We start from the raw sequence: 51984 nt of genomic DNA, 5'->3' as shown, positions 1-51984 counted from the left end.
TTCTTGGCATCGTTAGAGCTGGATTCTACACTTCAATTATACTCTAGCGCTAAGTAAATGTCAATGTCCATTTTGTGGTATTAAATACCGATTTATCCCTATTTTTAAGGGTTTAATTGCGAGGCTGAACCTCCCAGGGAACAGTATATTGTGATAATGATTATTTTTATTGTTAATAATAATCATTTTTAGTAAATAAATGTTACAATGCAGGCGGTTAGAGACTTACCATGGTAAGCAAGTGGGCTTGGTCAGTGTTGGGAGAATGCGATCGCGTAGCGTAGCCCTTCGGGCTAATCGCCTTTGGCGCGGCTGTGGCCTTTGGCCACGCTGCGCGAACGGCGATGAAGCGAAGCTTCCGCTAAAAGCGATCGCACGCCATCCTAGTAGCAAAAAGATGATGCCCCAGTAAACCGACTTGCAATGCAGCCAAACTCTCCGCTACTTGGGGAATATCTCTGTGAAACTCAATCAAAAACTCCCACCCTTCCACTCCAGCACGTTTATAGCTGCCGCCAGTTTTCGGTCTGTAAACCAGGTTCACCTTTAATAAAGTCGCTGCATGACGCAAGTATCGAGAAGGTATCGCATCAGAATAATTCCGGTTCACGAGGTGGCAGGAGTTGATCACGATAGGACTCGAAAGCCGGGAAATCAGGAATTCCTTCATAAGACAATACGGCATCCGACCACTGGGGAATAGAGCTAGGTGCCGTTTGGATTAGCTGGCGTAACGCTTGGAGAACAAGGGTTTGGATCGGGACATTTGATTGAACTGCTTGGCAGATGAGGTCTTGTTCGAGATCTGGAGGTAGGTCGATTGTGATTTGCATAGGTCAGATTCTTGGTATTAAAGTTTTGAATTTTTATTGAAGTTGAGGAGCTTGCGGTCTATAAGGCATTATTGTCCGAGAGTTAGTTCTATCAGTAAAGTTTCTAAGCTTCGATACAAGCAAATTAATGCTGCTCTGTAACCAGACGGATCGATAGTGCTTCGTCAATGGAGTAGTCAGATTCTAAATGCTTCCCTCAAGGGAATTTTTAATGTAGCTTCGGTGGCAGAAGCCCACCACAGATCAGCTAATCCTACTTATGTTATCTATGATAGTCACACAAACCAGGTAATCTTGCTGGTAGTGGAGTATCACTATCAAAGTACCTGTGCTAGGATTCTTGAGAAGGGTTTACCTGCTATTGTGGCTTGGCGTTTGGCTAGGGAGTTAGAGTTTGCCGAGAAAGCTGAAGTTTCTAGCTATGTTTGCTAGACATAGGGTGCAAAGAGAAGATGGTAAAGTGATAGTAGATAAAGTATGACTGTTGCTAGTTTTCTCTACCTGTATAGGCTACAGTTCCTTAATACGCTTCTTGATCACTATCATTTGGTGCTTGTCCACTGTAGTACTTTTGTCGAATAATTTTAGGCTCTGGTAAATCAAATATGGCAGATGGATTACCTTCAAGAGCAAGATTTTTAGCAGTAACGAGCATAGGATCATTTCTATTAACCTGTAACTCTTCTACAGCTTTAGGTTCAAACTGTCCCAAAATCAATAGATAGTTTTTCTGTAATCTTTCTGGTGGTTTAGAGCTAAGAGCAATCTTTACTGCGTCAATATGATGCTTTTGTTTAAAATCGTTATATTTGTGCCCTAGATATAACCAGGTTTCAGTTGCCATCAAATTTTCGGCAATACTAACTGAACTATCTAAACTAGTAGCAAATTCAACAATCAATTCCCATTCTTGATCAGAGATTTTTGGGAAGAAGCGCATTGCCCTGATTGTAACTGCTTTTAGATACTCAACAGGCTCTTCAAGGTTTTGATAATGTGTCAGTAAGCTTCTGATTTCAGCTATATAGCCTTGCTTGGCTAGATTCTCCAGCACATTGATAGGATTGCGAATAATCCAAAAAGCTTTACGAAAAATTTCCATTAAGGTGCTAAGTATATCCTCAAATCCTAAAATAGAAAGCCTATAGAGGGCAAAACGAATATATCTCTCCAATTTCCGTGTCTGATTTGGATAACTACCATTTAATTTACACAGTGCTTGCCAGCTATCCTCTAATAAATCAACTAGGTCTTTACGCAATTCATCTCTATTTTTACTCCAAACATTATTAGAAGTAATAAAAGAAGCAGACCACTGACGAATTGCCTTAAAAGATTCATCATATGGCAGTTGTGTATACTTTAATTCTCCTTCTAATCCAAAAACGTCTTTCTGTTTTGCCAAGTCTCGCTCACGGCCTTTGGCATTATGCAAATACTTATATATTTTGTGACTTAGATCTGTATCATTTATATAAATTTTGATCTCTCTTAGGCATTGTTGATAATGATGAATATGATACCACCATAGTTCATCCTTGTGAAAGGCACTCTTAAAAATAGCGCGGTGTTCTGAATTCATTATCCACAGTGGATTGACCACACAATCAAAGCGATCGCTCAATTCATCTAGACATTGATCTTGATCAGATTGCTCTAAAAAGGAAGAAACCTGGTATATTCTCTCTGTTTTATTTTCGTTGAGATTTAGTCCTAGGTTTTGTAACTCATCTTTTACAGTATTTTCAATTACCTCCATATCTTCTAGGTTGGGAATGATGAAAATCATATCATCTACATAACGATGTAGTTCAACTCCCCATTCATTACCACTGCCAAATTTGGCATCCACTGAAGTTAAATAAATATTTGCATAAAAGCCTGAACCAATATTTCCCTGAGTAATACCCTGACCTAATTTATGTTGATCAATATTTTTAGAAAGTAATAACCTAATCAGCCAACGTACCCGTTCGCTTTCTGTTAATTCCCTAGACAGTTCATCACAAAGCTTTTTTTGACTAATTTTTGTATAAAATGATTCAATGTCTAGTCTGAGGATTGCCCCATTAGGATATTTTTCAGCACTATTACGTGCTTTTTTAAGGTAATCACGATAAGCTTTAAAATAATACTCATAAAGATATTCTGTATCTCGTTGTTTACCAGAGATTCTGTAGGCGTAGCTACTACCTCTTAGTTGAGATGACTTGTCACCTAATTTCTGAATAATGGCGACGGATAAAATTTCTTCTTCAATCCGTGAAAGTCCTCTTGGACGAGTCTTTCCCACATTCTTAGGAAATTTATAATAAATGGTTTGATCTACTAATGCAACATCACTAGCATAAGCACATAATTGTTCTTGTAAATTTAAAATATTGAAATCTAAATTAGTTTCAAAAATACGCACTTCAGTTTCATCATATAAAGACTCCGATAAGAGATTGCGACGTGCCCTAGCCCAGGCTAATTTGAGATTATCAAGACTTATAACTTCATTCCAATCTTTATCTTCTGCTAGATCTGCACTCCAGATTGTCTGAAAATCAGCATAAAACTCCGTATGATACGTTACGCTGTATCTATCTCTCCAATAGCAGTTTTCTGGATTTTTAAAATGAACAATATGATTATTTGAACTAATTTCATCAATAGTATGTCGATTACCTACAATTTGATGTAGGTTTATCATCATTTCCTTAATTCTTTCAGCCAAAGTTACTTTACTATTTGTGCTCAATTGCACTTGGCATTCCATATTTTTAGTTCCAACAGTGACAAGGTGCATCACATCAATTGGCACTGTTTCTATCAAGTGTTTGTAAGCTAGAGCTTCAGAAGTTCCAAGACCTAAGTTATCCTCTGTAGATGCTCCGTCAATATCAATACCTAAAGACCTTAGTTCATCATAATCTTCTTGATCAGTTCTGTAGGTTTGACTGAATGGAGAAATAACATTTAGCTGCATTACTAAGACATTGGACAAACATGGTAGTTCAGATGATGACAGTTCACTCTGTAGAGATATTTCTATTTTAGCTGTAGCATCAGGAAAACCATTAACTATATGTTTAAATTCTATGTTGACTAGATCAGAACAAGATGATTGTAGATTTTCCATCATCTTAATATAAAGACCAATAGCCCGGAAGCTTGGATCGATTCCAATAAAAAGGATATTTACATCATTGGTAAGATCGCCTTTCTCCTTTAGTTTAAGAACTGTTTCCAAAAATGCTGCAGAACCAGCACCAGCACCACAACCCACATCTAAGACACAGACTTTTTTTCTATGTCTTAGCCAAGTTATAATTTGTTCTATTCCAATAATGGACTCTAATGTATGTGCTGCTTTAAAATAATGTGTATGAAAGAAAGCATAATATTGGAAAGCAATATGTTTCCAATCAGTTTTTTGAAGTTTATTTTTTAAGTCACTGTATTCTAAATTTTTGTATCCCTTGGCTAGCTCAATACCATCAAGCCACTCATGTACAGCAGTGTAAACATCGGCAACAATAGGATGAAAACGGCGATATGTAGGTGGTTGTTCAGTCACTGAATGCACTCCTTTGGGATTTGAATAATAAAGTTACTAATTTTTTTTGAAAAACCGGTAGCATCTTGGGAATAAGCTGATATAAATAACCTCTGTTTAGCCCTAGTCATGGCCACATAAAACAACCGCCTTTCTTCTTCGAGATTATTATCGCGAACACTAAAATAACTAGGAAATTCATTTTGAACAGCACCGGCAATGAAAATACTGTCAAACTCTAAACCTTTGGATTGATGAACTGTGATAATTGGAACTTGATTATTGTCTTGAGAAACTCGATCTAAGTTTTTGGCAAGAGCCGTAAATTCAATAATGCTACGTAAAGCTGTGTCAGGGTGCAAATTTGGATCGTCCTGTGCTTGGAAAAACCGTAAAAGATTGTGGATATTTTGCAGGCGTTTATTTTGAGATTGATAATAATTGTATAGTCCAGATTCTACCAATAATTTATCTAGCAAATCTGAAGGTCTTAATGATTGGCTGACATCGCGCCAGTGCTCTACCTGTTCAGCAAGTCCTTCAAATACCTCGCCATAACGGTACACTAAAGCTTGACGATAATCCGCTCTTCGTTCCACCAAAGGTATGAGTAGCGCTAACAAATCAATCGTGGTTTCCACATCATCCATTGCCTTATGGCTAGGTAGGTGGGTAAGATTGAGATGGTCTGCCAAAACTTCTAAACTGTAGCGCTCAGATTCAATGAAGCGATTGGCTAGTTCTAGGGTGTCCTCCCATTGCAGCTTTTTTGGATAACTAATACCAGCTTTTTGAGCTTGAGCTGTCACCATCTTAATATCAAAGCCCACATTGTGTCCAACTAGCAGAGAATCCCCCACAAACTCGAAGAACTTAGCAAATACATGTTTAGCATTTCTACCATTTTCTGCCAAGAAGCGATCGCTATGTCCGTGTATTCGTTCCGACTCACTAACGCTGACAGTATTAGTAATGTAAGCGTGAAATCTAGCCTGTTTTTTTCCATCAACTAGACGAATTGCTGCAATTTCCACCACTTCGTCTTGACTCACTGAAAACCCTGTTGTTTCCACGTCAAAAACTGTTACGACTCCAGATGAATAGGCGCTTAAAAGTTCACTAAAAGGATCTCCATCGTTAAATGTGCGGCTTGATACCATGTCAGTTAAACTAAAGCCACAATTTTTGCCTTGTTCAATTACAGCTTTAATCGTCCCATCACCAATTCCACGACTTGGACGTAGCAACATCCGACGCATTGCCCCTGCATCAAAAGGATTTATAATCAGACGTAGGTAAGCAAGAGCATCTTTGACTTCCTGTCGCATGAAAAATTGGAATTTCTCAACTGTAATACAAGGAATACCCATGGGCTCCAATATCTGACTGATAATTTCTGTGCGTTTATGGTTACGAGCAAGAACTGCTACTCGACTGTAAACAAAATCCTTTTTATTACTGGCTAGTTGCTGGATTTGTCCACCAATCCACTCTGCTTCCGTCCACTCATTATTTGCTAAATGGAATTGAATCAAATCACCATCTTTACACTCAGGCGCTGGTGTAATGTTTGTTTGTCGATGTTCAAAGGAATCTGCAAATCCAGAAGCAGCATTCAGCAGGACTTTTGTTGCTCGATAGTTCCAGGTTAAAGAATAGCTTCTAGGATTAAAATCATGATAAAATTGTTTAATTACCTTCTCTGGTTCAGAACCTCGCCATTCATAAATAGTCTGATCTAAATCTCCAATCATCCCTAAATTACCACTGTTGGCAGCCAAGTGCTTGACAATACCATACTCTGACAGATGGGTGTCTTGAACTTCGTCAACTTGAACAAAATCAAACTTATCTGTCCAACGTTGGCTAATCTCTGGTTCATGGTGTACCATGAGACGAACATAAAATATCAGATCTGCAAAGTCTAAGGCATGACGCTTTTGAAGGATAGTTTGATACTGAGCAGCACATTGAGCGTAGTTATTCCCTAATGGGGCATATAGATTTTCAACCAGATTATCTAGAGATAATTTACAGTTTTCAGCCTGAATTTTGCACTTAACTAAGCTAGAAAACAACTGCTGGGCATCTCTATCTTTCAATACATGGAAAACTTCTTTAACCAATTCGAGACAATCATTATCGTCATAAATCACGAAATCTGTTGGCAATCCAATCTGACGAGCTTCCATCCGTAGTATGGAGGCACACAAACCATGAAAAGTTTTAATTGTTAGGTGTTGTAGTTGTTCTGGACAATACTGAGATAACCGCCCGCTCATTTCCTTGGCAGCTCGATTGGTAAAGGTCAGGCATAGAATTCGTTGAGGAGAGATACCCTGATTAATTGCACATAAAACCCGCTCTGCTAAAACACGAGTTTTGCCTGTACCAACCGGAGCAAGTACCAAAATTGCGCCTTCTACGTGGCTAGCGATCGCATTTTGTTCTCGGTTAAGCTCGTTGCTGAACATCACGAGGTGTAACTAAATTTTCATTATAGGTAATTCTTTGGTGTTGCGTCACTAGTGGAATGCTTAACCAGAAAGGGAAATTTGTTTATACTTTAAAAATAACTAATCAGCCTGATTGATAACTGCATCAAGACAATTGATGAACCTATTGATGATTTTTTTTGCTATGATAGGATCGGGCATTGCATATTTTTTTTTAGTAAACCATTCTTTGCGTCAGCAACGCCTACCTTTCTTTTGACCCTCATAGACTGCTCTATTCCTTCAAGACCATGAGGGCTACTTTCCTTATCCAGTCTGCTTTATGACTTACTTGTCGCCCCCGCAGGGAGCAGCAATAACAATACCTTTGACCAGGCTTTTGTGTAATATTTTGCTCACTGTCTTACTGCTGAAGCCTGGTGGGGTTTTCCCATTATATCTTTTCTAGTTTATTTAGAAGAAAAGTTGATGAGTTGCGATTTTACTTCTAGTTGAATACTTATAATTTTTGGTTGATTGTCAATTTTCCATTAACAATCAACCAAAGGCTATCAATCATCTTATTTTATCAATGATTACCGGGACTTTAAATCCTTAAAGCTTAACTTCAATATCAACTCCAGCAGGCAAATCCAATTTCATCAGAGCATCAATAGTCTTTGAAGAAGGCTGATAAATATCAATAATCCGTTGGTGAGTACGTGTTTCAAAGTGTTCCCGAGAATCTTTATCAACGTGAGGCGATCGCAAAACACAGTAAATACGACGTCGAGTGGGTAAGGGAATCGGGCCAATAGCTGTAGCATTTGTCCGGTTTGCTGTATCTACAATCTTCTCACAGGAAGTGTCCAGCAAGCGTCGATCAAAGGCTTTTAGTCGAATCCGAATTTTCTGCTGTTGAATAGTTGCCATTTGTTTAGTTTTCTAGGTTCTTTTCTTAGCGTAAATAAACATTAATAAAGAGCAGAGAAGTTAAAACTTCCCTGCTCCTACTCTATAGTAGAGTACTGCTATTCCAGGATCTTGCTGACCACACCTGAGCCGATGGTGCGACCACCTTCACGGATAGCAAAGCGCATTCCTTGTTCAATCGCAATGGCGTTGATCAGGCTCACCGTCATTTTGATGCGATCCCCTGGCATCACCATCTCAGCTGTAGAGCCATCGTCAGCAGTAAAGGCATCAATAGTGCCGGTCACATCAGTGGTTCGTACATAGAACTGAGGGCGATAGCCGGAGAAGAAGGGAGTATGACGTCCACCTTCTTCTTTCTTCAGGACATATACCTCAGATTCAAACTTGGTGTGAGGGGTGATTGAACCGGGTTTGGCAAGTACCATACCCCGCTCAATGTTCTCTTTTTGGATACCCCGCAGCAGTAGTCCAACATTGTCTCCAGCCATCCCTTCGTCTAGGGTCTTCTGGAACATTTCCACACCAGTTACGGTGGTGTTACGGGTCTCTTTAAGCCCGATGATTTCTACCGTCTCACCAACTTTAACCTTACCCCGCTCGATTCGACCGGTGGCAACAGTTCCCCGACCAGTGATGGAGAAGACATCTTCTACTGCCATCAGGAATGGCTTATCGATATCCCGCTCTGGTGTGGGAATGTATGAGTCTACATTAGACATCAGTTCTAGTACCACATCAGTCCACTCATTGTCACCTTTGCCAATGCTTGGATTCTCGGTCAGGGCGTTTACAGCCATTAAAGCTGACCCAGCCACAATCGGGATATTGTCCCCGTCAAAGTCGTATTCGCTCAACAGTTCCCGAATTTCCAGTTCTACTAGCTCTAGGAGTTCTTCATCATCTACTTGGTCTTTCTTATTTAAGAAAACCACGATGTTAGGAACTCCCACCTGCCGAGCTAGGAGGATATGTTCTTTAGTTTGTGGCATGGCACCGTCAGCGGCAGAAACCACCAGAATTGCCCCATCCATTTGCGCCGCACCCGTGATCATGTTTTTCACATAGTCAGCGTGGCCTGGGCAATCTACGTGGGCATAGTGGCGATTTTCGGTTTCGTACTCAACATGAGCAGTATTGATGGTAATCCCCCGTGCTTTTTCCTCAGGAGCTGCATCAATTTCCTCGTAGTTCCTCGCTTTTGCCTTCCCTTGAGCCGCCAATGTCATAGTAATAGCAGCAGTTAGGGTAGTCTTGCCGTGGTCTACGTGACCAATCGTGCCAATGTTGACGTGGGGTTTATTCCTTTCAAACTTTTCGCGTGCCATGAATTACATGTTCCTTTTTTTTGTTATGCGTTCCCTTGATTCTTAGCAATGATGGCTTCTGCCACATTGCGAGGTACTTCATCATAGGTGTTAAACTCCATAGAGAAAATACCCCGACCTTGGGTCTTAGACCGGATATCCGTAGCATAACCAAACATCTCTGCTAATGGAACTTTAGCAGTGACTTTGGCAATGCCGTCTTCAGAACCCATACCTTCAATTTGACCACGGCGGGAGTTGAGGTCACCCATGACATCCCCAAGGAAGTCTTCGGGCACTTCAACCTCAACTTTCATCATAGGCTCTAGGAGTACTGGCGCAGCCTTCATCACAGCATTCCGCATGGCCATAGAACCAGCAATCTTAAATGCCATTTCTGAAGAGTCTACGTCGTGATAAGACCCATCTACTAGGGTAACTTTCACGTCGATCACTGGATACCCTGCTAGAATTCCCGATTCACAGGCTTCCTTCATCCCTTGTTCAGCAGGAGAGATGTACTCTCTCGGTACAGAACCACCTACGATCTTGGAGACAAATTCAAAACCACTACCAGTATCTCCTGGTTCCAATTCAACAATAACGTGACCATACTGACCTTTACCGCCACTTTGACGGATAAATTTGCCTTCCGCCTGGACTGATTTACGAATCGTCTCTCGATAGGCTACCTGGGGAGCGCCCACATTCGCTTCTACCTTAAACTCTCGCAGCATCCGGTCTACCAGGATTTCCAAGTGCAGCTCACCCATGCCCGCAATCACGGTTTGGTTGGTTTCTGGGTCAATGCTGACCCGGAAGGTAGGGTCTTCTTCAGATAGGGCTTGGAGGGCTTTGGATAGCTTCTCCATATCCTGCTTGGTTTTTGGCTCTACTGCCACCGATATCACTGGTTCTGGAATAAAGAGAGATTCCAAAATAATCGGAGACTCTTCGTCACAAATAGTATCCCCAGTGATAGTATGCTTCAAACCAACCGCAGCGCCCAAGTCTCCAGCCCGCAACTCCTCTACTTCAATCCGGTCATCAGCTTTCAATACAATCAAGCGAGATATCCGTTCCTTCTTATCCTTAGTGGAGTTGAGGACATAGCTCCCCTTCTTCAGTACCCCAGAGTACACCCGTAGGAAAGTTAGGCGACCATAGGGGTCTGCCATAATCTTAAATGCCAGAGCTGACATAGGGGCTTCGTCATCAGCCACCCGCTCGACGGTTTCACCCTTAGGCATAGTACCTTGAATTGGCGGAACATCAATCGGAGCTGGTAGGTAATCAATAACCGCATCCAACAGCAGCTGAACCCCTTTGTTCTTGAATGCAGAGCCACACAGCATGGGAACGATTCTGCCCTCAATGGTTCCTTTGCGCAGGGCTTCACGAATTTCCTCTGCCGTGATTTCCTCTCCTTCAAGGTACTTCTCAATTAACGCCTCGTCAGTTTCAGCCACCGATTCCACTAATTTGGCATGGTATTCTTGGGCTTGCTCTTTGACCTCTTCAGGAATTTCTGTATCTTCGATGTCAGTTCCCAGGTCATTGGTGTATATCTTGGCTCGCATCCGCACCAAGTCAACAATTCCTCTAAAATCCTTTTCACTGCCAATAGGGATTTGGATGGGAACAGCATTGGAGCGCAATCGGTCACGAACTTGCTCGTAGACCTTGAAGAAGTTTGCTCCTGTCCGGTCCATTTTATTAACAAAAGCAATTCGAGGTACCTGATAGCGGTCTGCTTGCCGCCAGACTGTTTCAGACTGAGGCTGGACACCACCTACGGAGCAAAACACAGCAATCACACCATCCAATACCCGCATGGAGCGTTCCACTTCAATGGTGAAGTCAACGTGACCGGGAGTATCGATAATATTAATCCGATGCTCTCGCCAGTTGGTGCTAATCGCAGCAGCAGTGATCGTGATTCCCCGCTCCCGCTCTTGGTCCATCCAATCAGTTACAGCTGTACCTTCATGGACTTCACCAATTTTGTGAACAATTCCGGAATAAAACAGGATTCGTTCAGTTGTTGTTGTTTTGCCCGCATCAATATGAGCTGCAATTCCGATATTGCGTGTTTTCTCAAGGGGGATGGTGCGTGCCACGGTTACCTCCTTTATCTGGTGCCACCATTTCCTCACCAGGTAGCTATCTATTTACAATTTTATACTTTTTTTAAGTTTTTTAGGCATTTGTGGACATTATCTTATGGCTACCAGGTTCTTGTTCTGAACTTTTAGGGTAATTAGTACCGATAGTGGGCAAAAGCTTTATTTGCCTCGGCCATTCTATGGGTTTCTTCACGCTTGCGAATAGCATTTCCGGTTTCATTGGCAGCATCCATCAGCTCATTAGCCAATTTGCTAGCCATGCTCCGACCGGAGCGACTTCTGGAGAATTTAATCAGCCAGCGTAGGGCTAGGGTAGTCCCTCGCTCAGCCTTTACTTCCATAGGAACCTGATAGGTTGCCCCACCAACCCGGCGAGCCTTGACTTCTACTAGAGGCGTCAGGTTACGCACAGCTTTTTCAAAAGTTTCTATGGGATCAGCTCCAGTTCTTTCTTCAATGATTTTCATTGCGTCATAGATAATTCGGTAGGCAAGGGATTTCTTGCCATGACGCATCAGTCTACACCCCAACATACAAATCAGGCGACTGTTATAGACTGGGTCAGGGGGGACAGGACGCTTTTTAACAACTGAGCGACGAGACATAAGTAAGCTTCAGAAAAAATCAAAAATACAGTTTACTATTAAAAATTAACCAAGGCAAACAAATACACTCCTGTGATTAACCCTAGTGTGATTAACCCTGGTGCGATTAACCTTGGTTATACAGTTAGCTTATGGTTGGTCTTGTAAATCCTGTTTTTGTTTACAGGTTGTACGAGAAGCTAATCAGTGCAGCTTTCTAGTATGCCTAGGCTTCAGGAATTGAATCTTTCCTTGGGCAACGACCAAGCGCTATTTATCGGCATGGGTGAGATTACAGCAACTCTATTGCTGGAAGTCTCTTACTGTAGAGGGGTTAATGCTCGTGAGTTTACTTAGGGCGCTTCGTCCCATACTTAGAACGACCTTGACGCCGATCCTTAACTCCTGCCGTATCAAGGGTACCCCGAATAATGTGATATCGCACTCCAGGTAAGTCCTTAACACGACCGCCTCTGATCATCACGACGGAGTGTTCTTGTAGGTTATGACCAATACCAGGAATATAAGCTGTTACTTCAAATCCTGAAGTCAGACGAACCCTTGCCACCTTTCGCAAGGCTGAGTTCGGCTTTTTGGGTGTGGTTGTGAAGACTCTAGTACAAACACCACGGCGCTGGGGACATTGTTTCAGCGCTGGGGACTTAGTTTTCTTCTTAGCTTTGAAGCGCTCGTTACTAATGAGCTGCTGAATGGTGGGCATGGGTTACGGCTTAATAAACATTGGTTGATTGAACTTAATCAACTACAAACAAACCAAAGGTAATTATACCAATAATAACACTATGGTGTCAATCTGGCTCCTGTGATGGGTCTACACGAAAGGAATTACCGCAGTCGCAGCTTTCTGAAGCGTTAGGGTTATGGAAGCGAAACCCTCCTCCCATGAGGTCTTCTGAGTAATCTAGAGTTAAGCCATTGATAGTTTTTAGGCTTTGCGGGTCTACTATGACACTGATGCCATCACACTCATAGACCTGATCCTCAGAATTGATCACTTGCTCAAAGTCAATAGTGTAGTAAAAATCAGCACACCCCCCCTGGCGCACACCTAGACGTAATTTGGCCTCTGGCTTTTGACCCTTGGACTGTACACGTCTAATCTCACTCGCAGCAGCTTTACTCAGTTTAATCATTAACGATAGTAACTATACGCAACAACTAGCACCAGCTAATGTTACCTCAAAAAGGAATAGTCATTAATCATTAGTCATTTAATTTGCCACTGCCAAGAGGCTTTTTTGGGCATCCTAAAGACTTATAACTAATGACTAATGACTACTAACTAAAGACTTACAACTAATGAGCCCTTTGGGTAATTCAAAATTCAAAATTCAAAATTCAAAATTCACGCATCAAGTTTAGAACAAATTTTGAATTAATTAATTCCGGGTACAAGCCCCCCGGGGAATTAAAAATTAAAAATTAAAAATTAAAAATCTAGAATTGTCCGAATCATTTTGAATTAATAATTTTGAACTTTGAATTGGAGCGTTCGCGCAGCGTGACCTACGGTCAAGCGAGTTGTGGTCTTCAATCAGTGGCGGGTACAAGCCCCCACTGATTGTCATTTTGAATTAATAATTTTTAATTTTGAATTGGAGCGTTCGCACCTCAAGGAGCGTCGGCAATGCCTATAGCGTGACCTACGGTCAAGCGACTTGACTCAATCTATTTGTCTTCTGCTTTGCTACGGGCATAGTCATCTTCAAAACGAATAATGTCATCTTCTCCGAGGTATTCTCCATTCTGAACTTCAATTAAAACGAGGGGAATAACACCAGGATTCTCTAGTCGATGAGCATGGCCTTGGGGAACATAGGTTGATTGATTTTGATGAATAATTTCTTGTTTATCGCCACAAAGAACTTTAGCTGTACCACTGACAACAATCCAGTGTTCGCTCCTATGGTAGTGCATCTGTAAACTTAAGCGATGACCCGGCTTGACTTCAATGCGCTTGATTTTGTATCCCCGTCCTTCTTCTAAGACAGTGAATGACCCCCAAGGTCGTAGTTCGGTAGCGGCAACGCCTTCAGCTACTCGGGATGACTGTAGGGTAATTGCGGAAACTTGAGAAATTTCTTTTGACTGAACCATGGTTTTGTTCCTGAAAACGTCTAGCTAAGTGATTTTGGGAAAGTTGACTAATCGGTTACTAATTTCTAGCTTAAACAAAATCAAGGATAATTGACTATCACCAAACCTAGCAAACTATAACTATTTTTTTAATGTCAGATTAGTCTATTCCCTGAATTTATATCAATTCTTTACACTCTTATATAGTTATCTTGACCTAAGTGGAAGCTGAATAAACCTATAGTTAAGGGATTCGTGATTTCGGAAAATCTTAATAAATATGAGCACTTCATAATTCCTTCATACTTAATACTTAATACTTCTTAAACTATTAGGGAACAGGTGTAAAAAAGATGCCCAGACCGTTGTTAACTGGTGCTGCTGTATAGGGAGAGCGATCTAGGAGTTGACCACCTAGATAAAGTCCAGTTGAGCTACCCCCGTCAAGATTGAGGGCATTAATGGCTCCCAATTTCTGCATCAACTGAGCTGTTTCCCTTAATGTTGGGCCACGTCCAGTATGACTATACTGAAAAGCAGCAATAATCAATGTGCCATTAGCAGTGCTTCCAATAGCACTGCGTGGAGCAGACTGCTGAATAAAGGCATCACTAAATTGTTCCGATTTGCCATCCAAAACAATAAGCCTATCTTGTAGTAGCAGTGGTCCACCACCGAGAATATGGGGGTAGCCATTGAAGTCAGCGGGAAAGGTACTTCCCTCAATTCGCACTTGGGTACCGATACTAAGATCATGAACGGCTGTGCTGTTGGCCCTCAGGGTAACTAGATAGCCATTGGGGGGGATAGGAAAGGCTTGCTGACCGGCAAGTCCTCCAGGCAAAAGATGGGTGACCGAGTTGTTCTGGACAACTACGATGATTTCATGATCAATTAAGGGAGTGTAGGTTGGTCCGAAGGCGCGAGTGTAGCGGGCAATTCCAGCTTTGACATAACCACTGTTGAGGAATAGTACTGGCAAACGTTTCTGGTTTGAGGTAACTAAGGTTTCGGTCAGGCTCAGTCGTCCGAGTTTAACGTGACCGCGATCATTCCAAGCGATCGCTCCCCGATTCAAAATTGGACCAGATAACCACCGACTATCACGGCGAATTGCTCCTAAGGGCAATTGGTTGTTACGGTTGAAAAAGCCAGCATTAATTGCAGCAGATGCTTGCCACCACTGAGCAGCTTTAATTAGTGGGGCTGTTCCCACTTGCGTCGTAGCATTACTACCAATCGGTCTGAGGCGCAAGTGGTGAGATTTGGGGTCAACCTCCAGCCACACCACTGGGAAACTAGTATCTTTGAGACTAATCAACTGCTGACGCCACTGGATGCCAGGTGCCCAGAGAATATTTTTCTTGACCATGGCATCGGGTCGCAAATCAATCACCAATCGAAACGGGTTAGGCAAGGTGAAAACTCGCAGACGTTTACCTTTGGGGAAATCCACCCTGAGCCTAGTTTGGTTCTGATGGCTTTCTAAGCGGATAACCGGTTTATCCATAGGAGCGCCCACGGAAATGGGAGCTACATCTTCAGGCCCTTGGATCTTGGCACCCTCTAGAGCATTAAAACCCTTGACTAGTGACTGGTCGGCTGAGGCAGCTACTGTAATCACACCTTCAGTGCGTCGGTCATTGACTTGCCAGAAGGTTGGGCGGTCTAAATCAAGAACAATACGATTACCCCAAGGCTGACGTCCCTGGCGGATAGCCTTCACCCTGGCTGGCATGGAAGAGATATACAGCTTATCCCCGTGAACTTGTAACTGCCAACCTGCTGTTTTGGCAAAATCGGTAATATCTAGATATCGATAAGCACCACTAACTTGGCTGGGGAAAACTACTGATGTACTCCGGGGTTTAGAAAACCACCGGATCGGTTGCTTGGTAAAATCTTTACTATTGAGCATTTCTATGCCCAAAGTTTGCATCGCTCCTACATCACTGATGCCAGTGCGCACTGAGGTTCCGACCAGCCACTGCTGCCAAGGTAAGTTGATCCGCTGACCATTTAAATACACTTGAAACCCTTGTCGGATCACCTGGGGGGGGACAGAGAAAAACTCTACCTCTAAGGTGTTATCAGGCATGGGTGGTAGCTCTTCCAATAGTTTCTTCCCCTTTAAAACTAGGATGTTCTCCTGGGTGGTTTGGGATAAACTTTGAACGAGGACAGGGGTCTCTTCATCTGCTGGGGGCAACTGGTTAAGTAACTCTTTAAAGCTATTTAAGATTAAGGGTTCAATTGCTCCAACTCGCCTATTTGCCGTAGCTACGGATGCTGGGAATAGAATTAGGAGCAAGAGGGTAATGGCTAGCTTGGAGATCTTAGTCCACACTTTTGTAGTATCAATTCCGGTCTTTGGTGTTACTCTAGTCACCATCAAAGGGTTCCATTGAGCATTGGTTGCTGCTAGTAGCCTGTTTCCTCAAAGGACTGATTTGGCTGAAAGCATACCTTTCATAGCCTAAATCAGTCAGCAAAAACTATAGAGAAGGTTTAATTTCACATACTCTTAACCTAGGCTCTAGGCATTTAGGCTCTAGGCATGGCGTTGCTTAATAATGGAATGATTTTATAGCAGTCGCCAGGGTAATTAGGACATGACAAAAGTCTCAAACTACAGTTTGGCTTGAGTTTAACTTCTGACTTCTGACTTCTGACTTCTGACTTCTGCTATAAGAGTAGGTGCGCGCCTCCAAGGCCGCGAGCAATCCCTCGCGGCCTTGGGTCGCACCTGTGGAATGGGCATCTTGCTTAGGTGCGCTCTTACTTGGCGAATTAAATTCGCCACGGGTCGCACCTGTGGAATGGGCATCTTGCGTGGAACTGGCATCTTGCCAGTTTCAATATCTTTTCGCGCGGGCAGGATGCCCACTCTACTTATATTCATTCAAAAATTGAGCAACGCTCTAGGCATTTAGGCTAAGTGGGTTCTAAAAAAGTTATGAAGCACTCCGGGTCAAGCACGGAGGCCCTCAACTCCGCCTTTTGTAAGACCTAAGACCATGAGCCTAATACCTAGGCATTTAGAGAGGAGATGCCACCTGGTCTAAACTAAGACTGTGATGAAGGCTACTGTGACAACATCAAGTCCTGTCAGTGCAAAAGAGTCGTTAAGAAAGCTATTTTGAGTTTCGCTCAATGGTCTTGATCACTGCTACGGTAAATCCACCAATTTCTTCCCGAGTAAAATTTTCAGTAGGTTTATGGAGAAATTAGGTATTGCTATCGCTAACCTATTTCTTATATCATGACTATCCACCTATATAGGTAAGTTTCTAGGATTTATGCCAGCGTCAGGGAACCCTGGTCACTTTGGTCATCAGCTAGGTGGTTAGTTGCATGCCCTTGTTGAAGCACTAAGCGTGTTGCTACTGGTAAAACCTGATCAGGTTAACTACATCCCTTGCTCTGTGTCGGAGGATGTAGCTTTTGTGTCAGCAGCTGACCAGATTTCATTGGATACTCAGGATAGGAGTTTCTAAGGGAAAAAAAGCTTGATAGATTTTTCCACCCAGGGACTCGGGATTAGACCCAACCAAATTCTGGCTCACCATTGATGGTAAATCATTGTTGATTTTTCCAGCCTAGTAGCAGTCTATAGGTCACTGCTACTAGGTTAATAGTCCTCAGTCTGTAATGAAAGCATCACTAAACACCGTGAATAATTGGATGAATAATATCGATAACCATAAAAACCAGGAAGATCTACAACACTATCACAAAAGGATACCGTATCCAGGTCAACGTTGGTTGGTGGAGGAACGAGATGCCTGTGGGGTTGGCTTTATTGCTTCTGGGCAGGGTATAGCTAGCCATAAATTGATTGAACAAGCTCTAGTGGCACTGGGTTGTTTAGAACACCGGGGGGGGTGTAGTGCTGACCAAGATTCAGGGGATGGTGCAGGCTTATTGACCGCTATTCCCTGGAAACTGTTGCAAAAATGGTTGACCGAACAAGGAATTGACCAGCCTCCTACGGAGCAGTTGGGAGTTGGGATGGTATTCTTGCCTCAGGATGAGACGTTGGTTAGCCAAGGTAAGTCAATTGTTGAGGAAGTCCTCGCTCAAGAAGGCTTAAAGGTTTTAGGCTGGCGTGTGGTACCAGTACGTTCAGAGATCCTGGGTATCCAAGCGAAAGCCAATCAACCCCATATCGAACAGTTGATCGTAGCCTCTGAAGGGGAGATAGGAGATGAACTGGAGCGTTTGCTGTTCAAAACTCGCTGTCGCATTGCTAAGGCCCTAAAATCTCAGAGTACCATCCGAGTGCCTGAGGATTGGTATTTTTGCTCTTTTTCTAGTCGCACGATTGTCTACAAAGGCATGGTGCGCTCAGCGGTACTTGGAGAGTTTTATTTAGATTTAAAAAATCCTGATTACCAGAGTGGTTTTGCTGTCTATCATCGACGCTTTAGCACCAATACTATGCCCAAGTGGCCCCTCGCTCAACCGATGCGCTTGTTGGGACATAATGGTGAGATTAATACTCTGTTGGGCAATGTCAACTGGATGATCGCCCGAGAGGCTGACTTGGCTCATCCGGTTTGGGAAAAAGGGTTGAAGGCAAATAACCTTGAATCTGCAACCGAAACTAACCTGAAACCAAATAACTCCTTAGATGAGATCAAGCCTATTATCAATCCAGAAAACAGTGACTCAGCCATCTTAGATAATGTATTTGAATTACTGGTGCAATCTGGACGCAGTCCTCTGGCAGGATTAATGATCATGGTGCCGGAGGCTTACCAAAATCAGCCGGATTTGGATAACTATCCGGAAATTGTTGATTTTTATGAATACTACAGTGGAATTCAGGAAGCTTGGGATGGTCCAGCGCTATTAGTATTCAGTGATGGGAAAACAGTGGGAGCCAGCCTAGACCGAAATGGATTACGACCGGCTCGTTATAGCATTACCCGGGATGGCTATGTGGTGGTGGCATCAGAAGTGGGGGTAGTGGACTTGCCAGAATCCGAGATTGTGGAAAAGGGCAGACTCGGACCAGGGCAAATGATTGCTGTTGACCTGGAAAGCAACGAAATTCTAAAAAACTGGGACATCAAGCAACGGGTGGCAGCTCAGCAACCCTATGGTCAATGGCTGAAGCAGTATCGTGTAAAATTGGAACCCCAACCCTTTACTGAGGCTCCTGAACAAGATGCGGCTGAGTTACTGCGTCAGCAGACCGCTTTTGGCTACACTGCTGAGGATGTGGAGATGATCATCCAGCCGATGAGCACCCAGGGGAAAGAACCTACTTTCTGTATGGGAGATGATATTCCCTTGGCGGTACTCTCCAATAAGTCTCGACTACTCTATGACTATTTCAAACAACGCTTTGCCCAGGTCACTAACCCACCTATTGACCCTCTGCGGGAAAGTTTGGTGATGTCGTTGAGTATAGAGCTGGGTGAGCGAGGGAATATATTAGAAGCTAAGCCCGAGTATGCCCAGTTGTTAAAGCTGGAAACCCCAGTACTCAATGAGGCCGAGTTGGCAGCGGTGAAAGCCTCAGGGTTTGAGACGGCTGAACTGTCTACTTTATTTGAAATTGCTACTGGTCCGGGGGGGCTAGAAGTAGCTGTGAGTCGTCTGTGTGACCAAGCGGCTGAGTCGGTAAGGGCTGGCAAAAAGATTCTGATTTTGAGTGATAAAACTGCTGGAGGGCTTTCTGAAAACTACACCTATATTCCACCGATGTTGGCTGTAGGTGCGGTTCACCACCACCTGATCTCTCAAGGATTAAGGATGAAGGCATCCATTATTGTGGAAACGGCTCAATGCTGGAGTACTCATCACTATGCTTGCTTAATCGGTTATGGTGCATCAGCAGTTTGTCCGTATTTGACTTGGGAATCGGTGCGGAATTGGTGGGCTAATCCTAAAACTCAAAAATTGATGGCCCAGGGGAAACTGGAAAGCCTAACCATAGACCAAGCTCAGAAAAATTATCGCAAGGCGGTAGAAGCAGGTTTATTGAAAATCCTATCTAAGATGGGAATTTCCCTATTATCGTCTTACCATGGCGCTCAGATTTTTGAAGCTATTGGCATTGGTGGGGATTTATTGGCACTAGCCTTTAAGGGAACTACATCCCGGCTGGGAGGTTTGAGTATTGCTGATTTAGCTCAGGAAGTGATGGAGTTTCACAAGCGGGCTTTCCCCCTGACGGCTAAGAAACTGGAAAACTTTGGCTTTATCAATTACCGTCCTCGGGGCGAGTATCACATGAACAGCCCTCAAATGGCTAAAGCCCTACACAAGGCGGTTTCTGCTTTCGTCCGTGACCAATCCTCTAACAATGGCAACGGGAAACATCACAAAGAGTTGGAAGTTAGCAAGTTGCAGGTTAAACCTTCAAACCTTGAAGCTAACAAAGAAGCCTACGACCACTACGATGTGTATCGCAAACTGTTGGAAGAGCGTCCAGCAACTGCACTACGAGATTTGTTGGACTTCAACAGCGACCAACCTACTATTGAGATCGAGGAAGTAGAACCTGTTGAGGAAATTGTCAAGCGCTTCTGTACCGGCGCAATGTCCCTAGGCTCTCTATCCCGAGAAGCTCATGAAACTCTAGCTATTGCGATGAACCGGATTGGCGGTAAATCCAACAGTGGTGAAGGGGGTGAAGACCCAGTGCGCTTCACCATTCTGAATGATGTGGATCAGACTGGTCATTCTCAGACTCTACCTCACTTAAAGGGATTACGTAATGGGGATGTTGCTTCCTCTGCGGTTAAGCAAGTAGCATCTGGTCGTTTTGGAGTAACACCAGAGTACCTGATGAGTGGGAAGCAGTTAGAAATTAAGATTGCTCAAGGTGCTAAGCCAGGGGAAGGGGGTCAGTTACCGGGTAAGAAGGTCAGTCCCTACATTGCTAAGCTGCGGCGTTCTAAGCCAGGGGTAACCCTAATTTCCCCACCACCCCATCATGATATCTATTCGATTGAAGACCTAGCGCAGCTGATTTTTGATTTGCATCAGATTAACCCTCAAGCTAAGGTATCTGTGAAGTTGGTGGCAGAAATTGGGATTGGAACTGTTGCGGCTGGGGTAGCTAAAGCGAATGCGGATGTAATCCAAATTTCTGGTCATGATGGCGGGACTGGAGCATCTCCCCTGAGTTCGATTAAGCACGCTGGAGTGCCTTGGGAACTGGGAGTAACTGAAGTACATCGGATCTTGATGGAAAACCAACTACGCGATCGCGTTTTGCTGCGGGTAGATGGTGGCTTAAAAACTGGTTGGGACGTACTGATGGCGGCCTTGATGGGAGGACAAGAGTTCGGTTTCGGTTCGGTATCGATGATTGCTGAAGGCTGCATTATGGCACGGATTTGCCATACCAATCAATGTCCTGTAGGAGTTGCTACTCAGCAAGAACGGCTGCGCCAGCGCTTTAGCGGGATTCCAGGCCATGTTGTCAACTTCTTCTACTTTGTGGCTCAGGAAGTGCGATCGCTTCTTGCCAAACTAGGTTACCGTTCCTTAAAGGATATCATTGGTCGGGCTGATCTACTCAAAGTCCGGGAGGACCTTGAGTTGACTAAGACATCTATGCTGAATCTAGATTGTCTGACTCAGCTGCCTGATACTCGCACAGACCGCAGTTGGCTCAACCATAAGGATGTCCACAGCAACGGCCCAGTGCTAGATGATCAACTGCTGGGTGACGCTGACCTGACGAATGCTATTCAAAACCATGGGTCTGTGACTAAAGATGTGGACATCGTGAACACTGACCGTACTGTAGGGGCTCGAATTGCTGGAGTAATTGCCAAGCAGTATGGTAACAGTGGTTTCGATGGAAACATTACTCTCAACTTCAAGGGGGCTGCGGGTCAAAGCTTTGGTGCCTTTAACCTGCCTAGTATGACCCTGATTTTAACTGGTGAAGCCAATGACTATGTAGGTAAAGGGATGCATGGTGGTGAAATTATTATCAAACCACCCGCTGATGCCACCTACGACCCAGCTAACAATGTGATTGTAGGTAACACCTGCCTCTACGGTGCCACTGGTGGAACATTATTTGCCCATGGCGGTGCTGGTGAGCGGTTTGGTGTGCGCAATTCTAAAGGCTGTGCTGTGATTGAGGCAGCTGGTGATCACTGCTGTGAATACATGACCGGTGGTGTAATTGTAGTCTTAGGGAAAGTGGGACGTAATGTCGGTGCTGGTATGACTGGTGGTTTAGCCTACTTCCTAGATGAAGAGGAGAGTTTTCCCGCCAAAGTGAACCAGGATGTCAAGATTCAACGGGTGATTTCAGCGGCTGGAGAGCAGCAGTTGAAAGGCTTAATTCAAGACCATGCTACTCGGACTGGTAGCCCGAAAGCCAACATGATTCTGGACAACTGGTCTGAATATCTGCCCAAATTCTGGCAAGTGGTACCACCTTCTGAGGCGGATACTCCTCAAGCGAATCCTGATGTGGCAGAGGAGCGGGAGTTAGTTTCTTCTACAGTAGGCTAAAGCACTTGAAGGTTGAACGCGCTTCGCAGCAAAGCGGGACGCGCGTCCATCGCGTTCAACCTTTCACTTGTTCTAGGTCAATCTTTTCGAGGCAAAATTCATTCACGGACTCTTGACGACGAATCATCATTTCCCTTACCCAATCATGATTACCTCGCTTAATATACTGTTCAATAGACCTCTTGCAAAAGTAGTTTTCTGATAGTGTTTGCATCAATTATTATCCACTGTTCCCAGATCCGCTTTTCCCTGTTCCGGACAACTGCCGCGAAGTCTAATACAGTAAGCATAATAGCCAATGTGATTAGACTCATCACTGATGAATTTATCGGACATCGTAGTTACCTTCTGCAAATCTTCAGGTTTGGCGTAGGCTTGCAGCACAGGACGCAAAATAAGTTTAATTTTACTGAAATTAAACTTATTAAATTAGCTATACCGAACTGGCTGTGTAAAAATTTTACCAAATTATTATAGCAGTATTAAATTATTCGTGAAATATATTGGCCAAAGCCATCGCTATAACCCTTGCCCAGCAACGATTACAGATGCTGATTTTACAAATAAATGATTTAGGATTGCTGTAGTATAATCCTGATTGGACGGTAATTTGAGTTTTTAAGCGATGCAGCGCGGTCTTGGGGAGCCAGTGCGGTCTTGGGGGTTCCCCCCATGAGCAACTGGCGTGGTTTCCCCCATGAGCGACTGCATCAAGAGATAGAATGATTTTTTCTAAAAACCCCATCCAATCAGACCTAGTCGGGAATAAGCGCGGTTTTATAGACACTAGGTTCGGTAGAGCCAAAATTCCCTTTGAAGGCTATAGTTTTCGCTTTGAGTTTCTCAAAAAACAGATTCTTGAGTTATTTGACGAAGTCATTTTATCTGGAAAATATACAGGACGCGGCCATCGTGTTATTGCTCTTGAAAAATCGATAAAAGATTTATGGGGGACAACCGGAATTGCCACATCATCTGGAACTATCTCTTTGCAAATAGCACTCATGTGCGCTGGAATCAATCCAGGGGATGAAGTAATAGTGCCTTCATTAACATTTATTTCAACAGCTTATGCTGTAAATGCAGTCGGAGGTATTCCAGTATTTGTAGATATAGACCCCAAAACACTAACCATTAATCCAGATGCAGTCTTGGATTCTATTACTAGCAAAACAGTAGCGATTATCCCAGTACATATGTATGGGCAAATGGCTGATATGGACAGATTAATGGATATAGCTAAAAAGTACAATCTAAAAATTATTGAAGATTGCGCACAAGCACATGGGGCTACTTATTATGGCAACTATGCTGGTAGTATGGGAGATTTTGGTTGTTTTTCTTTCTATAATGGTAAAAATATAGGCGGATTAGAAGATGGTGGCATGATCACAATGCAAGATGCCAAGAAGGTATCACAAGTCCTTCGTTTATGTGATTTAGGTAGAATCCCTGGAAATCGTTATAATCACGAGGTGTTTGGGCTCAGAGGGCGTATGGGAGAGTTTACAGCCGCATTAATAAATTTAGAATTAAAATTCTTAGAAGAGTGGAACCAACGTCGTAATTATATTGCTAATTATTACAACGCTCATTTTGATGGTTTACCACTACAGATTCCTTTTGTTGCTCCAGGGCGAACTCATGTTTATTATCTATACACTGTGATAACGGATTCAGTCCAGACAAGACAGAAATTAGAAGACCACTTAATTTCTGTTGGCATCGAAACTATGAGAATATATCCGAAATTGATTCCAGATAAACCTGTTTATCAAAATGGTTTACCTCATCGGGTAGGACGATTAACAATAGCAAAGCAAATCGTGGAAAAGTTATTATCTTTACCACTCTATCCAGAATTGGAGATGACCGATCTTAACAGAATAGTTAAAGCAGTGCAGCAAGTATTTTGCCAGTAGTCTATAGTCATACCAAATCCCCTTGATTGAGGAGGTGTTCTTTGTAGGGCAATGTATCAAAAAGGTTGCTAATCGGAGTATACCTGAAAGGTGTTTGAGAGGGCTTCTGGACTATGAGAGCAAGCGTAAGGATGATTTTAGCGATAGCGGTGGCATTCTCGCTTACTTAAGTTAGGTTGGGAGGGGAGCATGTCAAATTTGCAGAACAAATGTACTAAAATAGCTCATAACTGCTACTGACGCCCCAAAAACACTGTAATTCAAGGGTTTGTAGTTCAAGTGTTCTTACAAAATTGACCTGCTTCCTGCCGTTATTAAGGCACGCTACTAGATAACTACATAACTGAAGTTCCCCCAAAGTTTGAACTACTCGAAACCTCAATCCCAAGCTCTGTGGCGTTCCTAGGCTTGTCGGTACTTATTGCTACTGGGTACAGTTTTATTGAGAATGCTCACAACGTTTATCTGAAGGGCGTTTGAGCGATGCAGCGCGGTCTTGGGGAGGCAGCGCGGTCTTGGGGAGGCAGCGCGGTCTTGGGGAGGCAGCGCGGTCTTGGGGGTTCCCCCCATGAGCGACTGCCGTTGGTTTCCCCCACTCGCGCTTTGCCGTGGTCCCCCCCCACTCGCGCTTTGCCGTGGTTTCCCCCACTCGCGCTTTGCCGTGGTCTCCCCCATGAGCAACTGGCGTGGTTTCCCCCACTCGCGCTTTGCATCAAGAAGCGATTTGGTTCTCAAATAAAAATGCTACCAGTGCCTATAGTTGGATTATATTCCAATTGCAGACATACTTCAAGAACCAACATGGGTACACAATTTTTTGGCTCAATCGCTATATCCCTTATGGGGAGAGCTTTTAACTAGCATAGTAGTACAAATGAACGGGGGAACTTCAGACATAAGCGCATTTGGTGCCGAGTTTTGGGTAAGTCGTGAACAATTAACCGTTAACTTCTCAACAGTTAACAGTATTGTCTTAGTTCAAGATTTCAATCTCGGTTTGCTAGGTTAATTTGGGTAGATAACTTATCAAATAGGATAACTAAATTTCAGAAAGCTATGTCGCCATTTTGGCGGCAAATTTAATAATAAATGATACCAAGGTTAACCATCAAAGCCTTCAAGGTTAGATTAAGATAAAATTGATTATAACGGATTACTTATTTACCGGTTTAAAATTGACTCTTGACTGTCAAAAAAATAACGGTTAACCATTGATCAATACTTACAGATCACTTCTGTTCTTTTTGTGCCATCTCCAACTCTTTTTGTGCCATCTCCAACAATTCTGGTACGGTCACAAACTGGTAACCCTGCTTTCTCAATTCAGTAATAATTACCGGTAAAGCTCGTATTGTCTTGGAACGATTCCCGCCACCATCGTGGAGTAGTACAATTCCTCCCGGTTTCGCTCTGCGGAGCACATTATAGGTCAACCGACGTTGGTTTACCGAGTAATCCTCTGAGTCAGCTGACCAATTCACGATCACGTAATTTTTTTTTCGGGCGTAAGCCACTAAGCCATTGTTCATGATACCCCCAGGGGGTCTAAACAAAGAGGTCTTAACGTTAATAGTTTTGTAAATCCGTGCTGTGGTGTTATCAATTTCCTTAGCAGCTGCTAAAGTATTATGATAGTAATAACTATGGTTCCAACTATGGTTGCCAAGGGCATGACCATGGTCTACAATTTTTTTAAGCTCTTCTGGATATAGATAAACATTTCTTCCTACCACGAAGAAAGTTGCCTTAACATCATATTTTTTAAGGATGTGTAGCACATCGTTGGTCATCTTAGGCCAAGGGCCATCGTCAAAAGTCAAGGCAATCACTTTCTGTGGAGTTTTAAGCTCAACTTCCTCGATATATTTTCCCCGAAATTGGGGAGGAACATAGTTAATCCGCTTGCCTCTCTCTTGCTCTGCCCATTTAGCAATGCCTTGCTGCAAACCCTTATCTGGCTGCTTAGTTAACGTTTCAACCTTCTTTGAGTCAGTTTGCTGCTGTGGCATTTGCCTAGTGATTAGTGCAGCAATATTTTGGTTAGCCCATCGACTTGTTTTCAAGGTGTAGCCAGCCATACAACTTAGAATAGCAGCAATTATAATCCATGTACTGCGCGACCAGAATAAGCCCTCACGTTTTGCCAAAATTGGTCTCCTTTGCTCCTGCAAAAATACCAGGAAAGTAAATTATCATCTATAACTAACCATCATCTTATATACTGGTGGCTAGCTGTTGCCTAATTGTCTGTTTAATTGTCTGTTTAAGATTAGCGGTCAGCCATCCGGTGACAATTGCTGATAGTAGATATTGACAAGACAATCGGTAACTTCTGCAATACTCATACCATCGGTTTGTACTTCAATAGCATCAGCTGCCTTGCGCAAGGGGGCTACAGCACGGGTGCTGTCCTTCAGGTCGCGCTGTTGAATCTCCTGCTCCAGCTGTTCTAAGCTCACCTCTTGCCCCCGGTTTTTCAGGTCTTGCTGACGGCGACGTGCCCTTTCTTGGACAGAAGCCGTTAAGAATACTTTGACTTCTGCATTGGGAAAGACATGGGTGCCAATGTCACGACCTTCAGCCACTAATCCTCCTTGACGACCCCAGCGCTGCTGTTGTTTGAGTAACTCACGGCGTACTGAACTCAGGGCAGCCACTGTAGACACTTTGGCAGTAACGGACTGTGAGCGAATGACCTGGGTAACTTCTTCTCCATCAACCCACACCTGAATCCCAAACTCTCCCGGTTGATTATTAGTCAGATTAATTGTACACTTACTGACTAATTCTGCGATCGCAAGCTCATCCTCCAAGTCAATACCGGCTTTGAGCACCCGCCATGTCACAGCCCGGTACATGGCACCAGTATCAAGATACATCAATCCTAACTCTTTGGCTACCAAACGGCTAACGGTAGATTTTCCAGCTCCAGCCGGACCATCAATGGCCACAATCGGTTTGCGGTGGGACAGGAGTATATTGTCAATTAAACGAGTTGTACCTAAGTGAACTGCGATCGCTAATAATCCTTGCTCTTCAACCTGTTCGAGGGGAGTGAGAGTAACAGGATGTACTAATTCCACATACTCGACCTGGATATCCTGGGTTCCAGCTAATTCTGACATAACCCTCTCAATCAGATTGATGCGATCGCATAATCCACCTTGAAACGCTTTCTGAGCGCTACGCAACGCTTTATATAGTAATGATGCTTGGGCTTTTTGCTCTGGTGTCAGGTATTGATTGCGAGAACTACAAGCGAGTCCCGACTTTTCCCGCACAATCGGACAAGGAACAATTGTCACTGGTAACTTAAAATCTGCCACCATACACTGGATGATTGCCAACTGTTGGGCATCCTTTTGACCAAAATAGGCTCTGTTTGGTCGTACCAAATTCAACAGCTTGACCACAACAGTTGCCACACCCTGAAAAAAACCAGGACGAGAGACACCACATAGGACAGAAGTCATGGCTTTGGGTGGAACCACTTGAGTCAATTCATCACCCTTGTCCGCAGTGGGCATTGGATTGTCACCATACAACTGATCCACAGTGGGAGCAAAAATTGCATCAACTCCAATCTGTTGGCAAAGTTCTTGATCCTGAGCCAATCCACGGGGGTACTCCTGAAAATCCTCTGTCGGTGCAAACTGAAGAGGATTAACAAAAATACTAACAATCACCAGAGAATTTTCTCGTCTTGCCCGCTCAATTAAGCTTAAGTGACCGCTGTGCAAGGCTCCCATAGTGGTTACTAGACCCACTTCCTTGCCATGACCTTGACGTTCTAAGTAGCAGTGTAATCCAGCAGTTGTTGTAAACAGGTGCATAAGACTCTAGAGTTTAGATCCCTATTGATGTTAGCAACATAGTCCTATATAAATAGAAATCTCCAGGAGTTGCCAAGTAATTCCTGGAGATTTCTATTGGCTAATAACTAATTAATTTAATAAAGAATTTCTATACGCACAGACCCAGTGCCAGACCTTACCAGTCCAATTATTCTGGCAGCTCCTCTGGACAAGTCAATAATCCTACCCCTGACATAAGGTCCACGGTCATTAATCCGCACAATGACAGAGCGACCATTTCTGAGATTAGTCACTTTGACTCTAGTGCCAAACCGCAAAGTACGATGAGCAGCAGTCAGAGCGTATTGATTGAATCTTTCGCCACTAGCAGTGCGCCTGCCATGGAAACCTGAACCATACCAGGAAGCTATCCCCCTTACACTCCATCGCACTCGGCGACGGCTACGCCTTGCAATCGTTGGTACTTTTAGTGGTTGCCATGTCTGTGGTGAAGCAGTGCTTTTTTTGAGAGGAGAAGCTAAGCCGATCAGGATAGCGTTTCCTTGGAGATTAGAATTGGCAGAAGCTCTCTTCTCTTCTGACTTTGGAATCTCCTCAGTCGTAATTAGCTCAGACCCTGGCAAGGTTAAACTAGGAAGAGTTCTAAATTTATCTGGAAACTTAGCAAAATCAAACATCTGAACTTGCTGATTTGAGAGTTTTTCAGCATCTGGAATTGTGGCAGATTTCACCTCTGTCATCAGTGGTAAGTCAGGGTTATCTTTAACAGTATAGTCAAAGCCCTTAGCTGATGAAATATCAGTTGATAAATGATATAGCACTACGCGCTACTGTTAGGACATTCCTAAACTCCGAAACTTACTCATAGCTAACTTTTAGGTGCGACCCGTGGCGAATTTAATTCGCCGAACGCGCCCCGCGTCTCCTACGGAGAACGGAAAGCGCACCTTTGACTTCTGACTTCTAACTTCTGACTTGCGGGTAGCGCTATAAGCCTCACAGCTTAGTTGCTAGAGGCTATCCACTTAAACAATAAGCATTCAGCCTAGGGAGTTAGCTGAATGCTTAGCTTAAGCAGGGACACGGATGATACTAATGCTAATTGTCGTGCCTACCTGCAACAAATTTTTTCTTACCTTTGGTAATGGGGAATTGGGAATTGGGAATTGGATTACAATTAGCCATTAGCCATTACCCATTAGCCATTACCCATTGCGGTTGAAGATTGGAGTTAATATAAAACCTCTAGACGCACAGCAGCAGTGCCGGATCTTTCAAGTCCGATAACTCGGGCTGCGCCCCTGGAAAGGTCAATGAGCCGACTCCTGCTGTGGGGTCCACGGTCATTAATTCGCACAATGACGGAGCGACCATTTCTCATGTTAGTCACCCGCACCCTAGTCCCAAACCGCAAGGTACGATGAGCAGCAGTCAGGGCGTATTGATTAAATCGCTCACCACTGGCAGTGCGTCGGCCATGGAAACCCGGACCATACCAAGAAGCCATACCCCTCATCTGACTTCTTACTCGTCGAGTGGTACTCCTAGCTACTTTCTGTACTCTTCGTGGTTTTGGTGCTGGCGGTAAGTCGGCAATTTCTTTGAGAGGGGGAGCGTAACCGATCAGCCGTCGCAATCGATTAGTAGCTTGTAGAGCATCTTCAGCCAGGTCTTTAGTGGTATCTGGCAGAATTGTATTCTCATCAACTTGGACTAATTCTTCCTCATTGACTTGGATGCTGTAGCTTTTGTAGGAACCATTCCAACGGACAGTGATTGACTCAGCATTGACATTGTTGCGATGAAGTTCATTGATCCGAGCAGCAACCACTTGAGCCCGCTGAATTGAGTCATTTTCTGACCCCTTAGCATCCGATATCGTAGCGTTGCCTGGGGCAACAGAAGACGGAGTTGCTATCTTTTCAACCTCAGTAGCAACTCTGTCTTTGCTAGGGTCAGTATTGATTCCCTGTGAACCTAGGAAAGTCAGAACAGGAATACTGCGGACATACAGTGTAGCTGCCTGACGTCCTGCCAGTTGATAAGCATAAATATTGGTAATGATTTCTGAGGTACTGGCAGTCCTCAGTTGCTCTGGAAACTCAGCCAATTGAAACTCTGGTGTGGGCTGAGCTGGTAGTTTTTTTATTGCTGCAGTTGCGCTAGATGGCAATTCTTGTGCCAGTTGGGTATCAGAATTTCCTTTCACAGTCTGAACAACTGTCTCAGCGGATGAGACAGGAGTTGATGTTGTTGTACCGAGAACTGTTGTTAGGAAAGAAGCGGTGATGCCACCCCAAATTTTTTGATTCATAGGTCTGTTGTCTACGATAATTGGCAGTTTTAGGCATTATGGTGCTGCAAGAAACCCAGCAACATAACTTCAACTTGCCCATTAACTCCTCACAAATTGGTTATTAGTGATTTAACTAAAAACCTGAAACAGAATACCATGAAGTTTCTGATGGTGGAATCCCCATTTTATGAAGCTGTTACTAATAACTTGTCAAAATCGACTGTTGTAGATTGACCACAAACTAAGTTATATTAGTGGTTAGAGCTTTTGTGAAGTTTTTGTGAAGTAACGCCAATAATAGTTAATTCTTATCAATCCCATCAAGATCTGCGAAATAACTAATGAATCAACCTCAACAAATTTCCTCTATAAAGTAAACTTGAATACAGACTAGGTGCAACCAATTCTGGTAAGAAAGGGCGCTGACCACGGCGCTGACCACGGCGCTGACCACTACCTTCATCAAAACACTACTGATCTGACCCTATTTGCCCCCTAGGTCTTGATCGACACTACCCTGTAAGATCAGGTCAGGATAATTACCCTTAATAAAAATCTCCCTATCTCCCCATCTCCCCACACCTCCGTTTCTCCCCATCTTCCCCACCCTCTCCTTAATTATGGGTATTCAACCAGACTTGATATAAAATACATCCTGCATTTCTAGCTCAAAAGCATTTTTGTTTTCCCATGGATTATCGAGACGCTGGTGTTGATATTGAGGCAGGTCGAGGATTTATTAACCAAATCCGTAGCCTGGTAAAAAGTACCCACCGTTCGGAAGTATTAGGTGGACTAGGTGGTTTTAGTGGTTGCTTTCAGCTGCCAGTTGGATATACTGAGCCAGTGCTGGTATCTGGAACTGATGGAGTTGGTACTAAACTCAAATTGGCTCAAGACCTCAACCGCCATGACACTGTTGGCATTGATTTGGTAGCGATGTGCGTCAACGATGTCTTGACTGTTGGTGCGGAACCCCTGTTTTTCTTGGATTATTTAGCCACTGGCAAGCTCAACCAACAACAACTGACTCAGGTTGTTGCCGGTATTGCCCAAGGTTGTCGTCTGGCTGGGTGTGCTTTACTAGGAGGGGAAACCGCAGAAATGCCTGGTTTCTACGAACTCGCTGAGTATGACCTAGCAGGATTTTGTGTAGGAATTGTGGAAAAGAGCCGCATGCTTGACGGTTCCCAAGTCCAAATTGGAGATGTGGTAATTGGTTTGGCCAGTCAGGGCGTCCACAGCAATGGTTTTAGTCTGATCCGGAAAATTGTTCAGGATTCCCCAGACAACGCTCTTTCCTGGGACATAACTCCGGAATTTTTAGCTGGTAAAAGCTTAGGGGAGGAATTGTTGACACCAACTCAGATTTACGTCAAACCGGTGCTTGATGCTCGTAGGGCTGGTATCGAGATTCACGGTATGGCTCACATTACTGGCGGCGGTATCCCAGAAAACCTCCCTCGTTGCCTGGGTGCTGGACAATCCGTCCAGATTTATCCCAACAGCTGGGTGATTCCACCAATTTTTAAGTGGCTAGCCCAAACAGGTCAGGTTAGTCCTCAGGCAATGTTTGATACCTATAATATGGGGATTGGTTTTGTGCTGATTGTTCCTCAACAGCAGGTTGAGCAAACCCTAACATCGTTTAATTCACAGCAGGTAAATGCATGTAAAATTGGTGAAGTAATCCCAGGGGATGGTGGTGTTGTTGGTCTAGTGACATACTCCCGACGCTCATGAGTCACGCATAGAGCGCGGGCTTCTCAGGGACTCCTGCTATTGCATCGGACGCTACCTGAGCTTTATTGACGGAATGCCCTACCGCCAAATACTTGATATTGATTGCTGCATTGTGGTCACGGTCAATCGTCAGCCCGCATTCAGAACAGTTATGAAGCCTGTCTGAGAGCGTTTTTGGGACTTTTGCACCACATTCAGAGCAGTTTTGAGAAGTGCCGTTTGGATTCACCGCAATTGCCAACAATCCGGCTCTTTCAGCCTTGATTGAGAGAATTTGCAGGAATTGACCCCATCCAGCATCCGTAACAGATTTTGCCAGCCTAGATTTGGCTAGACCTTTGATGTTCAGCTTTTCATGTGCTAAATTCTTGCCTTGAGATAAAAGCTTTTTGGCGGTTTTGTAGTGAAAGTCTTTGCGCTGATTTGAAACTTTCAAGTGAGCTTTAGCGACTCGCTTAATAGCTTTCTTTCGACGGTTGGAACCTTTCTTCTTACGAGAAAGTGAGCGCTGCAACCGTTTCAGGCATCTCTCTGCTTTGCGATAGTGTTGAGGAATTGGCTCGTATGCCCCCGAATCATCTACCAGAAACTCTTTCAATCCCATATCAATCCCAATGGTATTATCGAGACTTGGAGCATCAGGAGTAAGAACGGGAACCGACGAATCTTGTAACGACAACGTGATGTAATACCCATCCGCTTTCTTGGTAATAGTTGCTGTTTTCACTTTGAAGCCATCTGGCAACGGACGATGCAGAATCATTTTCAACTTGCCAATCTTTGGTAGCTGGATCAATCGCCCGTCAATATGTTCTGGCTTAATGGGATCTGGAAACGCAATTGAACGATAACGCCCAACTCCTTTGAACCGGGGCTTACCGCTTCGCTTGCCGTTGCAATCCCCTTGGAGCCATCGATCAAACGTCTTTTTTACTCGTGCAATCACATCTTGCAGAGTATGTGACGGCAGATCCTTGTATTCGGGGAACAGCTTTTTCGAGTTGACCAGATCCCGTTTCTGAGCATAGAAATCAGGACGGTCTTTCAATTCTGGGAGATGACATACCAATGGACAGGCATTAATATCGCAGCGATTTTGCTCCCACCAATTAAACCGCTCTGCCAGCCGATAGTTGTATTGCCGACGGCAAATGTCAAGCCATTGGTCAATGGTGACTTGCTGTTGTCGAGTCAATCTTAATCGGTACTGGTAGGCGGTTCGCATAGGAAAAAATATTGTCGTGATACTATTGTAGTGCATATTTCCATACACTGCAATCATGACCAGTAAAGAAACAATCCAGATTCGACTCCCTAAAACCGAAAAAGATCGACTGGATTCCTATTGTCGAAAAACCGAAAGATCCATCACGGATGTTCTGCGGGAATTTATTCGTTCATTGCCTGAGTGAGTTGCTCGTCTCGTCGGTGTGGGTCGCACTCGCCTCAGTTCCTTCGGCATTGATTGACCCACCCTCCTCATCTCGCTCGCATTCTTCCCGACGCTCACCCTTCGGGTAGAGCGCGGGGCTGCTGCTGCTTTAGCTCATCCCGTGATCCGATCAGGCTTCTGGGTGGGCAGTCTCTCAATCATTAGACTTCGCGGCAGTTGTCAGGGAATAGGGAATAGGGAATAGGGAATAGGGAATAGGTCTCAAAATTGACTTAGAAGCTATCCAAAATGATTGCTTAGTTATTTTTGCAAGAGGTCTATTCTCTCAATCAGAAACTCAAAAGGGTGGCTCAGTTATTGAGGGTTCTGCCTTCAGGATTGCTATTCCCAAATCTGTAGTGGAGAGCGATCGCGCTTCAAACAATGCCATCATGTCACGAGGCTTGGGATTACCCCGAGATGCTCCTGCTAGACCTCTGGCAATAACTAAACCACAATAGCCCTGATTTTCACAACCCTCCTCCCACTGCTCGCGGGCAGCAGCATGGTTGGTATCGGTTTCAGAAAACTCTCCTAACAAATAAAGACTGCTGTTTTCTGTTTGGATAATGCCAAGGTCGTAGCGTGTGCCCTCAAAGGGGTCTTCCCCTGAATTAAAGCAAATCCCTTTGATTCCACCAGCAGTCTGGATCTGTTCTATCAACACTTGTGCCTTTGGTCGGGTGGTTTGAATCAAAATAACTGGCATGCCTTCCCCGATTGCTTTAATATTCTGAGACTGATAGGATTTGACACCAGAGCGAATAGATTCTATTGCTTCCCAAGACATCATGCCCAGCTTGAGGAAAGCATCCTTTGGCACAAGGTCATCCCGTAAGGGTATGGTCATCGACCCTGAATCGAAATCATCTTCCTCGGACTCAATTGCCATCTCTAACAACTCATCCGCTAGGTCAGGATGGGTGTTAACTTTAACGTTAACAGTAGATTTTGCTTCTAGGGGTACCGGGATGCGGTAACGCTTACCAATCTTGGGTAAGTTTTCGTCATCTAATTGCTCATGGTAATCGTGAACAAATCGCTGAATGGCTTCTAGGGCAACATAAATGGCGATCGCTTCTTCTTCATAAATATAAGGTCGCATTCCTTCCAAGGGATGGACTGTACCAAAGCCAGGTACAATCTCTGATACTGGCAAATCAGCTAAATCAATATCATCCTCTTCATCCTCATCTTCGGTATCATCCCCAAACCGCCCGAAGGTTAAAAACAAGCAATCTTGCCCTAAGAAAGCTTGTTCCATCTTGTCCCACGAGTCATCTGCCAGCACTGATGATCGGAACCGTTTCAGGGAATCCCAGGACCGATATAGTAGTACCCCGTACTCCATACCCAGCATACCCATTACTGAGACGTATAGAGTTTCCAAATCCCAGCGATTTAATTCAATCGAGATAATCTGATGATCAGCCACTACTTCCCAAGCAGCTTCATGCCAAATTTCATAGGCTTTTTCTATAAGTAGGTCGGCATACTTAGGTGGTAGCTGGGGTTGTCGAGTAGCCGCCATTTCCTCAAATCCCCGAAACAGTTCGTCAATCAAGGGTAAATTGGGTACATAATCAATTCCAATGTCTAACCCTTGAAGGACACCTCGCAAAAAAAACTGAATTTCTCGGTTACGAACAACAATCTTTGAGGGTCGTGCTGGTCTGGCGGGGCTTTGGGGATGTTCCATGGCTTGCATAAGGGCACGAACAATCGCTTCTGGTCCCATTGTTGGTGATACTAAATCCATTGCCCTGACAATGCCTTCTGAGCCATCCACCCAAAGAATGCAATCATTATGACCCTCACCATCCGGCTGATGATTGTTACCAATAACTGACAGGGGACGGCGGTCTCCCTCCCACACACTGGAAGTCTGTTGTAATTTATTGAGCCGACGACGAGTATTGCGATTCAAAGCAGACATAGAATAGTTTGGGTTGATTGCCTAAGTACCGACCATGAATAGCCAGTTGCTGGTGGATACTCCTATCTTACCGGGGTATAGTTGCACAAGCCCCCCTGATCCGAAGTTGCGTTTCACAGATTACATACATGGATTTGGGACACCACCAGACACCACCAGAAACTACCAGATCGAGATTAATAGTACTAGGTATGAATACAACTTTCGAGCAACACGTTCAGGAAACCCTTATGGTTAGTTGATTCCAGCTAATGGTGTTTCTCGTAACCAACAGGCAGCAATCACCGTTTTTGACACTCCTGCCTAACCCCCCTTCCCATGGCCTGGCTTTCTTCAATTCAGCTGGAGGAAAGCCTATACAGAAAATCCTGATCTAGAAAATCCTGATTGTTTTGTTTACCTATATCCCCAGCTCCCCAGCACGAGAATACTAGTTGACAAAACTTTCTGACATGGATGTACGCTCTAAGGCAACTCCACAGAGGTCGGTTTAGCAATGTGCGGCAATCCCCACCCCAACTTTTCTCGCAAAACCCTGAAAAACTCTGGTGCTTGCAAACGGATAAATCGAGCGGAGTAAGGCGATCGCTTAACTTTTATTTTATCTTCTGGTATGACGTAGCAACCACCATTGCCATCAACTACCATCACCATCGAATTGGGAGTAGCGGGAAAAATGGTTAATTGCTCTGTGTCGGCAAAGACTAATGCCCGAGATGCCAAAGAATGGGGACAGATGGGCAACAGTTGCAACACCGGCACCTCAGGAGTTAATACTGGTCCTCCAGCACTTAGAGAATAGGCAGTAGAGCCAGTGGGTGTTGAGACGATTATACCATCAGCTGCAATATCCACTGGTGCGTGATGTCCTATTTGTACCTCAAAATGGCACATACTCGTCAAAGGTTCCCGGTGCAATACCATTTCATTTAAACAAAGTGCCTCCCACCAAATCGTCTCATCTCGCAGGATCTGCACAGAAAGCATGGACCGTTCTTCTATAGCATACTCTTCTGCCATTACCTGCTCCAAGACAGAAGGCAACTGATTGACATAGGTCTCTGTTAAGAAACCCATGTGACCTGTATTCACCGTTAGCACAGGGATCCCTTGGGGAGCCAATTGGCGAAAAGCCGCTAGTACTGTACCATCTCCCCCCAATACAATTGCGAAAGCCATCTGGTCATCAAAACCAGGGGGGGCTAGTTTGTCCATTGGTGTATGACACACTGGTGATTGAGGACTCGAATAACCCAGAATTCCCCCAACCCCTGTCGCCATACACACTTCCCAACCCGCAGTCCTCAATTGGTTGTGCAACTCTTCAGCAACGCTACAAGCCATTGGTTTAAGGTCGTTGTAGATAATGCCTGCTTTTGGTATACTCACCAGTCCCCGTCTTGAACTACTTGGATTAAATTATCTGAAACATCATGGACAATTGTGATTTAATCAGCTACTGTCTTGATGCAGTCGCGCTATGGGAACCGGCTGTGTGCTCAGGCTGGCATCCGCACCTTGGAAGCCCCGTCGAGAAGCACTTTTGCTGCACTGGCTCCCCAAAACCTCCCGCTTATCGATTTTCCAGGAAATATCTAGGATTTAGATTTAAAAGGAGTCCTCTTCTTAGACTTCTTTTTAGCTTTCTCGTAATCGATTTCTTTGAGCTTATTCATAATCCGGTTAAAGTATTCTTGTAGATATTCTTCCAAAGTTGTGGTTTCCTTAGGGTCTAGGCCAAAGACCTCGTATACCTTATCCATCGGTGCATCCAGCGGTTTCCCGCTCACTAGCACCTCAGTGAAGGCAAGCCGATCTGCCACATTCCAGCCCCACTGAAAAAATCTCACGAATCGCCGCATACCCCGCAAAAAATTTATTGGGAGTCGGGCTATTTTAGCATCTTTACCGGACAACCGCTCACACAGGTTAATGATTTCGTAGGTACTATAGGCTCTGGTTCCCACAACCGGGAATGTCTGATTTACTGTTTCTGGAACTTCCAGAGCACGAATGCCAAACTTAGCAATATCCTGGGTGTTCATATAGGCGATGGGAGAGGTTTCTCCTGTAATCCAAACCGCCTGTCCATCCAAAATGGGGATCGCATACTGACCAATTAAGCCTTGCATAAAGCCACTTGGTTTCAAGATTGTGTGTGGCAATCCTGATTCTGCCAGAAATAGTTCTGTACAGTGCTTTATTTCCATCAGTGGGACATGAGCAAAATTCTCACTTCCCAGAATTGAGAAAAAGACATATCTTTCTATACCAGCAGCCACAGACGCTTGAATGAGGGCAACTTTCCCTTCCCAGTCTACCTGTCTGATGGTCAGAGAATCTGTTGGTCTCGATGTTGCCGCATCAATGACAGCTGTGATCCCTTCCAGGGCTTTTGGTAGGGTTTCTGGAACACACAGGTCTCCTTGTACTAGTTCTGCTCCCCATTCTTTAAGGAAAGAAGCTTTTCGTGGACTGCGTACAAGACAGCGTACCTGATGATCCTCGTCTAGTGCACGACGAACCACCTGTCTTCCTAAGGTGCCAGTTGCACCGACGACCAACAAGTTCATTATAGTAATTTTAGTAAGGAATCTTAAACTTTCTATAAGATTCTATCAGAAATTTTGTCGATCTCTCATTTTTCTGGTATTCAATAGGCAACGCCATCAGGTGAGGGGTGTGGGAGAATGGGTTTAGGCTAAGACAGCATAAGTGATTGGTTTAAAAGAAAACTGTGCCAGAATTCTTGACCAAACCCCACAGCCGTTACCCCATAACCCATTCACTAGAAACTATTCTGACACTCCCTGGATTTTGAGTAGCAAGAAGCCTAAGCCCAAACCCACAAGAATCAGGGTGAAGGACAAAAACGCTGCATTGAAAATTTCTGTACCCATTAGTTTTATGATCTCCTATGTACTTTTGTTACAAGGTATCATGACTAGGGTGCGAGAATATAGCAATCCTATGGAAATCCTGAGCAAGAGTATTCCAGCAAAGGGGTTAGGGTACTGGAGTGTTTACGAATTATGTCAGACTTGTCAACAAACCATCAGAACATGTCTTTGACAGGAAAACTTAACTCACCACCAAGGCGTCCTAGGTTAGCGGTGACCTTGGGAGATCCGGCAGGCATTGGACCAGAAGTTGTCCTCAAGGCATTGGCAGATTCCCAAGTCACTAGGAATTGTGAGATAACCGTGATTGGCAGTCGGTACCTCTTGAATGGGGCTTACACCCAGCTAAGTCAGCAGGGGATTGAAGATGTAGCTACTTTAGCTTCCCCAGAGACATTATCAATCCTTGACATTGAGTTGGATTACGGACAAAGGCCTCAAATAACCCCAGGTGTTGGTAATGCTGCTAGTGGTGCTCTTAGTTTTATGTATCTGGAAAATGCGATCGCACTCACCCAACGTGGTGAGTTTGATGGTATTGTGACCGCACCCATTGCCAAGTCTCTCTGGAAAGCCGCAGGACATGATTATCCTGGTCAAACTGAAGTGCTAGCCCACTACTCTGGTGTCAAACAATTTGGGATGCTCTTCGTAGCGCGATCGCCCCATAGTGGTTGGGTGCTACGTACACTTTTAGCTACCACACATATTCCTTTAAGTCAAGTCCCAAATACCTTAACGCCACTATTGATGGGGAGTAAACTAGACTTACTGATCGCCTGTTTGGCTAGTGATTTTGGCATCAACAAACCTCGAATCGCGATTTCTGGGTTAAATCCTCATAGTGGTGAGCAGGGTCAGCTAGGTTGTGAAGAACAAGATTGGCTGATTCCCTGGCTAGAGCAAGAGCGCCAGCAACGCTCGACTATCCAATTAGATGGACCAATACCTCCTGACACTCTTTGGGTAAAACCTGGTCAGGCTTGGTACGGCAACCACCAGCAGTACGCTGATAATGCTCATGATGCTTATTTGGCACTCTATCATGACCAGGGCTTAATTCCTGTCAAACTCATGGCATTTGACAGAGCGATCAATACTACCATCGGTTTACCCTTTGTGCGTACTTCTCCTGATCATGGCACAGCGTTTGATATTGCCGGTCTTGGCATTGCTAACGCTACTAGCATGAAGGCTGCAATTAGCCTAGCTACTGAACTGGTGAACCAGAGGTTGAGTAACCCTTTAGCTATCAGTGCTTAGAACAAACTTTTAGTCAACCTTTACTCTCTTAGTGGAACCGCCAACTGGACTTTTTGAGTATTGCGAGTAGTTGGGGATTGAGGAAACACATTAAGTTCTTCCTGCTGGATGGTATCCCCAAAAACTATGTCTACATTGTCACTTGAACCAACCTTGAACTTAGGCTGTAAATTGTTACCTAAGCCTTCCTTTTCCTCCAGCTCTAGTGATGTTGGGAAAAAGGTGCCATAATCGTCTGAGACCGTGCGACCATTAACTTGGCGGAGGGTGTCACCAGACAGGGTTACTGAACCGCTTGGCTCACTAGACTGCGCTCCTGACTGAGCATAGGCAAGAGGTACCAATCCCACAACTATCCAGCCGATTCCTACTATAACTAGTGTTTTACGGATCATCAGCTTTCTCCTGGTTTTTTTATTTACGTTATTTTATTTATTTATTTATTTTTATTTTAGTAGTCATGACATTAATCTGGCATCCTAATACATCCTTATAAAAAAAAATAAGCGGTAGTAATTTTAACTATAGTTATTAACTATACTTGGCACAAGTATAACTTAAGCTTTTAACTGGCGCTATCAGTCAAGGCACTACTTGAAAAGCTACCCTTGCCAGCTATAAGCTCGTAAGCATTCAGCTATCAACTAATGCGCTACATCACAGCGTCGAAGCCTGTGCCACGCAAGCTACTTGAGGTGCTATCAGCTTATGGGCTATCAGCTTATGGGCTATCGACAAGCTAAGGGAACAGCTTTTGAATAAGCGATGCAGCGCCGACCTGCGGGGGTTTCCCCCACTCGCGCTTTGCATCAAGAAAACAGGTAAGCATTCGTTTAATGTCTGTTACGGAAAGCTGTTCCCGTAGCGTGAGCCTTGGCCTATGGCCACGCACTAGCGTTTGGCTGACGGCTAACGGCTGACTGCTGAATGCTTAAATAAGCTCCAGAGCCTCAGAGGCTGACTGCTAAAAGCTCACCGTCAACAATATCACTTACTTTATGACCATCATTCGTGTACCAAAGTCCTGGGAACTGCCAGAGCAACAAGTCACCTCAGAAACGGCTTATTCTAACCGACGTCGCTTTCTCAAAAATTTAGTTGGTGCCAGCCTAGGCACTGGAATGCTCTCAATTCTTGGTTGTCAAGCTTCCTCTTCTGCCTCAGACAAAGCTCTTTCGGAAACCCTAAATCAACCTAAGTTAAAATCCTTAGCAACCAATCCAGCTTTTGCCAGTGTTGACAGACCCATCACTGATCAGGATCTTGCTGGACAGTACAACAATTTTTATGAATTTGGCGGCAGTAAATCGATCTGGCAAGCAGCCCAAAATTTACCAACCAAAGACTGGAAGCTAGAGGTGACGGGATTAGTCAAAAATCCCCAAACCTATGACCTAGATGATCTGCAAACTAAATTTCCCATCGAAGAGCGGATCTATCGCTTCCGCTGTGTAGAGGCGTGGTCAATGGTGCTACCCTGGATCGGATTTCCCATGAAAGCGCTGATCAAAGCAGTAGAACCTACTTCAGAGGCTAAATTTGTGCGATTTACCTCCTATTATGACCGCAAAATTACTATTGGTCCAGGCATACACCTTGGTTCCTTACCTTGGCCTTATACCGAAAGTTTACGTGTTGAGGAAATGGCTAACGAACTAGCATTTTTTGCTATTGGTATTTATGGTCATCTATTACCCAAGCAGCATGGTGCTCCTATTCGCATGGTAGTGCCCTGGAAATATGGTTTTAAAGGAGCAAAATCCATAGTCAAAGTCGAGTTTTTAGCTAACCAGCCAGCTACCTACTGGAATACCATCAATTCCTATGAATATGACTTTGAGGCAAATGTTAACCCCAATAAGCCTCACCCCAGATGGTCACAAGCTACAGAAAAATTCATCAGTAGCGGTCCTAACTTATCCTGGGAAAAACGACCCACCCTACTTTACAACGGTTATGGGGAATATGTAGGTGGTCTGTATGGTTGAAGGTTATTTGGTTGTTCGCCTTTGGCGTTAGGTGTAGGGTAGGTTGAAGGTTGAAGGTTGAAGGTTGAAGGTTGAAGGTTTAAAAATGAAGGTTGAAGGTTGAAGGTTGAAGGTTGAAGGTTGATCGCCCTTGGCCTTCCCTTCGGGTAGGTTTTTTAGTTACTGTCGGCCTTTACGCTTTCGTAACCTGAATCACCTGTAAACTACCACCTGCGTACAAGGAGCGATCGCATACCTTAAACCCCACTTCCTCAAGCCCTTTGACCAAGTCAGTCTCCAGTAATTGCCAAGCTGTTTGGGTTTCAAACAACCACATAAATACCGCTAACCCTGGCCAAAACAAAACATTAGTTGGCTTGTGCAAATCCACTAGGGTAAATACTCCTCCTGGTTTAAGCACCCGGTAAACTTCCTGAATAATCTGCTGCAACACCTCAGGGGTCATTTCATGGAGTGCGGCGCTGGTGTGAACTATATCAAATTGAGCATCTGGAAATGGCATCTGTTCAGCCAAACCCTCTACATAGTTGGCCTGGGGAACATTCCGCCGCGCTCGCTCTAGGGATAGTGGCGAAATATCTAAACCTGTGACATGCTCAGACAATTCCACCAAGAACTGGGTTGCCTGACCACTGCCGCAACAGAGATCTAGCACCTTGGTTCCTGAATGAATTGTTAAGCCCTGTAACGGTAGCTGGCGGAATCGTCTCTCTCCACCCACGCTCAAAGCCGCGATCCGGGAAATACTATCATACAGCCATTGGTACTGATAACTCCAAGCTCTAAGAACTGTTGCCACTACTCACTCCTTCGTAAAGATCTGTGTTTCTTGTTGCAAATTTAAGTTAAAAAATATATTGTTAAAATCAGTAACAAATATGAAAGTTATGGGAAGCTGTGTTAACTATGGGTCGTGTTGGGGTATTATTGCTTAATCTAGGTGGGCCAGATCAGTTAAAGGATGTTCGTCCCTTTCTATTCAACCTGTTTTCTGACCCGGAAATCATTCGCCTGCCTTTTCCGTGGCTGCAAAAACCCCTGGCTTGGCTAATCTCGACTAAGCGTGCTAAGATATCCCAGGAGAACTACAAGCAAATTGGCGGTGGTTCCCCTCTACGGAAGATTACAGACGCCCAGGCTCAAGCCCTCCAGGAACATTTGCAAACGAAAGGGCAAGAGGTCAGTGTCTATGTGGGAATGCGTTACTGGCATCCTTTCACTGAAGAAGCGATCGCAACCATCAAAGCGGATGGCATCGAACGCTTAGTTATTCTACCGCTTTATCCCCAATTTTCTATCAGCACCAGTGGTTCTAGCTTCCGTCTGCTAGAAAATCTGTGGACAGAAGACCCAGACCTGAGCAAGATTGAACACACAGTCATTCCCTCCTGGTACCAGCAGCCACAATACCTCCAAGCCATGGCTGATTTAATTGCTCAGGAACTCGATAAGTTTTCTAATCCTGATCAAGTTCATATCTTCTTTAGTGCTCACGGTGTCCCGATCAGCTATGTCACAGAAGCTGGAGACCCCTATCAGCAGGAAATTGAGGATTGCACTGCCTTAATTATGAAAACCCTCAACCGCCCCAATCCCCATACTCTGGCCTATCAAAGTCGGGTTGGTCCGGTAGAATGGCTCCAACCCTACACCGAAGATGCCTTGCAAGAACTCGGAGCTAAGAATACTCAAGATTTGCTGGTAGTCCCGATTAGTTTTGTCTCGGAACATATCGAAACCCTGCAAGAAATTGACATTGAGTATCGAGAAATAGCAGAAGAATCAGGGATTAAGCAGTTTGAGCGGGTACCAGCCCTCAATACCCATCCCCTGTTTATTGAGTCTTTGACAACTTTGGTAGTTGACGCTCTCGAATCACCCAGCCGTGAACTCTCTGAGGTAATTCGTCCCCCAGAGACAGTCAAAATTTACCCTCCAGAGCGCTGGGAGTGGGGCATGACTACAGCAGCAGAAGTTTGGAATGGTCGTCTGGCTATGATTGGGTTTATTGCTTTACTGTTGGAGTTGATTAGTGGTACTGGACCGCTACATTTTGCTGGGTTGTTGTAAATTTCTTCAGGTTACAACAGAAACGGGCAAGTCTAGATCTATCAGATCTAATTGGGAGGGGGGGCAAGTAATCGTCCCCCTCGACTGCTCCCAAATATCACCCACTATCTACCAAATCTACTAACCCATCTACCAACCCATTGTTCCTGGTTCTCCCTTGAAAGGTCCAACAATATCACTGGTGATCCAGCCACCATAAAGATTGCCAGCTTGGGGTATAACTAACTCATCATCCACATAGCAAGCATCCATTGGACGAGGATAAAAACCGTAGTAGTCTCTAATTTCAGTAAAATGAGGGGTTGGCTTAAAATAACGCCAAGCTGCATTAGCTACTTGTTTGTCACCCACAACAACATTGTAATATAAACACTTACCTTTCCACTCGCACCAGGTTTGACGTGGTGTTTCAATTAGATATTCCAACTTAATGTCTTCAGCGGGAATGTAGTATATGGGGGGATGGCTTGTTTCCAGCACTCGTTTAGCTCGTCTGGTCTCAGCTAGAACGATATCATTGAAAATGATTCGGATATGCTTAGTTGTATCTTCCCAAATGGCAGGGCGAGGATAATCCCAAACAGATTCTTGACCTGGACTGGGAGGGATAGGAGTTGGTCTTGGTTTCATGTCCTCAGTTATATTAGACGATATACAACTTCATGGTGTGGAATAAGAGTGAGTAGTATTTTGGTGAAAGTCTTCATTCCGCAGTATTGTCCAAAAATTCATTGTACACATTAGGTGCAAATACCACTCTTGTCAAAAGATATGCACCTGGGCTTGTATAATCATTATTTTTAAATAAAAAAACATTGTCTCCGTAATTCTTTAATATCGAACTTAAAACAAGTAATCTACTTTGAATACATTCTTTTAGTTTATTTTGCAGTGTTGTAAAAAATCTTTTGTTAAGTAAGATGGTGGACAACCAAAAAATACAGTAGTTTCATTTTTTGTTATATTTAACACTTTTTTGTCAGTTTGTAAGAAATCGCCTATTATTGCTGTGGTTTGGCTAGGGTTTGGTCAAAGTAAAGGAAACTAAAATCAATACTTGTGTACCACTACAGGTGATTCTAGGAACCCTATACATAATTTGGATCTGAAGAAATTCCCTTTTGATTCGTATACAAGTAAGAATCTAGCCCCTTCTCTACAATAAACTCCACTCCTGGAAAGTCGTAACTCATCACTACATTAATTCTTTCTTGTTCACCTTCTAACGCTTTCACGCTATGAAGACATTTGTCTCCTTGCATAATCACTATCATCCCTTGACGAGGTTTGATAAATACTTTTTTACCAAAAAAATATCGAATTAACTTAAGCTTTACTACAGCATCCAAGCACTTTTGTATAAAGGTGAATTGTTGGTTTTTCCTGCCAAACCTAAGCCTATAGTTAGGATACATTTCTAGTTCCCCACCTTCTACTGAATTTAAATATAGTAAGGCGGTAACAGCATTTCTGTCATAGTGCCATCGATACTCTCCACCTGGTTTAATGATGTTAATGTTAACTGCTGGTAATTTGTTACTAAGAGGAAATAGAACCTGACTACTGACTTTGTTCACTAATAGATTGACATTCTCGTATAACTGCCATACTTCAGGTAAGTATTTCTCAATTTGTTGCCCATTAATTACAAAATATCGAAGATCTCTTTCTTTAAAAGGTCGATAAACTTCAGTTACTTCATATTTTTTTTGTCGATAATTAGCGATTGTTTTTAAAAGGGTTTCACATTCCCTAATTGTCAAAAAATTATCAATTATTAAATAACCTAATCTTTTTAAATCTGAGATATTTTTTATTTGAATATCAGTGTTTTTCATAATCATTAATGTTGATTTATGTATAAAAAATTTGTAGTCTTAAATAAATTTGGATATTCCGTACTTGTTATGTTAATTAAACTCTTTGGGAAAGGAAGCATTTAGCAGTGGAAAGAGCCTGTATTCAAAAAAAAAAATTAGTGATGATTTCATTATATCATATTTGGCCATAAAATTTGGCCATCAAGTTAACTTAGCTTTCATTGATCATACTCTTGCTTATTTGTCAAACTAATTTAGATGGGTTTGCCCTGCCCTCAGGCAAAATCGACAAAGTATAGCTCTTACTTTGGACAGCGAACCCAAAGTAAGAGCTATTCAAAACTGGTAAAAATTATGGTACTCTTAACCGGTGCTAATCCGAACATGGGTTAAGCAGTATAAATGTACTGTTTTTAGAAAACTGTTTTTGGAAAACTAAAATTAAAAGAGTATTATGTCAACAACTTTTCAAGAGACCACAAAGAATCTGAGATTCAGTGAGGATCGCCTAGGAATTAACTATCTCGGGAGTGCCAACCTGCCTACTGCAACAGATGATGGCAAAGATATCATTCGAGGATTAACCCAAACGCCGAAATGTTTGCAACCTCGTTACTTTTACGATCAAAAAGGCTCCCAATTATTTGAGGAAATCTGCGAGTTACCGGAATATTATCCCACCCGCACAGAGGCAGAAATTTTACAACAGTATGCTGTAGAAGTAGCCCAATTGACGGGAGCTTGCGAATTGGTGGAGCTGGGTAGTGGCAGCTCTACCAAGACTCGCTTGTTGTTGGATGCCTATGAAAACCAGGGATATCCTTTGCGCTATGTTCCTATTGATGTCAGTGGGGAGATTCTTGAAGAGAGTGCCAAGCAGCTGTTGCTGGATTATCCCAAGTTAAAGGTTCAGGGTCAGGTCGGAACCTATGAACACGCCCTGAGCCAATTAACTCCAACACCATTACCTAGTCGGATGGTTTTCTTTTTGGGTAGTAGCTTGGGGAATTTTGCTCCTGAACAGTGCGATCGCTTTTTTGAGCAAATGACAGCTTTACTAGCACCAGGAGATTACTTTTTGCTGGGCATTGACTTACAAAAACCCAAGGAGATTCTGGAAGCTGCCTATAACGATAGTCAGGGGGTGACTGCGGCATTTAACCTTAATATGCTGGCACATCTGAACTGGCGTTTTCAAGGAAATTTTGACATCGTTCGCTTTACCCATCAGGCGATTTATAATCAATCGGAACATCAGATTGAGATGTATTTACATTGCCAGAAAACCCATGTTGTGCGCTTAGCCAGCCTGGATTTAACGGTTGAGTTTCAAGCAGGAGAAAGCATGCTTACAGAAATTTCTCGCAAATTCAATGTGGAGCAGATGGAGCACTATCTAAACGATCGGGGACTAAAAACAGTTCAGGCTTGGACTGATACCAAGGAATGGTTTGGTTTACTCCTGTGTCAGATACAGCCTGTGTAATCGACGTGTAAGCTATCAGCTTTCAGCTATCAGCTATCAGGTCTCAGCTATCAGCTATTAGCTTTCAGCTTTCAGCTTTCAGCTTTCAGCTATCAGCTATCAGCTTTCAGGCAAAGGCCTGTGGCCAAGCTACACCGAACAGTTTTTGAATAAAATAAGCCGACCGCTGACTGCTGACTGCTGACTGCTGACCGCTGACCGCTGACCACTGACTGCTGACCGCTGACTGCTGACTGCTGAAAGCTGAATATAGACACCCCTAAGTTGAAGAATAGTATTTGGAACTCAAAGGATGGATACTCTCGAATCTACTCAATTCCCTCGCCTTGACACCTGCAATAGCGAAACTATTATCAATTACTTTAAGAATTCATGGGAACTCGAAGATGTTCTGATGAAAAGTCTGGTTGGGGAAGAAACATTCTATATCAGTCCCGACCCCTTAAGAAACCGTCTGATTTTCTATTTGGGTCACTCTGCTGTCTTCTACATCAATAAATTCCTTGGGGTTGGGTTATTGGATAAACCCATTAATCCTAACTATGAAATCCTGTTTGAGATTGGTGTAGACCCGGAAACTCCTGAAGAACTCGATCAAGCAACCAAAGATATCCACTGGCCGAAAGTGGAAGAGGTTTGGCGGTATCGAGATCAAGTGTATGGGGTGGTTATAGAAACTATCGAAAAGACTCCTCTGAATCTGCCAATTCATCAAAATCATCCTCTTTGGGCGCTGATGATGGGAATTGAACACAGTCGCATCCACTTTGAAACCTCTTCGATGCTGATCCGACAACTGCCTGTAGAGCGGCTTGAACGTCCTGACAGCTGGAATTATGCTGTTTCTAATGGCAAGGTTTCCAAGAATGAAATGCTCAAAGTTTCTGGGGGTTCGGTAGCACTTGGTAAACCAGAGGATTATCCTATCTATGGCTGGGATAGTGAATATGGCAATCGTTCGGTAGAGGTTAAACCGTTTTTAGCCAGTCAGTATCTGATTACCAACGGAGAATTTCTGGAGTTTGTCAATGATAATGGCTACGATAATCCAGATTACTGGGATAAAGAATCCTGGACGTGGAAGACAACCTATAATATTAAGCACCCTAAATTCTGGATAGCTAGCAATGGTGGCGAAAACTGTGGCTACAAGTATCGAGCGCTGTTTGACGAGATTGACCTACCTCTCGATTGGCCCGTTGAAGTTAATCACCATGAAGCCATGGCTTACTGTCGATGGAAGGGTAAAGGGATTCGTTTGATGAGTGAAGCGGAATGGAATCTTGCTACTGCTGGCGGACGTGAAAGTAGCACAAATTTCCAGCAAGACCCCTTTGCGATCGAGGATTACAATCTAAATCTCAAGTTTGGCTCACCTAGCCCAGTGGGTATGTTAGAAACCGCTAAAAGTCCTGCTGGACTCTATGACTTGCGGGGGAATGTATGGGAGTGGCTGAGTGATGACTTCAAGCCGCTACCAGGATTCAAGGCCCATCGGCTCTATGAAGATTATTCTGCTCCGTTTTTTGATACCCAACATAACATGATGCTTGGTGGTGCTTGGGTGACTACTGGAACAGAAGCATCGACATTCTATCGTAACTGGTTCCGTCCCTACTTCTACCAACATGCTGGGTTTAGAATTGCTGCTTCATAGCTTTTTGTTGTAAAAAAAGGTGTAAGCATATGCGCTACTTGAGATGCTACTTGAGGTGCTATCAGCTATCAACACCGGAGCTGTGGGGCTTCTTTTAACATTGAGTTAAATAACACAAGACTAACAAACTATGGACTATCGCCACATCATCACCATCGAGCCTGGTAAACGCAGTGGTAAACCCTGCATAAGAGGCATGCGCATTACCGTCTACGACATTTTAGAATATCTGGCCGGGGGAATGACAGAAGCAGAAATTATAGAAGATTTTTCTGAACTAACCTCCGAAGACATCAAAGCCTGTCTTGCTTTTGCCGCAGAGCTTGAGAAAAAGTTATTCGTGGTATCTTTGTGAAACTTCTTTTGTACGAAAATATTTCAGATCGAATTATTGGGAATATGCCAAAAAACATTATTTTATAAAAACCTAAAAACGGCTCTCCCAACAGACCCTTAGCAACCACGAGTATAGCGCAGGACTTCTCCCATAAAAATTAACACCTTCAGTCAGGATTCTGGTCATGGGTTTGATCACTGATACGGGAACGCTTCCCTCTAACATACCAACGATACCAATGCTTAGAACTGCGAATGGCTAGCCACAGTAGCAGTAAAGCGATTAATCCTCCTTGTTCAGGAGCATCAAAAGCCAAAATTATCAAAACTACGCACAGAAAATCCTGAAGAAACACTACCCACAGAGGCAAGCCACGCAAACGGTAGAACCATCCCACTTGAACTAACTGGAGTACGAAGGCTAATAAGCCGCCGACAATACCGACTACCCAGACAAATCCCGTTAGTTCTTCGGCAAACTGAGTCACAGCAATACCAAGAATTGCTCCCACTAGAGGACTTAACACTAGCTGAACTATTTGCAAGACTCGCTGTCCTAATAGCTTTTTGGAGGCAAATAGCTCCACCAATGACCAAGTTGTCAAGATAGTCAGCAAGACTGGGGGATGAATCTGTGACAGTAACGGTACCTTCGACCAGAGTTGGTCACTGTGGATCAAACCAATTACCAACAGGGGCAGGGCAATTCTCATTCCTGCCGCAGCGGAAGCTGAGAGGGCGGCGAGGAGTGCAATCATGAGTGTAGTTACTTTGGCAAGAGGTTTAGTATAAACCAGTAAAGCTTAGCATAATGTAACAAAATATACAGTTTTTTTGTGATTAAATTAAATAACCAGGACTGGGTAAATGGTAAATACTGTTAGCTGGAGAAATAAGGCCATGTCTGAGTCATTATTTGCTGATGCCAGTAAACGACTGCAAAAATCACTGAAATATGTGTCAATTTCGGAGGATGCGATCGCACGCTTAAAATATCCCAAATCTAGTTTGAGCGTTTCTATCCCAGTCCGTATGGATGATGGCTCGTTACAGATGTTTCAGGGCTATCGGGTTCGCTATGACACCACCAGGGGACCAGCAAAAGGGGGAGTGCGGTATCATCCCAATGTTTGTTTAGATGAAGTCCAATCCTTAGCCTTTTGGATGACCTTTAAATGTGCCACCTTAAATTTGCCCTTCGGGGGTGGCAAAGGGGGAATTACTCTAAATCCTAAAGCCTTATCAAAGCTGGAGTTGGAACGGTTAAGTCGTGGTTACATCGATGCGATCGCAGATTTCATTGGGCCTGATATTGATATTCTCGCTCCCGACGTTTACACCAATTCCATGATTATGGGTTGGATGATGGATCAATACAGCGTCATTCGCCGTCAAATCAGTCCAGGGGTCGTCACAGGTAAACCCTTGGCACTGGGAGGAAGTGTTGGTCGCGATACCGCTACCGCTACTGGCGCGTTTTTTGTGATGGAATCGATTTTGCCCAAATTTGACCAACTGCCTCAAAATACCACCGTAGCCGTGCAAGGATTTGGTAATGCTGGTGCTGTGATAGCGCAACTGTTAGCTAAAGCTGGTTATAAAGTTGTGGCTGTCAGTGATTCTCAAGGGGGTATTTATGCCAAAAAAGGGTTAGATATTCCCAGTATTCGCCAATACAAAACATCCAGTCAAGGTATTAAAGCTGTTTACTGTCGAGGTAGCGTTTGCAATATTGTTGAGCATGAAGTCATTACTAATCAAGACCTTTTAGCCTTAGATGTAGATGTCTTGATTCCCGCTGCCTTGGAAAATCAAATTACCGAAGAAAACGTTGATAATATCAGAGCAAATTATATCTTTGAAGTAGCGAATGGACCAGTAACCTCGACAGCTGACAATCGTTTGGAAGAAAAAGGCATCTATGTTTTTCCTGACATTTTGGTTAATGCTGGAGGTGTCACGGTTAGCTATTTTGAATGGTTACAAAACCGGAGTGGACACTATTGGAAGCTCGATGAAGTCCATCAGCGTCTGAAAGAAAAAATGCTGGAAGAAACCGAAACAATTTGGTCACTTTCTCAGGAACTAGCGGTTTCCATGCGCACAGCTGCTTATGTTCATGCTTTGAATCGCCTGGGAGACTCTCTGGATGCTAAAGGAACTAGGGATTATTATTGTAAATAAATCCGAAAGTGCGATTCTCCTTTACAGACACTTCGCGATCGCACTCATTCCAATCATACTCAGGACTTACGCACAGACTCCATGGGTAGGGTGGGCAAGGTTTGGCCCACCCTACAGGTAGCGTTAAATTAAGGGATTTGCGTAAGTCCTAATACTATAGCAAAGGGAACAGGTAACAGGTAATAACCAATTTAAATGCACAACAATTTAGGCGTTGCTGAATCAAGGAATGAATGCATGATCATCTGGTTGTGGTCAAGCCCCCTAAATCCCCCAACTTTGCGGTGCGACCCAAGGGCGATTTACTCGCCCATTGGAAAGCGCACCGGAAGGGACTTTGAAAGTCTTTTTCCCCCCAAAATTGGGGGGCTAGGGGGGCAAAACCATACCCAGAATCAGCAACGCCACAATTTAATGTCAGCATATGCCCATAGCGCATAGGCTGATAGCTGATAGCTGAATGCTTACAACTTAATAATATCGTGCCTTATTAACCTGCCCTATTAGTTCGTATTCTATGAGGGTATTCTATGGGCGTATTATATCCCATTTCCAAATATATCATAAAAACCAATCCTGTTCTCTGAACATACCAAAAAATCATCAGATCTCTTTCTTACTGATCTGAATTTACCTATTCCTATAGTTTCCTATAACTTGTCTTACTTGTCTTACTTGTCTTACTTGTCTTACTTGTCTTACTTGTCTTACTTGTCTTACTTGTCTTACTTGTCTTACTTGTCTTACTTGTCTTACTTGTCTTACTTGTCTTACTTGTCTTACTTGT

43 protein-coding genes and 1 pseudogene are annotated in these 51984 nt (G+C 43.8%); 14 read left to right on the top strand and 30 right to left on the bottom strand.

All coding sequences use genetic code 11. The features are described from left to right. Nucleotides 1–199 precede the first annotated feature (199 nt). Complete coding sequence (locus F6K63_RS24115) at nt 200–412, top strand: hypothetical protein (RefSeq protein WP_287313297.1); 213 nt, start codon at nt 200–202, stop codon at nt 410–412. Nucleotides 413–590: 178 nt separating this feature from the next. Here the strand turns inward: F6K63_RS24115 and F6K63_RS24110 are convergent, their stop codons facing one another. Beyond that, nucleotides 591–833, bottom strand: a complete 243-nt coding sequence (locus F6K63_RS24110; RefSeq protein WP_287313296.1) for a hypothetical protein — start codon at nt 831–833, stop codon at nt 591–593. Nucleotides 834–989: 156 nt separating this feature from the next. Between F6K63_RS24110 and F6K63_RS24105 the strand changes: the two genes are divergently transcribed. Beyond that, on the top strand, nt 990–1265 hold the full coding sequence (locus F6K63_RS24105; RefSeq protein WP_287313295.1) for a hypothetical protein: 276 nt from the start codon (nt 990–992) through the stop codon (nt 1263–1265). Nucleotides 1266–1353: 88 nt separating this feature from the next. On the opposite strand, the gene F6K63_RS24100 is transcribed toward F6K63_RS24105, so the two are convergent. From F6K63_RS24100 to rpsG, 6 genes are all read right to left on the bottom strand, one after another. Continuing rightward, nucleotides 1354–4395 (bottom strand): RNA-directed DNA polymerase, encoded by a 3042-nt coding sequence (locus tag F6K63_RS24100; RefSeq protein ID WP_287313294.1) that lies wholly within the window; start codon nt 4393–4395, stop codon nt 1354–1356. Next, the gene (locus F6K63_RS24095; RefSeq protein ID WP_287313300.1) at nt 4392–6848 is read right to left on the bottom strand and encodes a 3'-5' exonuclease; all 2457 of its coding nucleotides are present in this window, start codon (nt 6846–6848) and stop codon (nt 4392–4394) included. The genes F6K63_RS24100 and F6K63_RS24095 overlap by 4 nt, the downstream gene beginning before the upstream one ends. 576 nt (nt 6849–7424) lie before the next feature. Then, nucleotides 7425–7742: a 30S ribosomal protein S10 gene (rpsJ, locus tag F6K63_RS24090; protein WP_008179644.1), complete on the bottom strand. Its 318-nt coding sequence runs from the start codon at nt 7740–7742 to the stop codon at nt 7425–7427. 98 nt (nt 7743–7840) lie between these two features. Next, nucleotides 7841–9070 (bottom strand): elongation factor Tu, encoded by a 1230-nt coding sequence (gene tuf / locus F6K63_RS24085; protein ID WP_287313293.1) that lies wholly within the window; start codon nt 9068–9070, stop codon nt 7841–7843. 23 nt (nt 9071–9093) lie between these two features. After that, nucleotides 9094–11169 carry an elongation factor G gene (fusA, locus tag F6K63_RS24080; protein ID WP_071106975.1) on the bottom strand — a complete coding sequence of 692 codons (2076 nt, stop codon included), beginning with the start codon at nt 11167–11169 and terminating at the stop codon, nt 9094–9096. A gap of 140 nt (nt 11170–11309) precedes the next feature. Further along, on the bottom strand, nt 11310–11780 hold the full coding sequence (rpsG, locus tag F6K63_RS24075) for a 30S ribosomal protein S7 (protein WP_008179641.1): 471 nt from the start codon (nt 11778–11780) through the stop codon (nt 11310–11312). A 186-nt stretch (nt 11781–11966) separates the two neighbouring features. On the opposite strand from rpsG, the gene F6K63_RS24070 reads away from it, so the two are divergent. Next, the gene (locus tag F6K63_RS24070; protein ID WP_154659673.1) at nt 11967–12116 is read left to right on the top strand and encodes a hypothetical protein; all 150 of its coding nucleotides are present in this window, start codon (nt 11967–11969) and stop codon (nt 12114–12116) included. Here the strand turns inward: F6K63_RS24070 and rpsL are convergent. From rpsL to F6K63_RS24045, 5 genes are all read right to left on the bottom strand, one after another. Beyond that, nucleotides 12109–12480 (bottom strand): 30S ribosomal protein S12, encoded by a 372-nt coding sequence (gene rpsL / locus F6K63_RS24065; protein WP_008179640.1) that lies wholly within the window; start codon nt 12478–12480, stop codon nt 12109–12111. The two genes, F6K63_RS24070 and rpsL, sit on opposite strands and share 8 nt — an antisense overlap. Nucleotides 12481–12568: 88 nt before the next feature. Beyond that, nucleotides 12569–12913, bottom strand: coding sequence for a HesB/IscA family protein (locus F6K63_RS24060; protein WP_008179639.1), 345 nt, complete (start codon nt 12911–12913; stop codon nt 12569–12571). 535 nt (nt 12914–13448) lie between these two features. After that, nucleotides 13449–13877, bottom strand: coding sequence for a phosphomannose isomerase type II C-terminal cupin domain (locus F6K63_RS24055; protein ID WP_008179636.1), 429 nt, complete (start codon nt 13875–13877; stop codon nt 13449–13451). 310 nt (nt 13878–14187) lie between these two features. Continuing rightward, complete coding sequence (locus tag F6K63_RS24050; protein WP_008179634.1) at nt 14188–16248, bottom strand: phosphodiester glycosidase family protein; 2061 nt, start codon at nt 16246–16248, stop codon at nt 14188–14190. 255 nt (nt 16249–16503) lie between these two features. Beyond that, nucleotides 16504–16758: a hypothetical protein gene (locus F6K63_RS24045; protein WP_008179632.1), complete on the bottom strand. Its 255-nt coding sequence runs from the start codon at nt 16756–16758 to the stop codon at nt 16504–16506. A gap of 782 nt (nt 16759–17540) precedes the next feature. Between F6K63_RS24045 and F6K63_RS24040 the strand changes: the two genes are divergently transcribed. Beyond that, nucleotides 17541–22349 carry a glutamate synthase-related protein gene (locus F6K63_RS24040; RefSeq protein WP_287313299.1) on the top strand — a complete coding sequence of 1603 codons (4809 nt, stop codon included), beginning with the start codon at nt 17541–17543 and terminating at the stop codon, nt 22347–22349. 55 nt (nt 22350–22404) lie between these two features. Here F6K63_RS24040 and F6K63_RS24035 read toward each other — a convergent pair whose 3' ends face one another. Continuing rightward, on the bottom strand, nt 22405–22563 hold the full coding sequence (locus F6K63_RS24035) for a hypothetical protein (RefSeq protein WP_287313292.1): 159 nt from the start codon (nt 22561–22563) through the stop codon (nt 22405–22407). After that, complete coding sequence (locus F6K63_RS24030) at nt 22563–22733, bottom strand: hypothetical protein (RefSeq protein WP_287313291.1); 171 nt, start codon at nt 22731–22733, stop codon at nt 22563–22565. Before F6K63_RS24030 ends, F6K63_RS24035 begins: the two co-directional genes overlap by 1 nt. 338 nt (nt 22734–23071) lie before the next feature. On the opposite strand from F6K63_RS24030, the gene F6K63_RS24025 reads away from it, so the two are divergent. Beyond that, nucleotides 23072–24271, top strand: a complete 1200-nt coding sequence (locus F6K63_RS24025) for a DegT/DnrJ/EryC1/StrS family aminotransferase (RefSeq protein ID WP_287313290.1) — start codon at nt 23072–23074, stop codon at nt 24269–24271. Between the two features lie 439 nt (nt 24272–24710). Here the strand turns inward: F6K63_RS24025 and F6K63_RS24020 are convergent, their stop codons facing one another. The 5 genes and pseudogenes from F6K63_RS24020 to F6K63_RS24000 all read right to left on the bottom strand — a co-directional run bounded on the left by F6K63_RS24020 (nt 24711) and on the right by F6K63_RS24000 (nt 30400). Then, nucleotides 24711–24971, bottom strand: coding sequence for a hypothetical protein (locus F6K63_RS24020; RefSeq protein ID WP_287313289.1), 261 nt, complete (start codon nt 24969–24971; stop codon nt 24711–24713). 529 nt (nt 24972–25500) lie between these two features. Further along, nucleotides 25501–26418 (bottom strand): polysaccharide deacetylase family protein, encoded by a 918-nt coding sequence (locus F6K63_RS24015; protein WP_287313288.1) that lies wholly within the window; start codon nt 26416–26418, stop codon nt 25501–25503. A 129-nt stretch (nt 26419–26547) separates the two neighbouring features. Next, on the bottom strand, nt 26548–28104 hold the full coding sequence (locus tag F6K63_RS24010; protein ID WP_008179603.1) for a bifunctional pantoate--beta-alanine ligase/(d)CMP kinase: 1557 nt from the start codon (nt 28102–28104) through the stop codon (nt 26548–26550). Nucleotides 28105–28220: 116 nt separating this feature from the next. Next, a pseudogene (locus F6K63_RS37395) lies at nt 28221–28616 on the bottom strand (septal ring lytic transglycosylase RlpA family protein); the annotation flags it as partial. Nucleotides 28617–29317: 701 nt separating this feature from the next. Then, nucleotides 29318–30400, bottom strand: a complete 1083-nt coding sequence (locus F6K63_RS24000; protein ID WP_287313287.1) for a septal ring lytic transglycosylase RlpA family protein — start codon at nt 30398–30400, stop codon at nt 29318–29320. 672 nt (nt 30401–31072) lie between these two features. Here F6K63_RS24000 and purM point away from each other — a divergent pair. Further along, nucleotides 31073–32125 carry a phosphoribosylformylglycinamidine cyclo-ligase gene (purM, locus tag F6K63_RS23995; RefSeq protein ID WP_008179594.1) on the top strand — a complete coding sequence of 351 codons (1053 nt, stop codon included), beginning with the start codon at nt 31073–31075 and terminating at the stop codon, nt 32123–32125. 1 nt (nt 32126) lies between these two features. Here purM and F6K63_RS23990 read toward each other — a convergent pair whose 3' ends face one another. Beyond that, on the bottom strand, nt 32127–33350 hold the full coding sequence (locus F6K63_RS23990; protein ID WP_044492266.1) for an RNA-guided endonuclease InsQ/TnpB family protein: 1224 nt from the start codon (nt 33348–33350) through the stop codon (nt 32127–32129). 55 nt (nt 33351–33405) lie between these two features. Here F6K63_RS23990 and F6K63_RS23985 point away from each other — a divergent pair, with 55 nt between their 5' ends. Beyond that, nucleotides 33406–33537 carry a ribbon-helix-helix protein, CopG family gene (locus F6K63_RS23985; RefSeq protein ID WP_008179590.1) on the top strand — a complete coding sequence of 44 codons (132 nt, stop codon included), beginning with the start codon at nt 33406–33408 and terminating at the stop codon, nt 33535–33537. 318 nt (nt 33538–33855) lie between these two features. Here F6K63_RS23985 and F6K63_RS23980 read toward each other — a convergent pair whose 3' ends face one another. The 4 genes from F6K63_RS23980 to petM all read right to left on the bottom strand — a co-directional run bounded on the left by F6K63_RS23980 (nt 33856) and on the right by petM (nt 38393). Further along, a complete protein-coding gene (locus F6K63_RS23980) occupies nt 33856–35493 on the bottom strand; it encodes a DUF6930 domain-containing protein (RefSeq protein WP_008179589.1) in 1638 nt (545 codons plus the stop codon). Nucleotides 35494–35958: 465 nt separating this feature from the next. After that, nucleotides 35959–36876 (bottom strand): NAD(+) kinase, encoded by a 918-nt coding sequence (locus tag F6K63_RS23975; protein WP_044492265.1) that lies wholly within the window; start codon nt 36874–36876, stop codon nt 35959–35961. Nucleotides 36877–37088: 212 nt separating this feature from the next. Beyond that, entirely contained in the window at nt 37089–38066 is a 978-nt protein-coding gene (locus F6K63_RS23970) for an SDR family oxidoreductase (RefSeq protein WP_008179584.1), read from the bottom strand. Between the two features lie 222 nt (nt 38067–38288). Next, nucleotides 38289–38393 carry a cytochrome b6-f complex subunit PetM gene (gene petM / locus F6K63_RS23965; protein ID WP_063747919.1) on the bottom strand — a complete coding sequence of 35 codons (105 nt, stop codon included), beginning with the start codon at nt 38391–38393 and terminating at the stop codon, nt 38289–38291. A gap of 162 nt (nt 38394–38555) precedes the next feature. Between petM and pdxA the strand changes: the two genes are divergently transcribed. Beyond that, nucleotides 38556–39656 (top strand): 4-hydroxythreonine-4-phosphate dehydrogenase PdxA, encoded by a 1101-nt coding sequence (gene pdxA / locus F6K63_RS23960; RefSeq protein ID WP_287256568.1) that lies wholly within the window; start codon nt 38556–38558, stop codon nt 39654–39656. Nucleotides 39657–39676: 20 nt separating this feature from the next. Here the strand turns inward: pdxA and F6K63_RS23955 are convergent, their stop codons facing one another. Beyond that, a complete protein-coding gene (locus F6K63_RS23955; protein WP_008179579.1) occupies nt 39677–40051 on the bottom strand; it encodes a hypothetical protein in 375 nt (124 codons plus the stop codon). A gap of 603 nt (nt 40052–40654) precedes the next feature. Here F6K63_RS23955 and msrP point away from each other — a divergent pair. Continuing rightward, nucleotides 40655–41644: a protein-methionine-sulfoxide reductase catalytic subunit MsrP gene (gene msrP, locus F6K63_RS23950; protein ID WP_287254622.1), complete on the top strand. Its 990-nt coding sequence runs from the start codon at nt 40655–40657 to the stop codon at nt 41642–41644. Nucleotides 41645–41816: 172 nt separating this feature from the next. On the opposite strand, the gene F6K63_RS23945 is transcribed toward msrP, so the two are convergent. Beyond that, nucleotides 41817–42443, bottom strand: a complete 627-nt coding sequence (locus F6K63_RS23945; protein ID WP_287254624.1) for a class I SAM-dependent methyltransferase — start codon at nt 42441–42443, stop codon at nt 41817–41819. A gap of 107 nt (nt 42444–42550) precedes the next feature. On the opposite strand from F6K63_RS23945, the gene hemH reads away from it, so the two are divergent. Next, the gene (gene hemH, locus F6K63_RS23940) at nt 42551–43714 is read left to right on the top strand and encodes a ferrochelatase (protein WP_008179571.1); all 1164 of its coding nucleotides are present in this window, start codon (nt 42551–42553) and stop codon (nt 43712–43714) included. A 129-nt stretch (nt 43715–43843) separates the two neighbouring features. On the opposite strand, the gene F6K63_RS23935 is transcribed toward hemH, so the two are convergent. Further along, on the bottom strand, nt 43844–44344 hold the full coding sequence (locus tag F6K63_RS23935) for a DUF427 domain-containing protein (RefSeq protein ID WP_287313286.1): 501 nt from the start codon (nt 44342–44344) through the stop codon (nt 43844–43846). A gap of 458 nt (nt 44345–44802) precedes the next feature. Continuing rightward, a complete protein-coding gene (locus tag F6K63_RS23930) occupies nt 44803–45552 on the bottom strand; it encodes a 2OG-Fe(II) oxygenase (RefSeq protein WP_131827244.1) in 750 nt (249 codons plus the stop codon). A gap of 436 nt (nt 45553–45988) precedes the next feature. Here F6K63_RS23930 and egtD point away from each other — a divergent pair, with 436 nt between their 5' ends. Continuing rightward, nucleotides 45989–47020, top strand: a complete 1032-nt coding sequence (egtD, locus tag F6K63_RS23925) for an L-histidine N(alpha)-methyltransferase (protein ID WP_287313285.1) — start codon at nt 45989–45991, stop codon at nt 47018–47020. A gap of 92 nt (nt 47021–47112) precedes the next feature. Here the strand turns inward: egtD and F6K63_RS23920 are convergent, their stop codons facing one another. Further along, a complete protein-coding gene (locus F6K63_RS23920) occupies nt 47113–47277 on the bottom strand; it encodes a hypothetical protein (protein WP_158026790.1) in 165 nt (54 codons plus the stop codon). Between the two features lie 35 nt (nt 47278–47312). On the opposite strand from F6K63_RS23920, the gene ovoA reads away from it, so the two are divergent. Beyond that, entirely contained in the window at nt 47313–48677 is a 1365-nt protein-coding gene (gene ovoA / locus F6K63_RS23915) for a 5-histidylcysteine sulfoxide synthase (protein ID WP_071106999.1), read from the top strand. Nucleotides 48678–48807: 130 nt separating this feature from the next. After that, nucleotides 48808–49032: a DUF433 domain-containing protein gene (locus F6K63_RS23910; protein ID WP_071107000.1), complete on the top strand. Its 225-nt coding sequence runs from the start codon at nt 48808–48810 to the stop codon at nt 49030–49032. A gap of 148 nt (nt 49033–49180) precedes the next feature. Here the strand turns inward: F6K63_RS23910 and F6K63_RS23905 are convergent, their stop codons facing one another. Then, the gene (locus F6K63_RS23905; RefSeq protein ID WP_071107001.1) at nt 49181–49771 is read right to left on the bottom strand and encodes a DUF4126 domain-containing protein; all 591 of its coding nucleotides are present in this window, start codon (nt 49769–49771) and stop codon (nt 49181–49183) included. Between the two features lie 142 nt (nt 49772–49913). Between F6K63_RS23905 and F6K63_RS23900 the strand changes: the two genes are divergently transcribed. Beyond that, complete coding sequence (locus F6K63_RS23900; RefSeq protein WP_287313298.1) at nt 49914–51197, top strand: Glu/Leu/Phe/Val family dehydrogenase; 1284 nt, start codon at nt 49914–49916, stop codon at nt 51195–51197. Nucleotides 51198–51984 lie beyond the last annotated feature (787 nt).

Origin of the sequence: Moorena sp. SIO1G6 (assembly GCF_010672795.1) — a bacterium.
Lineage (GTDB): Bacteria > Cyanobacteriota > Cyanobacteriia > Cyanobacteriales > Coleofasciculaceae > Moorena > Moorena producens.
Note: the sequence above shows the minus strand (reverse complement) of the source record. Positions and strands in the feature narration are given on the sequence as shown.

What these genes read in the sequence shown, in the direction of transcription:
- F6K63_RS24115 (WP_287313297.1), top strand. Translation starts at nt 200, where the DNA reads ATGTTACAATGCAGGCGGTTAGAGACTTACCATGGTAAGCAAGTGGGC.
- F6K63_RS24110 (WP_287313296.1), bottom strand. Translation starts at nt 833, where the DNA reads ATGCAAATCACAATCGACCTACCTCCAGATCTCGAACAAGACCTCATC.
- F6K63_RS24095 (WP_287313300.1), bottom strand. Translation starts at nt 6,848, where the DNA reads ATGTTCAGCAACGAGCTTAACCGAGAACAAAATGCGATCGCTAGCCAC.
- rpsJ (WP_008179644.1), bottom strand. Translation starts at nt 7,742, where the DNA reads ATGGCAACTATTCAACAGCAGAAAATTCGGATTCGACTAAAAGCCTTT.
- tuf (WP_287313293.1), bottom strand. Translation starts at nt 9,070, where the DNA reads ATGGCACGCGAAAAGTTTGAAAGGAATAAACCCCACGTCAACATTGGC.
- rpsG (WP_008179641.1), bottom strand. Translation starts at nt 11,780, where the DNA reads ATGTCTCGTCGCTCAGTTGTTAAAAAGCGTCCTGTCCCCCCTGACCCA.
- rpsL (WP_008179640.1), bottom strand. Translation starts at nt 12,480, where the DNA reads ATGCCCACCATTCAGCAGCTCATTAGTAACGAGCGCTTCAAAGCTAAG.
- F6K63_RS24060 (WP_008179639.1), bottom strand. Translation starts at nt 12,913, where the DNA reads ATGATTAAACTGAGTAAAGCTGCTGCGAGTGAGATTAGACGTGTACAG.
- F6K63_RS24055 (WP_008179636.1), bottom strand. Translation starts at nt 13,877, where the DNA reads ATGGTTCAGTCAAAAGAAATTTCTCAAGTTTCCGCAATTACCCTACAG.
- F6K63_RS24050 (WP_008179634.1), bottom strand. Translation starts at nt 16,248, where the DNA reads ATGGTGACTAGAGTAACACCAAAGACCGGAATTGATACTACAAAAGTG.
- F6K63_RS24045 (WP_008179632.1), bottom strand. Translation starts at nt 16,758, where the DNA reads ATGAATATAAGTAGAGTGGGCATCCTGCCCGCGCGAAAAGATATTGAA.
- F6K63_RS24040 (WP_287313299.1), top strand. Translation starts at nt 17,541, where the DNA reads ATGAATAATATCGATAACCATAAAAACCAGGAAGATCTACAACACTAT.
- F6K63_RS24035 (WP_287313292.1), bottom strand. Translation starts at nt 22,563, where the DNA reads ATGCAAACACTATCAGAAAACTACTTTTGCAAGAGGTCTATTGAACAG.
- F6K63_RS24025 (WP_287313290.1), top strand. Translation starts at nt 23,072, where the DNA reads ATGATTTTTTCTAAAAACCCCATCCAATCAGACCTAGTCGGGAATAAG.
- F6K63_RS24010 (WP_008179603.1), bottom strand. Translation starts at nt 28,104, where the DNA reads ATGCACCTGTTTACAACAACTGCTGGATTACACTGCTACTTAGAACGT.
- F6K63_RS24000 (WP_287313287.1), bottom strand. Translation starts at nt 30,400, where the DNA reads ATGAATCAAAAAATTTGGGGTGGCATCACCGCTTCTTTCCTAACAACA.
- purM (WP_008179594.1), top strand. Translation starts at nt 31,073, where the DNA reads ATGGATTATCGAGACGCTGGTGTTGATATTGAGGCAGGTCGAGGATTT.
- F6K63_RS23990 (WP_044492266.1), bottom strand. Translation starts at nt 33,350, where the DNA reads ATGCGAACCGCCTACCAGTACCGATTAAGATTGACTCGACAACAGCAA.
- F6K63_RS23985 (WP_008179590.1), top strand. Translation starts at nt 33,406, where the DNA reads ATGACCAGTAAAGAAACAATCCAGATTCGACTCCCTAAAACCGAAAAA.
- F6K63_RS23980 (WP_008179589.1), bottom strand. Translation starts at nt 35,493, where the DNA reads ATGTCTGCTTTGAATCGCAATACTCGTCGTCGGCTCAATAAATTACAA.
- F6K63_RS23970 (WP_008179584.1), bottom strand. Translation starts at nt 38,066, where the DNA reads ATGAACTTGTTGGTCGTCGGTGCAACTGGCACCTTAGGAAGACAGGTG.
- petM (WP_063747919.1), bottom strand. Translation starts at nt 38,393, where the DNA reads ATGGGTACAGAAATTTTCAATGCAGCGTTTTTGTCCTTCACCCTGATT.
- pdxA (WP_287256568.1), top strand. Translation starts at nt 38,556, where the DNA reads ATGTCTTTGACAGGAAAACTTAACTCACCACCAAGGCGTCCTAGGTTA.
- F6K63_RS23955 (WP_008179579.1), bottom strand. Translation starts at nt 40,051, where the DNA reads ATGATCCGTAAAACACTAGTTATAGTAGGAATCGGCTGGATAGTTGTG.
- msrP (WP_287254622.1), top strand. Translation starts at nt 40,655, where the DNA reads ATGACCATCATTCGTGTACCAAAGTCCTGGGAACTGCCAGAGCAACAA.
- hemH (WP_008179571.1), top strand. Translation starts at nt 42,551, where the DNA reads ATGGGTCGTGTTGGGGTATTATTGCTTAATCTAGGTGGGCCAGATCAG.
- F6K63_RS23935 (WP_287313286.1), bottom strand. Translation starts at nt 44,344, where the DNA reads ATGAAACCAAGACCAACTCCTATCCCTCCCAGTCCAGGTCAAGAATCT.
- F6K63_RS23930 (WP_131827244.1), bottom strand. Translation starts at nt 45,552, where the DNA reads ATGAAAAACACTGATATTCAAATAAAAAATATCTCAGATTTAAAAAGA.
- egtD (WP_287313285.1), top strand. Translation starts at nt 45,989, where the DNA reads ATGTCAACAACTTTTCAAGAGACCACAAAGAATCTGAGATTCAGTGAG.
- ovoA (WP_071106999.1), top strand. Translation starts at nt 47,313, where the DNA reads ATGGATACTCTCGAATCTACTCAATTCCCTCGCCTTGACACCTGCAAT.
- F6K63_RS23910 (WP_071107000.1), top strand. Translation starts at nt 48,808, where the DNA reads ATGGACTATCGCCACATCATCACCATCGAGCCTGGTAAACGCAGTGGT.
- F6K63_RS23905 (WP_071107001.1), bottom strand. Translation starts at nt 49,771, where the DNA reads ATGATTGCACTCCTCGCCGCCCTCTCAGCTTCCGCTGCGGCAGGAATG.
- F6K63_RS23900 (WP_287313298.1), top strand. Translation starts at nt 49,914, where the DNA reads ATGTCTGAGTCATTATTTGCTGATGCCAGTAAACGACTGCAAAAATCA.